We start from the raw sequence: 40,705 nt of genomic DNA, 5'->3' as shown, positions 1-40,705 counted from the left end.
CAGCCGACGAATCCACGGAAGGACAGCCGAAGCGCCAGTCAGTCCTGGGGTCAGACCGCCGAGCGGAGCCACAGCAATCATCACTGTCAGTCCTCCCCGATCGCCGTCTCGATCATGGTGCCCCAGGCCAGGACCCGTTCGTCTGCGCCCGCGGCTCCCACGCACTGGAGTCCCAGCGGTAGTCCGTTCCCCGCGTGACCGGCCGGGATCGTCAGGGAGGGGAGACCGGCGTTGCTCCACGGGAGGCACATGACCGAGCTGCCGGTCGTGGTGAGGCCCAGGGGGGCCGGGCCGGTCGCGGACGGGGTGATCCACAGGTCGGTGCCGGTCATCGCCGACGCCATCCGGTCGCGGAACGCGACCCGCTCCCGCTGCGCCCGTGCGTAGTCGACCTCCGTGATGGCCAGGCCCTCCTGGATCGCCCGCACCGTCTCGGGGCGGTAGAGCGCGCCGTACTCGGCGAACCACTCCGTGTGCGTACGCGCCACCTCGTAGCGGTTCATCGTGAAGAGCTGCGCCCTGACCTGCGCGAAGTCGGCCATCACAGGGATCCGCCGCACGGTGAACCCCGCCGCGCGCAGCCGCTCCACCCGGGTCGCGAAGACATCGAGCGCCTCCGGTTCCGCGCACTCCAGGTAAGGGCCTTCGGGGACGGCCAGCACCGGCAGGGCGGCCCTCGGGCCGGCCGCGGCGGTGTGTGCCGTCGGCTCGTACGGGCTGCGCGCCGCCGGCTCGTACGGGCGCCAGTTGTCGCAGACCGCCGCTGCCGCGGGCAGCAGTCCCGCCACGTCCGCCGCGAAGAGGCCGAGAGTGTCGAAGCTGGGAGCGTTCGCGAGGACACCGTCGACCGGGATGCGTCCGTACGTCGGTTTGAAGGCGGCCACTCCGCAGTACGCGGCCGGGCGGATCATCGAGCCGACCGTCTGGCTCCCCACGGCCAGCGGCACCATTCCGGCCGCGACCGCCGCCGCCGAGCCGCTGCTCGAACCGCCCGGGGTGTGCGCGAGGTTGCGCGGATTACGGGTCGGGCCCGGGGCCAGGACCGCGAACTCGGCCGTCACGGTCTTGCCCGCGATCACCGCTCCCGCCGCGCGCAGCCGGTCGACGACCGTGGCCTGCCGCCCGGCCAGGGCCTCCGGCGGGAGGGCCGAACCCGCCCTGGTGGGCAGGGCGTCGACATGGATGATGTCCTTGACGCCGACCGGGACGCCGAAGAGGGGCGGCCGGTCCGCGGGGTCGGGCCAGCGGGCGGTGACGGCCGCGGTCTCGGCGGCGATCCGTTCGGCGCGGGCCGGTTCGGGGACGAAAGCCTGTATCTCACGGTCCAGGTCCATGGGCCATGACGCTACAACTCCGCGAGCGCTCCGGCAGGGGTCTCGGAAGGGTCCGCGGGGTCCTTCACGGCGGCGCGGGCCGGGGCCGTGCGTGCGGTCAGCGCCGCGTGGACCAGGCCGCCCACGGCGCCGGAGAAGAGGAAGCTGCAGTCCACCCCGCCGGTGAGGTGCAGCAGGGGGCCCTCGTAGAACGGGGTGGAGACCGCGCACAGCCCGACGGCCGCGCCGGCCGCCCAGGCCACCGACGCCCGTACGTTCCAGCCCGAGCGGTACCAGTAGATCCCGCCCACGGAGCGGCGGTTGAAGACCTGGAGGGCGTCGGAGTCGTACTGGCCGCCGCACCGCACGTACCCGATGACGGTGATCACGGCCCATGGCGTGCCGATGGCCGTGAGCAGCAGGACGAATGAGGTCATCGCCGACTGCGCGTCCCAGGCGAAGTGGCCCACGAAGACGAAGAGCGTGGCGACGGCGGCCACCACCAGGGTCGCCCGCGCCCGGGTGGCGCGCGGCAGGATCGCGTCCAGGTCCAGGCCCATCGAGTAGAGCATCAGCCCCGCGTTGCCGACCGAGCCCGCCGACGCGGCGAGCAGCAGCGGGATCAGGTACCAGCCGGGCGACGCGGTGACGAGCGGACCCGCGAAGTCGGCCGCCGAGCGGGCGGCGAGCGCGGTGTACGTGCCGAAGAGCTGGGGGACCAGCAGCCCGAGTACCAGGCCGCAACAGGTGGCGGTCAGCACGGCCTGTGAGGTGTGGCGGCGGGGCGAGACATAGCGGGTGTAGTCGCCGAGCAGGGTGATGAAGGCGATGGGGCCGCTGAGCCCGGCGGCCACCGCAGAGAGGAACCAGGTGGGCCAGAAGGAGCCGAGCAGATATCCGGTGTGCGGCGCGGCGGCGGTGGTGAAGTCGGGGGCGTACGCGAAGAGTCCGAGCACCAGCAGGAGCGTCATACCGAGCGCGAGCGCCTTGCTGAGGCGCAGCAGGATCCGGTACCCGTACACCGCGCCGGTGACGGTGAGGGCGGCGAGCAGCGCGTAGACGAGGGCGTGCATCAGGCCGCTGTCGGGCAGCCCGGTCAGCCGGGACAGGGTCCCGGTCATCACGTCGCCGCCGGTCCAGAGCGTCAGCGCGGTGTATCCGAGCGAGAGCAGCAGACCGACGACGGAGCCGATGAGCCGGCCGCGTACGCCGAACTGGGCGCCGCTCGACGTGGAGAGGTTGGTGCCGGTCCGCAGGGAGACCAGGGCGAGCGGCGCGGTGAGCAGGGTACCGACGACCGTGCCGGAGACGACGGAGGTGACGGACGGCCACAGACCGAGGCCGAAGGAGACCGGCAGCCAGCCGAAGATGATCACTCCCAGGCAGAGGTTGGACCCCAGCAGGATGCTGATGAGATCACGCGGACCACTGGTGCGCTCCGCGTCGGGGATGGTGTCGACTCCGCGCTGTTCGATCGGCACGAGGTAACTCTCCGCTCGTCTGTTTCAGTGCTGGTCTGATTGCGTGCTCGCCTGTTTGAGTGCCGCTCAATCTGATGTCTTCCGGTTTTGTATGTCAATGGTTCTGGTTCTTTCTATAACCGTTGTTTGAAGTTAGAGTGGCGTTCTAAGTGATGGATCATGAGCGACGAGCAGTGATCACTGGGCGATCGATGGAAGCGAGTGGGCGTGAGACTGACCCCGACCGAGCGCGACCGGCTGCTGCTGTTCGGCGCCGCGGAGCTGGCGCGGGCGCGCCGGGCGCGCGGACTGCTGCTCAATGTCCCCGAGGCGACGGCGCTGATCGCCGACACGGTCTGTGAGGCGGCCCGTGACGGGCGGCGCCTCGCGGAGGCGATCGACGCGGCGCGCGCGGTGCTCGGCACCGGCGATGTGCTGCCCGGGGTCGCCGATGTGGTCACCGAGGTGCATGTCGAGGCCGTCTTCGACGACGGGTCGCGGCTCGCCGTGGTCAGCGACCCCATCGGCGGCGGTTCACTGGGCGACGAAGCGCCCGGCGCCGTGCTGTCCGGGCCCGGCTACCCCGACCCGGTCCCCGACCGGACGCTGACCGTGCGCAACACCGCGTCCGTGCCGGTCAGCGTCACCTCGCACTTCCACTTCTTCGAGGCCAACCCCCGGCTGGACTTCGACCGCGCCGCCGCCTACGGCATGCGGCTCTGCGTACCGGCCGGCTCGTCGGTGCGGTTCGGGCCGGGCGAGAGCGCGGAGGTGGGGCTGATCGCGATCGGCGGCGACCGGATCGCGATCGGCTTCGCCGGTCTGGTCGACGGGCCGCTGGACGCGCCCGGCGCGAAGGAAGAGGCCCTGCGGCGCGCGGCGGCCTGCGGATATCTGGGAGCCGGACGACGGGAGCCGAACGATGAGTGAGTACACGGCCGTGCACGGGCCCCGCACGGGAGACCGGGTCCGCCTCGGCGACTCGGGGCTGACCGTACGGGTCGAGTCCGACGCACAGCGGCCCGGCGACGAGTTCCTGGCCGGATTCGGCAAGACCGCCCGCGACGGACTGCACCTCAAGGCCGCCGCCGTGCGCGAGACCTGCGATGTCGTGATCAGCAATGTGCTGGTGATCGACGCGGTGCAGGGCATCCGCAAGGTCTCCATCGGGATCCGGGAGGGCCGGATCGCCTCGGTCGGCCGGGCGGGCAACCCCGACACCCTCGACGGGGTCGATGTCGTCGTGGGCACCGGCACCTCGATCGTCTCGGGCGAGGGGCTGATCGCCACCGCGGGCGCCGTCGACGCCCATGTCCATCTGCTCTCCCCGCGCATCATGGAGGCCTCGCTCGCCTCCGGGGTGACGACGATCATCGGCCAGGAGTTCGGCCCGGTCTGGGGCGTCGGGGTCAACTCGCCCTGGGCGCTGCGCCACGCGTTCAACGCCTTCGACGCCTGGCCCGTCAACATCGGCTTCCTGGGGCGCGGTTCGTCGTCCGACCCGGCCCCGCTGGTCGAAGCACTCGCCGAGGGCGGCGCGTCCGGCTTCAAGGTCCATGAGGACATGGGCGCGCACACCCGCGCCCTGGACACCGCGCTGCGCGTCGCGGAGGAGTACGACGTCCAGGTCGCCCTGCACAGCGACGGCCTGAACGAGTGCCTGTCGGTCGAGGACACCCTGAGCGTCCTGGAGGGCCGTACGATCCACGCCTTCCACATCGAGGGGTGCGGCGGCGGCCATGTGCCGAACGTGTTGAAGATGGCCGGGGTGCCCAACGTCATCGGCTCGTCCACCAACCCGACGCTGCCGTTCGGCCGGGACGCGGTCGCCGAGCACTACGGGATGATCGTCTCCGTACACGACCTCAAGACCGATCTGCCGGGCGACGCGGCCATGGCCCGCGACCGGATCCGCGCCGGGACGATGGGCGCCGAGGACGTTCTGCACGACCTCGGTGCCATCGGGATCACCTCGTCGGACGCCCAGGGCATGGGGCGCGCGGGCGAGACCGTACGCCGCACCTTCGCCATGGCCGGGAAGATGAAGGCCGAGCGCGGTGCGGAGGGCGACGACGACAACGAGCGTGTCCTGCGGTACATGGCGAAGCTGACCATCAACCCGGCGATCGCCCACGGCCTCGCCCACGAGATCGGCTCCATCGAGACCGGCAAGCTCGCGGACATCGTGCTGTGGCGCCCCGACTCCTTCGGCGCGAAGCCGCAGCTCGTCCTCAAATCGGGCTTCCCGGCGTACGGGGTGACCGGCGACCCCAACGCCGCGACCGACACCTGTGAGCCGCTGATCCTCGGACCGCTCTTCGGCTCCTACGGGGCGGCCCCCGCGGACCTCGGAGTGGCCTTCGTGGCCCAGGCCGCCATCGACCTGGGCAGCGACCACATGCCGACCCGCCGCCGGCGCGTCGCCGTACGCGGCACCCGGGGCATCGGCCCGGCCGACCTGCGGCTCAACTCCCGTACCGGACAGGTGGATGTGGACCAGCGCACGGGTCTGGTCACACTCGACGGCGACCCGCTGGAGTCCCGGCCCGCCGATTCGGTCTCGCTCAACCGGCTGTACTTCCTGTGATCCGCCCTACCGCGGCCCGCACCGGTCTCCCCGCCGGTTCATCCCTGCCGTCCGATCTCCCGGAGGACCCCGCCATGTTCCGAATGCCGCCCGAGTGGGCCCCGCACGAGCGCACCTGGATGGCCTGGCCCGGCCCGAACCCGACCTTCGACGACGCGGCGGGTCTGGCGCGGGCGCGTGAGGCGTGGGCGGCTGTGGCGCGGGCGGTGCGCCGCTTCGAGCCGGTGACGATGGTGACCGGCCCCGGCCAGTCGGCGGACGCCCGCGCGCTGCTCGGACCGGACGTCGAGCTGGTCGAGCGGGACCTGGACGACGCCTGGATGCGGGACATCGGCCCGACCTTCGTCACCGACGGCGAACGGCTGGCCGCGGTGGACTGGACGTTCAACGGCTGGGGCGCCCAGTCCTGGGCCCGCTGGGGCCACGACGCCAAGATCGGTGCGTACGTCTCCGACCTGGCCGGGGCGCGGACCCTCTCATCGGATCTCGTCAACGAGGGCGGTGCGATCCATGTCGACGGCGAAGGCACGGTCCTGCTGACCGAGACCGTCCAGCTGGGCGCCGAGCGCAACCCCGGCTGGACCCGGGAACAGGTAGAGGCCGAGATCCACACCCGGCTCGGCACCACGAAGGCGATCTGGCTGCCGCGCGGACTCAGCGGCGACTACGGCGAGTTCGGGACCCGGGGACATGTCGACATCGTGGCCGCGTTCGCGCGCCCCGGCGTGGTCGTCGCCCACACCCAGCCCGACCCCGCACACCCCGACCACGATCTGTGCAAGGGGATCGTGGCCCAGCTGCGCGCCGAGACCGACGCGAAGGGCCGCCCGCTGGAGGTGGTGGAGGTCCAGGCCCCCACCGTCCTGGAGGCGGACGGGGGCTGGGCCGACTACTCGTACATCAACCACTACCTCTGCAACGGCGGTGTGGTGCTCTGCTCGTTCGGCGATCCCCGGGACGAGGAGGCGGCCGCGGTCTTCCGGCGGCTCTTCCCGGAGCGGACCGTCGTCCAGGTCGACGCCCGGACGATCTTCGCGGGCGGCGGCGGCATCCACTGCATCACCCAGCAGCAGCCGCTGGTGGACGGCGCCTAGGACACGGCCCACGGAGCGGGACGGAGGCCACGGAGCCCGGGACCAGGACGAGCCCGCGGCGGCCGCCGGCGGGTCCCATATTCTGGGCTCCATGAACGAACCGGCGGCCCGCGCGCGCAAGAACGCCCCGCCCCGCGAGAGCCTGCTGGCCGCCGCCATGGCCAGCATCGCCGACGGCGGCCTGGAGAAGCTCACCATGGCGGGGCTCGGCCGTGAGGTCGGGATGAGCAGCGGGCACCTCCTGTACTACTTCCGCACCAAGGACGAACTGCTGCTCCAGACCCTCGAATGGAGCGAGGAACTGCTCGGCATGGACCGCCGCTCGGCGCTCGCCCGGCAGGTACCGGTCCGCGAACGGCTCGACGCGTATGTCGATCTGTACATCCCCGCGGGCCCCCGTGACCCGCACTGGTCGCTCTGGCTCGAACTGTGGAACCGGGCGCACGGCGTGGACGACGACACCCGCGCCCGGCTGCTCGACATCGAACTGTCCTGGCACCGTGATCTGGTCGCCCTGCTGGTCGAGGGGGCGTCACGCGGTGAGCTGCGCGCGGTCGACACCGAGCGGTTCGCGACGCGGATAAGGGCCCTGCTGGACGGTTTCAGTACCCATGTGGCGATGGGGCTCCCGGGCTCCGGGCGGCCCCAGGTCCTCGCCCACATCGGTGAGTTCATCGACGAGGCGCTCGCTCCGCCCGGCTGATCCGGTGCTGCGCGGAGCGCGGCCGGACGGGAACGCAACGCACACAAGTACGCGTGATCGTTGCGTGCGGCCCTCTTGTGGGCCGTCAGGCGGCTGCGCCACCGTGAACCCCCATGGGACGAGAGCAGTGGAAGAAGGTCTGGGTCGGTTCGGCCGGCAACATGGTCGAGTGGTTCGACTGGTTCGTGTACGCCACCTTCGCGGTGTACTTCGCCGACGCGTTCTTCCCGGAGGGGAACGAGACCGCGAACCTCATGAACACCATGGGCATCTTCGCCGTCGGCTTCTTCATGCGGCCCGTCGGCGGCTGGCTGCTCGGCCGGATCGGCGACCGCAGGGGCCGCAAGGCGGCACTGACCCTCACCGTCACCCTGATGTCCGCGTCGGCGATCCTCATCGCGGTCGCCCCCACCTACGCGGTCGCCGGGTACGGCGGCGTCGCCGTCCTGCTGGTCGCCCGGCTGCTCCAGGGGCTCTCCGTCGGCGGTGAGTACGCGGCCAGCGCCACCTATCTCACCGAGGCGTCCGCCCCCGGCCGGCGTGGATTCGCCTCCAGCTTCCAGTACGTGTCGATGACCGCGGGCCAACTCGTGGGCCTGGGGATGCAGATCCTCCTCCAGCGCACCCTGTCCGAGGACGCCCTGCACAGCTGGGGCTGGCGCATCCCGTTCATCGTGGGCGCCGTCGGCGCGGCCGTCGTCTTCTATCTGCGGCGCTCGCTCCTGGAGACCGAGGTGTACGCGGAGTCCGGTGCGGCGGCCGACGAGAGCCGCGGCACGCTCCGGGCGCTCTGGGCACACCGCCGGGAGGCCGTCCTTGTGATGGCCCTGACGATGGGCGGCACCGTCGCCTATTACACGTACACGACGTACCTCACCAAGTTCCTCTCCTCCAGCGCCGGAATGCCGAAGTCCACCGCCTCGCTGGTGAGCTTCTGCGCGCTCTTCATCTTCATGTGTATCCAGCCGTTGGCGGGCATCCTCTCGGACCGGATCGGACGCCGTCCGCTGCTCATCGTGTTCGCGGTCGGCTCCACCTTCCTGACCGTGCCGATCATGATGATGCTCAAGCACGCGGGCACGTTCTGGCCGGCCTTCGGCCTGGCGCTGCTCGCGCTGCTCATCGTCACCGGTTACACCTCGATCAACGCCTGTGTGAAGGCCGAGCTCTTCCCGACCGGGATCCGCGCGCTGGGGGTCGCCCTGCCGTACGCGGTGGCCAACGCGCTCTTCGGAGGCACCGCGGAGTATGTGGCGCTCTGGTTCAAGAAGGCCGGCGCCGAGTCGGGTTTCTACTGGTACGTGGCCGGGTGCGCGGCGGTCTCGCTGGTGGTCTATCTCACGATGCGGGAAACCCGCGACATCGATCTGAACCGGGGCACAGCCGAAGGCGCCACCGCCCGGACGCCCGGAACCCTGGGGGAGGCGAGCCCTTCCGCGCTGTGAGCCGGACCGCGCGGCCCGGTCCCGCGGACGTGGTGCGCGCCGCGCCCGCGGGGAGACTTGACCGCATCGTGAGATTCCCTCTATGGGGAGTGGACGGTGTGGCAGACTGCGGGCGTGTCCTCGTTCGCCATGATTATCGGCAGCAGGCGCGCCGGTCCGCAGTGACCGCACCCGTACCAACCCGTACGGCGCGGCCACCGTGCCCCAGACCCGCGCGCTAACCCTTCGCACCCGCGAGGGGTTTTTTCGTTTACGGGCCCCACCTCGGCCCGGAACGAGGCGCACGCGAAGATGGGGGCAAGTGGAGCCAGACATTCCGGATCCACCCATCCGACAGGAGTCAGATCAGCATGACCACAGAGGCCAAGGCCACGGACGACAGCTTCCATGTCTTCGACACGACGCTCCGCGACGGCGCACAGCGCGAAGGCATCAACCTCACCGTCTCGGACAAGCTGACGATCGCCCGGCACCTCGACGACTTCGGCGTGGGATTCATCGAGGGCGGCTGGCCCGGCGCCAACCCCCGCGACACGGAGTTCTTCGCCCGCGCGCGGCAGGAGATCGACTTCAGGCACGCGCAGCTGGTGGCCTTCGGCGCCACCCGCAGGCCGCACACCCCCGCCGAGGAGGACCCGCAGCTCAACGCGCTCCTGGAGTCCGGCGCCCCGGTCATCACGCTGGTCGCCAAGTCCCACGACCGCCATGTGGAACTGGCGCTGCGCACCACGCTCGACGAGAACCTGGCGATGGTGCGCGACTCCGTCTCCTACCTCCGGGCCCAGGGCCGCCGCGTCTTCCTCGACTGCGAGCACTTCTTCGACGGGTACAAGGTCAACCCGGAGTACGCCAAGTCCGTCGTACGCGCGGCGGCCGAGGCCGGCGCCGATGTCGTCATCCTCTGCGACACCAACGGCGGGATGCTGCCCGCCCAGATCCAGGCCGTCGTGGCCACGGTCCTCGCCGACACCGGCGCACGCCTGGGCATCCACACCCAGGACGACACCGGCTGCGCCGTCGCCAACACCCTCGCCGCCGTCGACGCGGGCGCCACCCATGTGCAGTGCACGGCCAACGGCTACGGGGAGCGCGTCGGCAACGCCAACCTTTTCCCCGTCGTGGCCGCTCTGGAGCTGAAGTACGGCAAGTCCGTACTCCCCGAGGGCTCGCTGCCCGAGATGACCCGTATCTCGCACGCCATCGCCGAGGTCGTCAACCTCACTCCCTCCACCCACCAGCCGTACGTGGGCGTCTCCGCCTTCGCGCACAAGGCGGGGCTGCATGCCTCCGCGATCAAGGTCGACCCGGACCTCTACCAGCACATCGCCCCCGAGCAGGTCGGCAACACCATGCGGATGCTGGTCTCCGACATGGCGGGCCGTGCCTCGATCGAGCTCAAGGGCAAGGAGCTCGGCATCGACCTGGGCGGCGACCGCGAACTGGTCGCCCGGGTCGTCGAGCGCGTCAAGGAGCGCGAGCTCCAGGGCTACACCTACGAGGCCGCTGACGCCTCCTTCGAACTGCTGCTCCGCGAGGAGGCCGAGGGCCGGGCCCGCCGGTACTTCCGGGTCGAGTCCTGGCGCGCCATCGTGGAGAACCGTCCGGACGGCACCCACGCCAACGAGGCGACGGTGAAGCTGTGGGCCAAGAGCGAGCGTATCGTCGCGACGGCGGAGGGCAACGGCCCGGTCAACGCACTCGACCGGGCGCTGCGGGTCGGCCTGGAGCGGATCTACCCGCAGCTCGCCAAGCTGGAGCTGACGGACTACAAGGTCCGCATCCTGGAGGGCAGGCACGGCACCGACTCGACCACCCGCGTGCTGATCACCACCAGCGACGGCGAGGCGGAGTGGTCGACGGTCGGCGTCGCGGAGAACGTCATCGCCGCGTCCTGGCAGGCCCTGGAGGACGCGTACACCTACGGTCTGCTGCGGGCCGGGGTGGAACCGGCCGAGTAGCAGCCCGCCACCGGCCGGGCCCGGCCCGGGAGACGACGGGGCGCGGCGCCGCAGCTGTCGTCCTGCGCCCTCCGGGGTACGGGACAGCCCTCAGGCGGACATCCCGTGGGCCCGCCCACGGGAGTCGCTCCGCTCCGGCGCCCGCACCGGCGATGTGGTCTCCAGGGAGCGCCGGAAACCGGTCAGGCCCTCGACCAGGGCCCGCTGGGCGGCGGGCGGCATGGCCGCGATGGACGCCAGCAGGGCTTCCTCGCGCCGGGCCCGCAGATCCCGCAGATAGGTGCGGCCCTGCGGGGTGAGCCGGAGCTCCAGCTCGCGCCGGCTCACCGGGCTGGGCGAGCGCTCCACGAAGCCGAGCGCCTGGAGCCGGTCGCAGAGCCGGCTGACGGACGACGGCGCGGCACCCAGCACCTCGCCCAGCGAGCGCTGGTTGATGCCTTCCTCCCGGTCCAGCGTGTACAGGACTCTCAGCTGGGACGCGGAGGCGGGCGCGGGGGATACCGCGTCCCGGCCGTGTTCCCAGAGCACTTCCAGCAGCTCGATGACCTCGGACGCCACGTCGGCGGCCTGGGGGGACCGCGGGGCCGAGGCTTTACCGGACAGAGCCATTCAGCCAGTGTTTCATGCGCGCGGGCGGTCAGCGCAGAAGCTTCAGGAGACGCTCACGCCGCGTGCGTGCGGGCGCCCCGGGGGCGTTCCCGCTGCCGGCGGCGTGCCGGGCGGGGGCGGGCGGAGCCGCGGGAGGCGGGGGAGCGGCCGGGTACGAGGACGGCTCGGCGTACCCCCCGGGGTAGGACGGCGGCGTGGGATACGCCACCGGCCGCCGCTCCCCGGTGAAGTACTCGGAGTCCTTGGGACGCTGCGCGGGCGAGGTGCGCTGCCGGGGCGCGGGCTCCAGATGGGGGATGTGCTTGGAGCAGTGGACGTACGCCTCGTCGACCGACAGATGGATCCACATCTGCGGCTGCCTGCCGGGCGCGGTGTCGCGGGGCAGGTGCGGATAGAGGGCGTAGTGGTCGTGGGCCGAAAGGACCTGGGCCCGCCCGTTCACGTGCAGCCCTATGTGGTGCTCGGTGAAGTCGATGAAGAGCATCCCGAGGTGCGGGTTCTCGGTGATGTTGCCCGCGCTGGCCACCACCCCGTTGCCGCGGTACTCGGGGTAGGTGAGCGTGTGGTCGTCGAGCGCGACGACGAACCCGGGCGGCCCCGAGCGGAAACTCGCGTCGCACTCGCCGTGCGCGTCCGCCGTGGAGAGGAACACCATGTACTGCCGTGCGATGAAGTCCATCATGGCCGGGGTGAGGCAGGGGCGCATCTGCCGCTCGTAGAAGCCGGACGCACGCTCCCCGGTTCCCAGCGCCTCCTGGAGCAGCCGCTCCCCTGCGGAGCCGAACGAGTCCTCATAGGTGGTCACAGCTGATCGTCTTCCTCCTGGGCACGGGCACCGGCGCGGGCACGGCGCAGTGACGAGGCGAGCGCGGGCGCACCCCATGGGTCGTAGTGCAGCTTCTCCGGAGCGAGACCCCGCTGGAGCAGGACATCGGCTGCGGCGGAGATCATCTGCTGGGGGCCGCTGAGGTACGCCTCGTGCCGGTGCCAGGGGCCGAACTCGGCCAGCACCTGGGGCAGGGAGCCGGTGCGGCCCACGATGTTCTGCTGGGAGACCGCCGCACGCACGGTGAGCCAGGGATGGCGCTGGCTCATCCGGAGCATGTCGTCGAGTCCGTACAGCTCTTCGGCCGTTCTGGCGCCGACGAACAGGTCCACACTGCGCCGGTGCGAGATGCCCTGCCGGGCCACCTCCTCGACGAGGGCCCGGATGGGGGCGAGCCCGGTGCCGCCCGCCACACAGAGCAGGTCGTCGCGGGAGCCGGGGTCGATGGCCATGTCCCCCTGGGGCGGGCCGAGCCGCAGCTGGTCGCCGACGGCCGTGTGGTCGACGAGCGCCTGGCTGACCCGGCCGCCCGTGACCGCCCGGACGTGGAAGGTCAGGGACGAGTCCTCGCGCGGTGCGTGGGCCGGGGAGTAGTGCCGCCACTCCCGGGGCCACCACGGCGACTCCAGGCTCAGATACTGACCCGCGGTGTAGGCGTAGGGCTGGTCGGGCCGCACGGTGATCTCCGCGATACCGCTGGGGTGGCGCACATGCCCGGTCACCACCGCGTTCCAGACCGCCGGGTTGTACTGGGCGTCCTGCTCGGCGGAGCGCACCATGATGTCCGCGACCGCCCCGTACGCACGCTCCCAGGCACCGGAGATCTCCGCGGTCCAGGCCGGGCCCGCGAACCGGGCCAGCGACTCTATGAGGCACTCGCCGACCGCCGGGTAATGGGCGCGCTGAGTGCCGAACTTGCGGTGGTCCCGGCCCAGATGGGCGCAGAAGCGCGTCAGGCTGTCGGGATCGTCGACCAGTTCGACGATCCGCAGCAGTGCCCGGAGCAGCCGGTCGCGCTGCACATCCATATTGGCGGGGAAGAGTTCACGAACCGCCGGGTACCGGGCGAAGAGGATGGCGTAGAAGTAGACCGCTATCTCCTCGACCTGCGGTTCGACCACCGCGAGGCTGGCCCGGATCAGCTCGGTGTCCCGCCCGCTGTCGTGCGCGTCCTGCGGGGCCCACTGCTGAGCCCCGCTGTCGTGCGCGTCCTGCGGGGCCCACTGCTGAGGGGCTGCGGGCTGCGCGCCGAGCGGCGGAGGGGGCCCGGGGGCGGGCACGCCGGGCGTCATGGGCTCGGGGGTGCTCCCGTACGCGGTGGACCCCCGACGGAACCACCTGCCGCCGCCGCTGTGCGGCGTTTGACTCACCGTGCGCCGGTCGAGCGGTGCGACGCGGACGGGCCGTCGGCCTCGTCGCGTATTCCGGCCGGACCAGGTCTGTCCTTCATGTGCTTCCGAACTCCTCGGTTCCGTGGTCCTGTGGGGCTTGCCGACCGCGGTGCGGATCCAAGCAGCGACCGTTCCACTTCCTTTGCGGCAGCCATTACAGCGAGGGCGTGATCGCGGCGCAAGCCGTGTGCGGTGACGGGCCGTCCGCATAGTGGACGGAGGCTGTCCGCAGACCGTTCGCCACAAGGGGCGGCCGGTCGTCCGGGTGTGCCATCATCGCGACTGTGGACAGTTTCACAGCGGTGGAGCGCGCGCTGCGGTCGGCTGCACCCCACTTGCTGGCCGATGTCGTCACCGACGCTCTGCGTGAGCACTGCGGTGCCGTCAGTGTGGTGCTGCGCATGGCCGACTACGCCGTCGCCACCTTGCAGGTGGTCGAGACCGTACCCCTCGCCACGGATCCCGTACCGATCCACGACAGCCCGCAGGGCCGTGCGTTCGGAGCGCAGGAGCCGTATCTGGAGCGGGTCCGGGGCAGCGGGGTGGTGATCGTCCATCTGCCCGTCACCATTCGCGGCGACCGGATGGGCACGCTGTCGGTGAGCATCCCCGACGAGCGGTACGAAGAGGCCGTACTGCCGGAGCTGGTACACATCTGCGAAGCCCTCGGGCACGAGATCCTGGTCGCCGAACGCGACACCGATCTGTATGTCGTGGCCCGCCGGGCCACCCGGCTCACCCTCGCCGCCGAGGTGCAGTGGCAGCTGCTGCCGGGGCACTCGGTCGACCGTCCGGAGTTCTCGCTCGGCGCCCATCTGGAGCCCGCCTACGCCATTTTCGGCGACACCTACGACTGGACGGTCTCCGCCGACACCCTCCAGCTCATCGTGACCAACGGCTGGGGAACCGGGATCGAGGCGTCGCTGCTCACCAGCCTCGCGACCAACGCCCTGCGCAACGCGCGCCGCGCGGGCGTGGGCCTCGCGGACCAGGCGTACCTGGCCGACCAGGCCGTCTACGGGCAGTACCGGGGCGATGCGCATGTCTCCGTACTTCTGATGAGTTTCGATCTGGCGACGGGCGAGGCCGAGGTGGTGGACGCCGGTTCGCCCCGGGTCTGGCGGATGCGCGACGGAGCGGTCGAACCGATCCCTTTCGAGGCCCAGTTGCCGCTCGGCATGTTCGAGGACACCTCGTACACCAGCCAGCGCTTCCAGGTGCGCGGCGGCGACCGGCTGCTCTTCGGGAGCGACGGCGTGTACGACACCAGGTCGGCCGGCGGTGAGGTGTACGGGGAGCGGGCCCTGGCCCGCTCCCTGGGCTCGACCCGCTTTCTGCCGCCTTCGCAGGTGCCGCGGGCGGTGCTGCGCGAACTGGCCGCCTACCGCGACAACGCGCCGCTCGCCGATGATGCTTTGGTGGTCTGTGTCGACTGGGTCGGACGCGGCTGACCCGGGCGACCCTAGATCTTCTCCTCCGCGTCCGCCACGACGGCCAGCGCTTCGGGGAGGGTGGGCGCGGTGGTGAAGATCTCCTCCACCCCGGTGACGTCGAAGAGGCGCTGCACCTGCTGGTGCACCGGGCCCGCCAGGCAGAACGTCCCGGTGGAGTTGGCCCAGAGCAGCAGGTTCAGCGCGCTGGAGTCCGCGAAGGTGACCCGGGACAGGTCGAGCACCACCGGTCTCCCGGTGTGGAACGCGCCCGCGATGGCCTCGCGGACCGGTGGGGCCGCGTCGATGTCGATCTCTCCGGACGGTGCGACCACGGTTACGGCGCCCTGCTCGAAGCAGGACACGCCGTCCGGCTCGCCGCTCTGGTCCGAAGGCACGCTAACAGTTGTCATCCAGCAATGATCACACGTTGTCGCCGTCTTGGCGAGCGACCGCAGGTACCGTACCCGGCCGCCCGCTCAGAGGAAGTGCCTGATGGGGATCACGGCCGCTTCCCGCAGCCGCTCGGACAGCGCGCGACGGTCCCAGCGGGCGGGGTCGATGGCCTCGCTGCGCTTCAGATCGGCGTCGAAGTCGGAGTCGAGCGCCGTGGTGAACGTCTCGTCCAGGACCGCGAGCATGACCTCCTCGTCGTGTTCGAGGGAGCGGCGGTTGAAGTTGGTCGAGCCGATCAGGGACGCCACCCGGTCGACCGTGATGATCTTGGTGTGCAGCATGGTGGGCCGGTACTCGCGGATCTCGACACCGGCGGCCAGCAGAGCCGCGTAGTGGTGCCGCCCCGCCAGCCGGCAGGCGCGCTGGTCGGTGTGCGGGCCCGGCAGCAGGATCTCGACCCGGACACCCCGGCGGGCCGTCGCGCACAGCAACTCGATGAAGTAGGTGTCCGGTGCGAAGTAGGCGGTGGCCAGCCGGAAGCGCTCCTCGGCCGATGTGAGCATCACGCGGATGAGAGTCTGGAGGTCCTGCCAGCCGAAGCTGGCCGAGCCGCGCACCACCTGGACGGTGGCGTCGCCGGGCTGGGCGTGCTCGGTGAAGCGGTCGCGGTCGTCGTACAGCTCGTCGTGGCACTCCGCCCAGTTCTGCGCGAAGGCGGCGGCGACCCCGTCGACGGCGGGCCCGCGCAGCCGTACATGGGTGTCGCGCCACTCGGTGGAGTCCCGTGCGTCCCCGCACCACTCCTCGGCGATGCCGACGCCCCCGGTGAAGGCGGTGTGCTCGTCCACGACGAGCGCCTTGCGGTGGCAGCGGTGGTTCTGCTTGAACGGTGAGAGCCGGGTGGGCTTACGGAACCACGCGACCTGCACCCCGGCGCTGTCCATGGCGTCGAGCAGCTCCTGCTCGATCTCCTTGGCGCCGAAGCCGTCGAGCAGGAGCCGCACCCGGACACCGGCCCGCGCGCGGTCCGCCAGGGCCGTCGCGAAGTCGTGGGCGATCTGCCCGCGCCAGTAGACGAAGGTCATCAGGTCGATGGTGTGCTCGGCGGCACGGACGGCGTCCAGCATGGCGGGGAAGATCTCGTCCCCGTTGCGCAGCGGGACCAGCTCATTGCCCTCGGTGGCGGCGATGCCGATCAGCCGCTCCAGGCGTCTTCGCAACCGCTGCTTGCGCGCCGAAGCGTCCGGCCGGGGGTCCTGCGGGGCGTCGTCCTGCCGTGTGTCCGGCCGGGTGTCCTGCGGGACCTTCTGGCGTGTGTCCTGCGGTATGTCCGCCCGGGGCGCCGCTGTCTCCTGCTGCATGGGTGGTGCCTCCTCCTCCGCGCCGCCGTACCGGTGCGCACGACGACGAGGAGGAGCGTATGCGTCCGGTGGCGGGGCTCGGCGGGGAAGGCTGCCCAGGCGTCCGGGGCGGCGGTCGGTACGGGCCCGGTGGCCCGGGTGGCGGGGCGGGCGCCACGACGTCCGCCCCGCCGTCGGGTCTCAGCTCCTGCCGAGCATCTCGGCCGTGAGGATGGTGCCGCCCACGCTCCAGCCCCCGTCGGGGACCTCGTCGATCACCACGAGGGTGGTGGCGCGGGCGCGCTCACCGTAGACATCGGCGTACGCGTCCGTGACGGCGTCGACGAGCTTCTTCTTCGACTCCTGCGTCAGGGTTTCGGCGGGCACCTTGAGGTTGGCGAAAGGCATGGTGATTCCTGTTCTCTGATGGGGTGTTGAGTGAGTCGGAGAGGTGGGGCGGCAGCGGGGCGGGGGTGTGGCCGCCGGGTGTCAGACGATCCCGCCGTTGGCACGCAGGACCTGCCCGTTGACCCAGTGCCCCGCGGGGCCGGCCAGGAAGGCGACGACCTCGGCGATGTCCTCGGGGGTGCCGAGCCGCTCCAGCGGGGGCTGCTTGGCGAGGCGCTCGATCGTGGCCTCGTCCTTGCCCTCGAAGAACAGCTCGGTGGCCGTGGGGCCCGGGGCGACCGCGTTGACCGTGATGTCGCGGCCCCTCAGCTCCCGCGCGAGGATGAGCGTCATCGCCTCCACCGCCCCCTTGCTGGCGGCGTAGGCGCCGTACTGGGGGAACTGCAGCCCCAGCACCGACGTGGACAGACTGACGACGGCGCCTCCGTCACGTACGCGGCGAGCCGCCTCCCTGGCCACGACGAAGGTGCCGCGGATGTTGGTGCGGTACAGGTCGTCCAGGACGGTGAGATCGAGGTCCGCGATGGGTGACAGGCCCATCCGGCCCGCGGAGTTCACCACGACGTCGACGCCGCCGAACTCCTTCTCCGCCGAGTCGAAAGCGGCCGCGACCGCGTGCTCGTCGGCCACGTCGGCCTGTACCGGTACGGCCCGGCCGCCGGCGGCCGAAATGGTCCCGACCACCTCCTGTGCGGCGCCGGCCGACCCCGCGAATCCCACCGCGACGGCGTAGCCGCGGGTGCCGAGGGTGATCGCTGTCGCCCGTCCGATCCCCCGGGAGCCGCCCGTGACCAGGGCGACACGCTGCTCGTTCATAGCTCTCCTTCCGTATCGGCGATACCGATGTGCGAAATCGACGATATGGCGACGCTAGCACGGGTTCTTTATCGACGCTAGTCACATGGCGTATCGTTGATTTCATGGATACGGACGGAACGATCCGAGCGGCAATGACCGAAGCCGCGCTGCGGCAACTGGCGGGCTCTTCGGACCACGACGTGGCCACCCGTGCGGTCTGCGAAGCCGTCGGCGTGACCCAGCCGGTCCTCTACCGGTTGTTCGGCGACAAGCGCGGACTCCTCGACGCGGTGGCCGACCACGGATATGAGCGGTATGCCGCGCTCAAGGCGGCCCAGGAGCAGACCGGGGACCCGGTGGCCGACCTGCTGGCCGGATGGGACGGCCACCTGGCCTTCGCGAAGGACAATCCGGCGCTCTACCAGCTGATGTTCACACCCCGGCCCTGGTCCCACTCCACCGCCCGGCAGCGCGTGTTCGACCTGCTCGTGGCGGCGCTCGTCCGGTGCGCGGCGGTGGGCGCCCTCAGAACCGAACCGGGCACCGCCGCCGAGCTGATCCTCTCCGCGAACGTCGGCATCACGCTCCACCACATCGCCGTGCCGGCGCTGTTCGAGGACTCCACGGTGTCGCACCTGATGCGTGACGCCGTGTTCTCCCGGGTGCTCACCCGGCCCGCCGCACACGACGAGGGCGACCCCCTGCACTCGGCCGCCCTGCGCCTGCACGCCCAGCTGGAGCTGAACGGCACCGACGCCCTCGAACCGGTGGAAACCGCTCTGCTGCTCCGCTGGCTCGCCCGCATCACCGGGCCCGGCCCCCACCCGGCGTCCTGACACGGGCGGCCGCCGCGGTGCGGTCGCCGCGAGCGCGCCGGGCGCCCCGCGATGAGCAAAGCGCGGCGAGCAGCTGAACCCCGGCCGCTGTCAGCAGGGCGCCCGGCAGCGACCGGGCGGCGAGCGGTCCGGCGGCTGCCGAGCCGAGGGCGAAACCGGTGAGTTTGAGGCTGGCGCCCGTGGTGAAGATCTGGCCGCGCAATCGCTCGGGCGCCTCCCGGTGGCGGATCGCGAACAGGGCGGTGAGCTGGGGGCCTTCACCGATTCCGGCGAGAACGGCGGATACGGCGACCGGTACCGGACGGCCGGTCGCCGCGAGCAGCGGGGCTGCCGCCAGAACCAGCGTGCTGAGCCGGACGACCGTCTCCGGGCGCGGCGGCCGATGACGGCGGGAGAGCAGGGCGTTCGCCGCGAGGGCGGCGCAGGCGGTGGTGGTGAGCAGGGCCGCACCCCGGTCCGCCCCGCCGAACACCCGCTCCCCGAGCAGCGGGGTGCAGGCGAGCAGTACACCGCCGCCCGCACAGGAGATGACGGACGCGGTGGTCGCGCGGGCCAGGGCGGGGGAGCGGGCGATGGCGCGGAATCCGGCGGTGAGGTCGCTGCGGACCCGCCGCCGTGCGGCAGTCCTTTCCGTACCGCTCCGTCCGGGCAGCATCCACGCGGCCGGAACAGCCAGGCAGATCAGCCCGGCCGACACCGCCACACCGCTGGACGCCCCCGCCGACGCCGCGACGGCTCCGGCCAGGGCAGGGCCGGCCAGGCTCGCCAGGCCGAACGTCATCGCGTCGAGGGTGTTCGCGCGGGGCAGCGCGCAGGCGGTGACGACGCGCGGCAGTTGGGCGGTCCAGCCGCCCGAGAGCGCGGGCCCGAGCAGCCCGCCCGCCGCCGCGACCAGTACGACACAGCCGACGGGTATCCGGCCCAGACCCAGCAGCAGAGCGCCCAGCGTCCCGGCGTAGAGCGCGAGCGCGCAGGCCAGCAGGCGGCCGGGGCGCGCCGCGCGGTCCAGGAACACGCCGAGGACGGGGCCGCCGACCGCGGCCGAGACCGTGAGACCGGCGAGGAGCGCGGAGGCGGCCGAGGCCGAACCGGTGACCGCGAGCCCGGCCAGCAGCAGGGCGGGCCCCGACATCTCGTCACCGGTACGCGCCGCCACCGCCCCGGCGGTGTAGCGGACCAGTGCGTAACGCTTCTGCATGGCGGCCACGTTACGTACGTAACTCAATTACGCGCCAGATGCGTTACCGTGGCCGGGTGCTCACGCCGAACGAGACTCTGGAGCGGACCGCCGCTCTGATCAACGTCCTGAGCCTGGAGGCGGCGACGCCGGGGCAGGTGGCCGAGGTGCTGCGCGCTCACGGCGAGACCGGTGAACTCGCCCTCTCCGCACGCGACATGGACGGCCTGCGCGCGTCGGCCCGTGCGCTGCGCGAGGTCTTCACGGCTGAGGGGACCGCCGCCGCCGCATCAGCCGTGAACAGGCTGCTGCGGCGCAGTACGGGACGTCTGCGCCTCACCTCGCACGACGGCACCACGCCCTGGCATCCGCATCTGGACCGCCGGGACGACGCGCCGTGGGGCGAGTGGTTCCTCGCGTCGTCCTGTCTGGCGCTGGCCGTCCGCCTCTGGGACCGCCAGCGCCCGCCCGGCGCGGTCTGCGCCGGGCGGGGCTGTGCGAACGTCTTCGTCGTGGAGGGGAGCGGTCCGGCCCGCCGGTACTGCTCGCGCCGGTGTGCCACCCGGGAGCGGGTCGCGGCGCACCGGCGCGAGCGGGGAGCGGCAACCGGGCCGTGACCGGGGCGACTCGGGTGTCCGGGCCGGGCGGGCCGGTCTGACCGGCCGAGGGCGGGACGGCGTAACCGGTCGAGTCCGGGTCGCCGCGAGGACCGCCGCGCCGGGTCAGGCCGTCTTGATCGCCGAGATGTCGAAGGTCAGCTTGACCTTGTCGCTGACCATGACGCCACCGGTCTCCAGTGCGGCGTTCCAGGTCAGGCCCCAGTCGGAGCGGAGGATCTCGGTGCTGCCCTCGAAGCCGACGCGCTGGTTGCCGTAGACGTCGGTGGCCGCGCCGTGGAACTCCAGGTCGATGGAGAGCGGCTTGGTGACGTCCTTGATGGTCAGGTCGCCGACGATGCGGTACGCGTCGCCGCCGAGCTGCTCGGCGCGCGTGGAGCGGAACGTCATGTGCGGGAACTGCTCGGCGTCGAAGAAGTCGCCGCTGCGCAGATGGCCGTCGCGGTCCGCCATCCCGGTGTCGATGCTCTCGATGCGGATGTCGATGGCCGCGGTGGACTTCGCCGGGTCGGAGCCGTCCAGGTGCAGGGTGCCCTCGTGCTCGGTGAAGGAGCCGCGCACGTTGGTCACCATGGCGTGGCGCACGGTGAAGCCGATGGAGCTGTGTGCCGGGTCGATGCTGTAGTCACCGGACAGGGCGGCCAGGGCGGGGTCCACCGGGAGGGTGGTGGTGGCGGCCGGGGCGGCGGGGGACTTGCGGTTGAACAGAGCCATGGCTCCTCCTCGGGTGGTGGCTGCGGTCGCGATCAAGGTTGTTTAACCTTCAACCAGATGCACTGTAGGCATATCTGGTTCAAAATTCAACATCTCTGTCCGACAGGGATCCGCCGGGAGCGGGATGCGGGGAGGACGCCCTCTGGCGGACGCGCGTAGAGCTGCGGCACCATCTGTCCCGCTCCACCTGCACAGCCGGCCCATGAACAACCCGTTCCATCACGGTCATCACGGTCATCAGCAGGAGGGAAACCCATGAAGATCCGCCCGCTCCGCCCGGCAGGCCGAGGCGGCGAGGTCCGTACGGCGCGCCCGCTCCGTCCGGTGCTCGCCGCGCTCGCGCTCGTCATCGGCGTGCTGTTCGCTCCGGGTACCGGCGTCATCGGGGGCGCCACCGACGCCTTCGCCGCCACCAAGATCAGCCATGCGACGGCCACTTCGATGTTCCGCTCGTCCGGCATCACCTGGTCGTCGTCCGGCGGTTGCTCCGACCGGTCCGTGGCGACCTGCACCTCTTTCGACCAGCTCAACCTGGCCACCGCGCAGGGCGCCCAGACCCTCAAGGGCGCACTCGGCTGTGCCATGAACATCACGGGCGGCACCGAGACCGGCCATGCGTCCGGCACGTACTCCCACTGGAACGGCTACAAGCTCGACATCGGCAAGACGACCTGTCTGACGAACTACGTCAAGAACACGTTCACGTACATCGGTCTGCGCGGTGACGGCTACCCGCAGTGGAAGTCCGGCGCGGGCAATGTGTACGCGGACGAGGGCAGCCACTGGGATGTCACGTTCTACAACTGCGGTGGCTGCTGACGCCGGAGCCCGTTGCGGAAAGCGCTTGCTCCCGGTTCACGGTGATCCGGGAGCAAGCGGGGGCAAGCGCTTTCTGTTCATGTTGTCCAGACCATTGCCCGGCCGTTGAGGCCCTGCTACACCAGCGGTTAGCAGACCCACGCCCCCTTCTTCCGGGAGTCCCCTGTGCCCTCGCTGCCCCCCTGGTCCCGCCGCGCCTTCCTCTCGTCCGCGGGCGCCGGCGCGCTCACCCTCACGGCCGTCCCGTACGCGAACGCCGCCCCGGCCGCGCCGGTCGCGCCGGCCGCGCCGTCCACGGGGCGGACGGCCACCGCCGCGGGCACCGGCTCCGACGACGAGTTCGCGACACTGCGCGGCCGCTGGCTGGACCTCGCGCTCGGCTCCGGCTACGACGCGACCGCCGAGCCGTACGCCTCCCGGCTGAAGGCCACCGGTCAACTCGCCGCGCAGGTAAGGGCGTCGATGGCGCCGACGGACAAGTCCCTCTGGCCGGACTCCCCGTTCGACCCGCCGGCCGGTATCACCCAGAGCTACACCCGGCTGTGGACGATGACCCAGGCGTACCTCCAGGACGGCACCGGACTCACCGGCGACGCCGGACTGCTCACCGATGTGATCACCGGCATCGACCATCTCTCGGCGAAGATCTACCACCCCGCCACCAAGGTCTACGGCAACTGGTGGGAGTGGCAGATCGGCAGCCCCCGGCTTCTGATGGACCTGGTGGCCGCCCTCTACGACCACCTCACCGACACGCAGATCCAGGCAGCCTGCGCCGCCGTCGACCACTTCATCCCCGACTCGGTGCTCGCCGACTACTCCGGTACGTCGACCGGCGCCAACCGGGTCGACCTCTGCCGCTCGGTCGCCATGCGCGGCGTGAACGGCCGCTCCGCGGAGAAGATCGCGCTGGCCCGCGACGCGCTCTCGCCCGTCTTCCCGTACGTCACCACGGGCGACGGGCTCTACCCCGACGGCTCGTTCATCCAGCACACGACGATCGCCTACTCGGGCACCTACGGTCAGGTCATGCTGGACGGCCTCGGCCGGCTCTTCACCCTGCTCGCCGGATCCACCTGGGACGTCACCGACCCGAACCGGCAGGTCATCCTGGACAGTGTCGAGAACGCCTATGCGCCCATCATCTACAACGGCCTGGCCATGGACAGCGTCAACGGGCGTGCGGTCAGCCGCGGTTACCTGGCCGCCGACGACCAGCACGTGATGCGCAGCGACCACTTCCACGGCAAGGGGCTGATAGCCGCCATGGCGGTGATAGCCGGCGGCGCGCCGGACGCGGAGCGGCTGCGCTGGCAGTCGATGATCAAGGGCTGGATCGAGCGGGACACCACCACACCGATCCTCACCTCGCCGCAGTTCGGTGTCGCCGACCTCTCCCGGCTCTCGGCGGTCGCCCACGCACCGGTGGCCGCGGCCCCCGAGCCGGTCGCCCACCGCCTCTTCGCCTCCATGGACCGCGCGGTGCACCGCCGCCACGGCTGGGCGGCGAACATCTCGATGTCCTCCGAGCGGATCTCGTACTACGAGTGCGGCAACGGCGAGAACCTGCACGGCTGGCACACCGGCGCCGGAATGCTGTACTGGTGGCCCGGGCAGCAGGCGAACGACCACTACACGGACTGGTTCTGGCCCACCGTCGACCCGTACCGGATGCCGGGGACGACCGTGTCGACCAAGCGGCTTGCCGACGAGGCGGGCGGGGAGTGGGGCGCCGCCAAGCCCGCCGTCCAGTGGGTGGGCGGGGCCAGTGACGGGGAGTTCGCGGCCGTCGGCCAGCATGTGAAGGGGCTGCTCTCCACGCTCCAGGCCCGTAAGTCCTGGTTCTGCGTCGCGGACACGGTGATCTGCCTCGGCGCGGGGATCACCGCCACCGACGGGGTTCCGGTCGAGACCGTGGTCGACAACCGCAACCTCGGAGCCGGCGGCAGAGGCGCGTTCACCCTGGACGACCGCCGCCGCCCGCACTGGGCCCATCTCGCCGGGCACGGCGGCTGGGTCTTCCCCGGCGGCACCGACGCACTGCACACCCGGCGCGAGGCCCGCACCGGGGCCTGGCACGACATCAACACCACCAGCTCGACCGAGAAGCAGACCCGCACCTTCCAGACCCTCTGGCTCGATCACGGTACGGACCCGGTGGACGCCTCCTACGCCTATCTGCTGATGCCGGGGGCCTCCCGGCGTACGCTCGCGGCCCGCGCCGCCGACCGCCGCTGGCTGGAGGTACTGGCCAACACGGCGTCCCGGCAGGCGGTCGCCGTCCGCTCACTGGGGCTGACAGCGGCGAACTTCTGGCAGGCGGGTACGGTGGGCCCGCTCACCGCATCCGCTCCGTCGAGCGTGCTGGTGCGGAGCAAGCGGCACACCGCCACCCTGCACATCAGCGAGCCGCCGCGCACCGGAAAGCCGGTGGAGATCGTCTGGAAACAGCCGGTACGCCGGGTGACCAGTGCCGATCCCTCCGTACAGGTCATCTCGACCGGCCACGCGCTGCGGCTGCGGATCACCCCGGGAACGGCGGGCGCGACACACGCCTGCGAGGTCGTCCTTGGCTGAGCCGTCCGGCCCCGGCCGCGCTCCCGTCCGCCAGGCACCGCTCCTGGAACTCTTGTGGGGGTTCCACAATCCAGGGTGGTCCTGGGCTGGCACTTGGGCTGCGCGGCCGGGCTCTTCTGTCCAGGGCGGCCAGGAAACTGGCCCGGAGACTGTGCGAAGTCCACTGCGTATTTTCTTGGCGCAGTTCGTAGGGTCGGAACATGACCGTTTTGGACGAGACCGCGAGCGAGCCCACCGACGCACGCGGACGGGTGGCCGAACTGCTGGCGCTGCGCGAGCAGGCCAGGCGAGGGCCCAGCGAGCGAGCGACCGAGACCCAGCACGCGAAGGGCAAGCTCACCGCGCGCGAGCGCATCGAGCTCCTGGTGGACCCGGGTTCGTTCAAGGAGGTCGAACAGCTGCGCCGGCACCGGGCGACCGGATTCGGCCTGGAGGCGAAGAAGCCGTACACCGACGGTGTGATCACCGGATGGGGCACGGTCGAGGGCCGGACGGTCTTCGTCTACGCACACGACTTCCGGATCTTCGGCGGCGCGCTGGGCGAGGCTCACGCCACCAAGATCCACAAGATCATGGACATGGCGATCTCGGCGGGTGCGCCGCTGGTGTCGCTGAACGACGGCGCGGGCGCCCGTATCCAGGAGGGCGTCTCGGCGCTCGCCGGATACGGCGGGATCTTCCAGCGCAACACCCGGGCATCGGGCGTGATCCCGCAGATCAGCGTGATGCTCGGCCCGTGCGCCGGCGGCGCGGCCTACAGCCCCGCCCTGACGGACTTCGTGTTCATGGTCCGCGAGACCTCGCAGATGTTCATCACGGGCCCCGACGTGGTGCGTGCGGTGACCGGCGAGGAGATCACCCAGAACGGTCTCGGCGGCGCCGATGTGCACGCCGAGACCTCCGGGGTGTGCCACTTCGCGTACGACGACGAGGAGACCTGCATCGCCGAGGTCCGCTACCTCATCTCGATGCTGCCCTCGAACAACCGCGAGAACCCGCCCTCGCACCCCAGCGACGACCCGGCCGAGCGCCGCTCGGAGCGGCTGCTCGACCTGGTGCCGGCCGACGGCAACCGCCCCTACGACATGCACCAGGTCATCGAGGAGCTCGTCGACGACGGCGACTACCTGGAGGTCCACGAGCGCTGGGCGCGCAACATCATCTGCGCCCTGGCCCGGCTCGACGGCCAGGTCGTCGGCATCGTGGCGAACCAGCCGCAGTCCCTGGCGGGCGTCCTGGACATCGAGGCGTCCGAGAAGGCCGCCCGCTTCGTCCAGATGTGCGACGCGTTCAACATCCCGATCGTCACCCTCCTGGACGTGCCCGGATTCCTGCCGGGTGTGGACCAGGAGCACGGCGGGATCATCCGCCACGGCGCCAAGCTGCTGTACGCGTACTGCAACGCGACGGTGCCCCGGATCTCGCTGATCCTGCGCAAGGCGTACGGGGGCGCGTACATCGTCATGGACTCCCAGTCCATCGGCGCCGACCTCACCTACGCCTGGCCGACCAACGAGATCGCGGTGATGGGCGCCGAGGGCGCGGCCAACGTCATCTTCCGCAAGCAGATCGCGGAGGCCGAGGACCCGGACGCGATGCGCCAGAAGATGGTCAAGGAGTACAAGGCCGAGCTGATGCACCCGTACTACGCGGCCGAGCGCGGGCTCGTGGACGATGTCATCGACCCGGCCGAGACCCGCGAGGTCCTCATCGCCTCACTCGCGATGCTGCGGACCAAGCACGCCGACCTTCCCTCCCGCAAGCACGGCAACCCGCCGCAGTAGGCGCCCGCCGTACCTCTCCCAGCTCACTTCCGGCACGTCCCGGCCCGTCTCAGTAAGGGGAAACACCTTGAGTACTCCCACCGCCGCCGCATCGCTGCTCCGCGTCGAGAAGGGCCACGCGGAGCCGGAGGAGCTGGCCGCGATCACCGCGATCCTGCTGGCCCGCGCAGGCAGCCGCCCCGAGGCCCCGGCGCACCCGCGCTCCACCACGGCGGGCTGGCGCCGCCTGGAGCGCTCCCGGGGCTTCCGGGCCCCGCACTCCTGGCAGGGCTGAGCCCGCACTCCTGGCAGGGCTGAACCGGCCCGCCGGTACCCGCCCACAGCGAAGGCCCGCACCCTCTCTCCGGAGGGTGCGGGCCTTTCCGCTGTGCGAGCTGTACTACCGGGGACGGCCCGGGACCAGGACCTAACGCAGACGTGCCATCAGTGCGTGCTCGACGAGCGTGATCAGCGCGCTCTTCGCGTCCGCGCGGTGTCGTGCGTCGGTGGTGAGGATGGGGGTGTCGGGGCCGATCTGGAGGGCTTCGCGTACTTCGTCGGGGGTGTAGGGCTGGTGTCCGTCGAAGCCGTTGAGGGCGATGACGAAGGGGAGTCCTGAGTTTTCGAAGTAGTCGACGGCGGGGAAGCAGTCGGCGAGACGGCGGGTGTCGACGAGGACGACGGCGCCGATGGCGCCGCGTACGAGGTCGTCCCACATGAACCAGAAGCGGTCCTGTCCTGGGGTGCCGAACAGGTAGAGGATGAGGTCCTGGTCGAGGGTGATGCGTCCGAAGTCCATGGCCACCGTGGTGGTGGTCTTGTCCCCGGTGTGTGTGAGGTCGTCGATGCCCGCCGAAGCGGACGTCATGACGGCCTCGGTACGCAGCGGGTTGATCTCCGAGACGGCGCCGACGAACGTGGTTTTGCCCACGCCGAAGCCCCCTGCCACCACGATCTTCGCGGAGGTAGTGGAGCGGGCTGCACCGCCGCTAGAGCTTGCGAAGTCCACTGAGCACCCTTTCGAGCAGTGTCACGTCTGGCTGGCCGCCGGCGGCATCGTCGCCGCCGGGCTGATGGATGGCGACGAGCCCGGCCTCCGCCAGATCGGCGACGAGGATCCGGGCGACGCCGAGAGGAATCGTAAGAAGAGCCGAGATCTCGGCAACAGACTTGATCTCGACACAGAGCCGGCAGATCCGCTGGTGCTCGGGCAACTGCCCTTGCAGCTGTGACGGTTCCGCCGTGGTACTGACCAGTGCCTCGATGGCGAGCTGGTACCGCGGCCTGGTCCGGCCGCCGGTCATGGCGTACGGCCGCACCAGGGGATTGTGGGCGGCCGGGGCCGGGTCGGGCTGCTGCTGCGGCGTCCAGTGCGGCTGCACCGGCTGGATGCGCGGCGGCTCGTCGTACGGCGACGGGGGCTGCGGCTGCTGGTGGGGCTGTGTGCCGTGTCTGCCCGGCGTGGAGGGAAAGCCGAAACGGGTCCGGTCGAACTCGTCCGGAACCTGCTGTTCACCGTAGTAAGGGTGACCGCCTGGGGGTGTTGCCACGTTTCCTCCTCCGACTGCCCGTCGCTGTTCCTGTGGAGCCGCGCCACCGCACCCTATGGCGCGGTGGCGAGAAACGCACTGTCTGTTTGCTAGTTGAGAAGACTGCCCTGCAGTTCGGCACGGAGATCCGGGGTCAGCACACTGCCCGCGCGGTCCACCAGAAGGGCCATCTCGTAACCCACCAGACCGATGTCGGCCTCGGGGTGGGCGAGGACGGCGAGCGAGGAGCCGTCGGAGACGGACATGATGAAGAGGAAGCCGCGCTCCATCTCCACGACGGTCTGGTTGACATGACCGCCCTCAAAGATCCGGGACGCCCCCGCGGTGAGCGAGGTCAGCCCGGAGGCTACGGCCGCCAGCTGGTCGGCACGGTCACGCGGGAACCCCTCGGACATCGCCAGAAGGAGTCCGTCGGCGGAGACCACCACTGTGTGGGACACCCCGGGGGTGTTGTCCACGAAGTTGGTGATCAACCAGTTCAGGTTCTGCGCCGCCTGGCTCATCGGGCTCACACTAACGCTCCTGGTTGTAGGTGCTGTCAGGACCGCCGTGGTGATTCCCGGTGGCCTGACCGTTCGTGTCACTACCTTCGTTGCGCCCCCGCAGGACACCGCGGCGCAGATTGCTCAACCTGCCCCGGACGTCCTCGGGTGCGCGGGAGACCTGGGGGCCGCCCTGCGGGGTCTGCTCAGCCTTGCCCTCGACCAGGTTGGCCTTGGGCACCCGCCGGGGGAGACCGGAGGGGGTGACCCCGCCCGCTTTCGGCTCGCGCAGCTGGTCCGCCCGCTGCCAGCGCTCGTCGTTCGACGAACGCCAGTCGTCCGGCCGGCTGCTCTCCCCGTTCTCCTCCCCGTCGTTCCGCTCCGCTGGATCCTGCTCTCCGGCCTGGGACGGACCGGAAGTTCCCTGACCGGACTGCTGCTGCCCGGACCACGGCCGGCCCTGCTGCTGACCGGAGTGCTGCTGGCCGGACTGCTGTGCTCCGGGGGCCGCCTTCGGGACCTGCTGACCGCCGCGGCGGGGAAGGCCGGCGTCGGTCAGTTCGTGTGAGGTGCTCGGAGACGGTCCCGGACGGTCGAAGCCTACGCGCTCGGAAGCGGCTGCGGGAGCGCCCTGTACAGAATCCGCCTCCGGCTGGTAGACCGACCCGAAACCGCTCTGGTACGTGGCCTGACCAGCCCAGTCGCCCTGCGGGGACGACTGCTCGAACGCGCTGTCGTACCGCGGCTCCTGGCCGTACTGTGCAGAGCCGTTGCCGTACTGCGCCGGGTGCTCCTGCTGCGGATACCGGCCCTGCCCGTACTGCTGCTGGTCCGGGAACTGCCCCTGCCCGTACTGCTGGCCCTGCCCCGGCACCTCGTCGCGGAAGAGCGGCCTGCCGTCGGCCTCGTGCCCGCCCTCCAGCGCCGCGCGGCGCTCCTCGCGCAGCAGCGAGCGGTTGACCGGGTCGAGGCGGCGCGGCCCGCCGTCACCGTAACGGGCGTCGTCGAAGCCGAGTTCGGCCGCCGTGCGCTGCGGAGCCGGTGGGAACGACTGCTGGTCCCTTTGCTGCTCCGGAATGATCGAGGAGACGCTGAAGTCGTCCGACGGCAGCGGATCGCCGCCCCCGCCGTGGGTGATGGCGTCGGGGAGCATGACCAGCGATGTGGTGCCCGCCTGCTCGCCCGAGGGGCGCAGCTGGACGCGTACGCCGTGCCGGTCGGCGAGACGCCCGACCACGAACAGCCCCATACGCTGCGAGATCGCCGCGTCCACGGTCGGCGGGTTGGCCAGCTTGTGGTTGATGTCCGCGAAGTCCTCGGCGGTGAGGCCGATGCCCTTGTCATGGATCTCGATCATCACCCGGCCGTCCGGCAGCCGGGTCGCCGCGACGCGCACCTTGGTCTGCGGAGAGGAGAACGTGGTGGCGTTCTCAAGCAGCTCGGCGAGCAGATGCACCAGGTCGGTGACGGACTGCCCGTGGATGTCGGTCTCGGGGACCCCGGTCAGCTCGATGCGCTCGTACGACTCCACCTCGGACGAGGCGGCCCTGAGCACATCGACCAGCGGGACCGGCTGGTTCCAGCGCCGCCCCGGCTCCTCGCCCGCCAGGACGAGAAGGTTCTCGCCGTTGCGCCGCATCCGGGTCGCGAGGTGGTCGAGCCTGAAGAGGCTCTCCAGCTGCTCGGGCTCGGCCTCGTTGTTCTCCAGATCGGTGATCAGGGTCAGCTGGCCCTCGATGAGCGACTGGTTGCGCCGCGAGAGGTTGGTGAAGATCGCGTTGACGTTGCCCCGGAGCATGGCCTGCTCGGACGCGAGCCTGACGGCCTCGCGGTGCACCTGGTCGAAGGCCCGTGCCACCTCGCCGATCTCGTCCCGGGTGTGGATCGGGATGGGCTCGACCCGGGTGTCCACCCGGCCCGGCTCCGTACGCGAGAGCTGGTCGACGAGCATCGGCAGGCGTTGCTCGGCCACTCCGAAGGCGGCGGTGCGCAGCCGGCGCATGGCCCGGCTCATCTGGCGGGCCATCATCCCGGCCAGGACGAAGGCGACCAGCAGGGCGACCAGGACGACGGCGCCGTTGGTGATGGCGTCGTTCTTCGCGTCGTGCGAGATGGACGCCGCATCGCCGACCGCCTTGTCGACCAGGTTCTTCTCGACCGTGCTGTAGCCGTTGAACCGGGTGCCCGCCGCGATGGCCCAGGACTCCGCGTCGATGCCCTTGGCCTTCAGCGCCGCAGGCGTCCGGCCCCTGCCGATCTCGGCCGCGATGCCGTCGAACATCGACCCGCCCTTGGACGGCGGGGTCACATAGTGCTTCTTCGACCCGGCCGCCGCCTTCTTGTCGCGGGCGGCATAGCCCTTGGCGGCGGCGGCCTGGTCGGCCATCGACCGCTTCAGACCGGCCGCGTCCTCCTCGGTGCCGCCGGAGAGGTACTCCTGGAGGGCGATCTGTTCCAGGTAGTTGTACGAGTTGAACGCGACGACCTGCGCCTGGAAGGTCGCGGGGTCCTGGCTCGGGCGTACCAGCAGATGCGTACCGATGGAGCGCTGAAGCGATTCTGCTGCCTGGGCCAGCTGGATCGCGTAGACCGTGCGGCCGTAGCTGGTGATGTTGCCCGTGCCGAGACCGAGTTCATTGGAGAACTCCATCAGCGAGTGCTGGACCCTGACGTAGCCCTCTTCGGTCTTCACCGGGTCCATCGCCTCGGTGTACGCGGTCTTGCGCAGCGTGCCGAGGGTGGGCTCCTCCTTGCGGAAGAGCTGGAGCCGGCGCTCCAGACCCCTGGTCCTCGGCAGCTTCTTCACCGCGGTGTCGAAGGACCTGGCGGCCTCGTCGGTGCGGCGGTAGGCGTCCTTGACGGTGATGTTGCCGGTGCGCTTGTTGGAGAGCAGCGGCTCCGCAGTGGTGTCGCGCTCCTCAAGCAGCCTCTCGCTGTACGCCGAAGCTGCCCGTACGACGAGTGCAACCCGTTCGGCGTCCCGTGCGTCATTCCAGGTAGTGATCGAGCTCTTCACCTGGAACGAGCCCATGACCAGGCCGACGACGACCGGGATCAGCAGAATGGCGTTGAGCTTCGTGGGCACGCGCCAGTTCGGCGGCGACAGCCGGCCGCCGCGCTTCCCGGCGCCGCGGACAGCGGCCGCGGAACGGTCGGCAGGAGACGCCGCCGACTGCGACGGCGGCGTGAAGTTCCCCCGCTTCTGCTCCGCCGCGGAGCTCTTCCTGCTTCGCCTCACTCGACCAACAACCTCTCGGCGTCGGCACCTGCGGTGTGCCGTCCATCGTTCAGAGCCGTACTCGGACCGGCCGTCGAACGGAGACGGTCCTACTCGGGAGTTCGCCGAATTCCAGCACGTCGGGCGGCGTGGCTCCAAACAGCTGGAACCCGCCGCACCGAGTGGCGTATGCCTCAGATAAAACGGTCAAAAAGAGCGAGCGGCGCCAAAAGCAGAGACCGCTGTGTGCAGAGCGGCACCGTGCGGATGCAACGGGTGTCCGCAGTCGGTGAATTCTCTGTCGAAACGTTATGAACATGGGGGCGGATCGTGTCAAAGCCCACAGTCCGCCCCAGATCGGCTACGGCAACTGCCGTAGCCGGATGACTACTTGAGACGTGCCATCAGTGCGTGCTCGACGAGCGTGATGAGTCCGCTCTTTGCATCTGCGCGGTGTCGTGCGTCGGTGGTGAGGATGGGGGTGTCGGGGCCGATCTGGAGGGCTTCGCGTACTTCGTCGGGGGTGTAGGGCTGGTGTCCGTCGAAGCCGTTGAGGGCGATGACGAAGGGGAGTCCTGAGTTTTCGAAGTAGTCGACGGCGGGGAAGCAGTCGGAAAGGCGGCGGGTGTCGACGAGGACGACGGCGCCGATGGCGCCGCGTACGAGGTCGTCCCACATGAACCAGAAGCGGTCCTGTCCTGGGGTGCCGAACAGGTAGAGGATGAGGTCCTGGTCGAGGGTGATGCGTCCGAAGTCCATGGCCACCGTGGTGGTGGTCTTGTCCCCGGTGTGTGTGAGGTCGTCGATGCCCGCCGAAGCGGACGTCATGACGGCCTCGGTACGCAGCGGGTTGATCTCCGAGACGGCGCCGACGAACGTGGTTTTGCCCACGCCGAAGCCCCCTGCCACCACGATCTTCGCCGAAGTGGTCGATCTGGCCGGCGCGCTGCTAGAGCTTGCGAAGTCCACTGAGCACCCTTTCGAGCAGTGTCACGTCCGGCGTGCCGCCGGCCTCTCCGTTGCCCGGCTGGTGGATCGCCACCATGCCGGCCTCCGCCAGGTCGGCCACGAGGATCCGCGCCACCCCCAGCGGCATCGAGAGCAGCGCCGACACCTCGGCCACCGACTTGACCTCACGGCACAGATGGCAGATCCGCTGGTGCTCGGGGAGCAGGCCCGCGAGGTGCACCGGGTCGGCCGTGGTGCTGACCAGCGCCTCTATGGCGAGCTGGTAGCGGGGCCTGGTCCGGCCGCCGGTCATGGCGTACGGACGTACCAGTGGCTGGTCGCCCTCACTGTCGTACGACGCGTCGTGCAGCACGCCGTACGGATCGTGCGAGGCGGGGGGCGGGGTCATGGATCCTCCGGGCGTGACAGCGATGAGTCCGAGTGCCGTCTGACTGGGCCGGTGGGGGGCGGGATGCGGCCGGGACGGTGGTTGATGAACGTACGGGCTGAACCTGTGGGGGACGTGTCTAGTGGAGCAGGCTCCCCTGGAGTTCGGCCCGCAGGTCCGGGGTGAGCACGCTGCCCGCCCGGTCGACGAGCAGGGCCATCTCGTACCCGACCAGACCGATGTCGCAGTCCGGGTGGGAGAGCACGGCGAGCGAGGAGCCGTCCGAGACCGACATGAGGAAGAGGAAGCCGCGCTCCATCTCCACCACGGTCTGGGCGACTTCGCCGCCTTCGAAGATCCGGGAGGCCCCCGCGGTGAGCGAGGTCAGCCCGGAGGCTACGGCCGCCAGCTGGTCGGCACGGTCACGCGGAAAGCCTTCGGACATGGCCAGCAGAAGCCCGTCGGCCGAGACCACCACGGTGTGGGAAACCCCTGGGGTGTTGTCCACGAAGTTCGTGATCAACCAGTTCAGATTCTGCGCCGCCTGGCTCATCGGACTCAACTAGTGCTCCTGCTGGTGAGAGGGGCCGGTTCCGGCCTGGCGACCCTGTTGGATGCCACGCCGGAGGTTGGTCAGCCGGCCGCGTACGTCGTCGGGCGCACGCGAAACCTGCGGACCGGCCTGGTGGGCCTGCTGCTGTGCGGTGCCGGGCACCAGATTGGCGCGCGGCACGCGCCGGGGCAGACCGGATGTGGTGACACCACCGGCGGCGGGCTTCTTAGCCCGCTCGGCCTGCCGTACGAGTTCGTCGTTGGGCGACGCCCGCCAGTTGCTGCCGGGGGCGGTCTGCGCCATCGGGTCACTGGGCTGCGCGGCCGGCTCGGGCTGCTGCGGAGCGGCCGGTTCCTGCGGCTGGGCGTTCCTCGCGGACTGCGCGCCGTGGAACCAGTTGGTCTCCAGGGTGTCGTAGAGCGGGGTGCGCCCGTCGCCGGGGTCGGCCGCCGGCGGCAGCGCGTCGTACTGCGGCTGCGCGGGGAGGCTCTGCGGCGCGGGCGGGCGCGGGGCGCCGAAGTCCGCGTCGCCGCGCTGGTTCGGGGCGCCGCCGGAAGGCTCCGAAGGGGCCTGCGGACGGGGCGGGTCGAAAGCCCCGAAGTCCGAGAGCTCGGCTCGCGGGAACTGCGCCGTGGACGCCGGGTCCTGCGGCTGCTGCTGCCGGTCCTGGTAGGGGGCGCCCTGCTGCGGGGAGTCCTGGTACCGGTCGCCCTGGAACGGGTCGCCCTGGAACGGGTCCTGGGGGGACCGCTCGTCCTGGAACGGGCCGCCCCGGAACGGGCCGCCGTCCTGCTGCGGTGTCTGCGGCGACTGGGGTATCTGGGGCGTCTGCGGCGTCTGGGGTATCTGCGGACGCCGCGGGCCGCGGACATCCGGACGCTCGAAGACATCGGCACGCTCGAACCGGCCGGTGTTCCCGGGCGGCGGGCCGTTGAAGTCCGGACGCTGGAACTCGGCGGTGGAGCCCGGCCCCTGGCGCTCGGCGGAGAGCCGGTCGTCGGTCTGCCGGCCGGTACCGAAGGGGTCGTTGCCGAACGCGTTGCCGCCGAACGGGTCGTTGCCGGCCGGGCTGTTGCCCGGACCGTTGCCGCTCGGGCCGTTGCCGGCCGGGCGCCCCGCGAAGAGGTCGTCCGCCGGTGAGCGTTCGCCGGACTGGCGCAGCGGGCGCATCGGCTGGCGGTACTGGGCGCCCGAGGCGCTGATGCCGGAGCCGTTCGTGCTGTTCGCACCGGAGCCCGCGCCGGCACCGAAGGCGCCGGAGTCCGGCTCCTCGTGTCCGCGCGGCTGGTCCTGCGCCCCCCGCTGCGGCAGCTCATTGCCCCAGCTGGTGCTCTGCGAACGCTGCGGAGTCTGCGGCTGCCGGGGGTTCTGCGGCTGCTGCGGGTCCTGCGGCGACTGCGGGCCGCGGGCCTGCGGTACGGGGTTGCCACCCGGCAGCTCCGCGCGCGGGCCGCCGGTGGGCGGCAGCTGCTGCTGACGTCCGGCCGGGGGCTGGAACATACCGTCCCCGGGCTGCTGCGGGCGCTGCGGACCATTGCCGTGCCCCGGAGCATCGCCGGGGCCGCCGCGGCCGCCCTGGGCGCCCCGGCGCGGCATGGGTGCCCCCGCGCCGAAGGCGTTCACCGACGGTGCGGGCGCGGAACCGCCCTGCGGCTGACCCTGCTGGCGGGGGCCTCCGGGCTGGATCGAACGGTCGCCGTCGCGGGAGGGCAGCGCGGCGCGCGGCCCCGGGCCGGAGACCTGACCGCGAGGAGCACCAGCGCCCGCGCCCGCGGCGGCACCCGCACCGGTGCGGCCCGGGACGCCCGCGTTCTGCGGAGACGGGGACTGCCCCTGGCGCTGCTGCGACTGCCCCAGCTGCCCCTGCGGCTGCTGGCCACCGGGCACACCCGGCTTGGCCGGAGCCTTCTTGCCGCCCTGGGCGACATCGACGGGCAGCATGACCAGCGCGGTCGTACCACCGGAGTCGGAGGGACGGAGCTGGATACGGATGCCGTGGCGCAGCGAGAGCCGGCCGACCACGAACAGACCCATGCGCCGGGAGACGGAGACGTCCACGGTGGGCGGCGAAGCGAGCCGCTCGTTGATCGCGGCGAGGTCCTCGGGGGAGAGGCCGATACCGGTGTCGTGGATCTCGACGAGCACCCGTCCGTCGGGCAGCGCGTGACCGGTCACGCGGACCTTGGTCTGCGGCGACGAGAACGACGTGGCGTTTTCGAGCAGCTCGGCGAGCAGGTGCACGAGGTCGTTGACGACGCGTCCGGCGACCTCGGTCGCGGGCACCGCGGCCAGCTCGATGCGTTCGTACTGCTCCACCTCGGACGCGGCGGCGCGGAGCACGTCGACCAGCGGCACCGGGCGGGTCCACCGGCGGCCGGGCTCCTCACCGGCGAGGACCAGGAGGTTCTCACCGTTGCGTCGCATACGGGTCGCGAGGTGGTCGAGCTTGAAGAGCGAGGACAGCTGGTCCGGGTCCGCCTCGCGGGACTCCAGCTCGGAGATGAGCGAGAGCTGGCGCTGGATGAGGCCCTGGCTGCGGCGCGAGAGGTTGGTGAACATCGCGTTGACGTTGCCCCGCAGCATGGCCTGCTCGGAGGCGAGCCGGACGGCCTCGCGGTGCACGTCGTCGAAGGCCGTGGCGACCTTTCCGATCTCGTCCCGGCTGTGCACACCGACGGACTCCACGGAGGTGTCGACGTCCTGCGGGTCGGTCTCGGAGAGCTGCTTGACCAGCTCGGGAAGGCGCTCGCTCGCGACCTTGGTCGCGGTGTCCTGCAGCCGCCGCAGCGAACGGATCATGGACCGGGCCACGACGTAGGCGCCGACCAGTGAGACACCGAGCACCAGCACGATGAGCGCGGCGTTGATGATCGCCTCGCGCTCGGCGTCGTTGCGCAGCTCGCGGGCCTTCTGCTCCATCTCGCCGAGCAGCGTGGCCTCGATGGTCTTCATGGCCGTGATGCGGTTGCTGTCCGCGTCGTACCAGTCCTTGTACGAACGCGGGGCCTGGCTGTCCAGACCGCTCTTGTTCTCCAGGACGTGCTTCGCGTACAGGTTGGCGGCGGTGATCTCCGGGTTGCCGGTGTCCAGCGGCGCGGTCAGGTCCGCCGCGTTGCCCGCGTAGACCAGCTTGAAGGACTTGAGCTCGTCCTCCTCGCTCTGCATGGCGGACTTGGCGAAGAGCCGGTCGCTCTCCTCCAGGTGGCCGTGGCCCTTGTTGCTCGTCGGCAGTGCGGCGGCGATGACCGCCCGCTGGATCGACGCGTACTCCTTCGCGGAGGAGAAGGCAGCCAGGGCACGGGTCCGCTTGATCATCTCGGGGTTGGCGGTCGCCTGGGCCATGTCCTGGGAGAGGCCGAGCAGCGAGTCGATCAGCTCGCTGTACTCGTTGACCGTCTGCGAGGTGGTGGCCTTGCCCTGGTACGCGTCGGCCCGGATGGCCTTGAGACGGGTCAGCTTGGTGGCGATGCCCCGGAGGCTGCCGCGGATCGACTCGATCGAGTCGTCGCGCTTCGCACTGTCGAAGTCCGCGGTGCCCGCCAGGAACGCCTGGTCGGCGAGGTCGGTCTTCTTGCGGGGCTCCTCGACGTTGAAGTCGTTGGCCTTGGCACCGTGCGACAGCGGACCGGCGGACTTGTCGCGCTCCTCCTGGAGCGCGGCGGCCAGCTCGGTCGCCTGCTTGGTCATCTGGGTGAGCAGCTGCATGTGGTCCAGCTGCTGCATCTTGTCCAGCGAGTCGTTGATCCGCAGACCACCGAGGGTGGTCGCGGCGACGACGGGCAGCGCCAGCAGGGAGACCAGCCTGGTACTGATGCGCCAGTTGCGCAGGGCCATCCGCGAGCCCGTGCCGGACGGGCCCTTGGACTTCGGTTTGGCCTGGGGCGTCGCCCTGGACTCACCGCCGGCCGGTTCCGGTCCCTGCTTCTGGGGGGTCGGGGGAGTCTGGGCGTGCTGGGCCGAGGAACCGCGGTCGGCTCCGCCGCGAGGCTCCTGTTCAGCCGCGGCTTCCCCTCGACCCTGGCGGGCCTGGGGTGACCCCGTGCCATCCCTCTTGAAACGTCCCTGCACTAGCGTCGCAACCTCTGGACCAGGCGTTCCCCCGCACAGGCGGCGGAACGGTGTCGAGTTGTGGGGCGCGGCGCGCCCCATGGTGGTCGTCAGTGACCGGCGTGTTCTCCCCCTTTACCGCCGCCACTCGGCGCTGCGTCGCGCCCTTCGTGCGCCGGCCTGCCTGTGTTTTCACAAAGACTGCGCGGCAGTGCGTGGAATTCCAGCACAGGGACGGATCTCCAACAAGGCCCGAGTACAGGGCTGTGACGTGATTGACACGGTGTGAGCACCGAATCACCTGGTGTAGAAATTCAGCCCGGATGAATCGGACTTTTGTTTACGTACCACTTACGCGTCAGGGGTGTCCCAGTCGCGATGATCAGGGGCGGAATGAACGGTTCACACCGGTAATGTCCGCTTACTGAAGGGGCGTTGACGGCCCGTAATGTCCCAAATGCCAGTCAATTCGTGAGCAAACTCACACCTAGATCGTTGTCGGCCCCGCGCTTCCCCGGGGAATCAGATGTTTAGCCTGATGCTTTACAGGGATGGCGAATCCGACAACCGGCGCCCCGGCGGCGCCCGACCGACAGGGCCTCACGAACAGATGAAGACGACGACGTTGTCCCGCAACATTGCCAACCCCCGCCGCACCACGCTCGCCCACCTCACGGACGCCGGCCAGCTGCACCGCCCCGAGCAGCCGGAGCACGCCGCGACCCTGCCGGCCGTGACCGCCAACCCGCGCCGCACCGTCCTGATGGAAGCGCCCGTCCAACCGCAGGTCACCGCCGCCGAGTGAGGCGAGGTCGTCGCGGTGCGGCCCCCGCCACCCGCGTTAGCCTGGAGCGTCAGAACTCCAGCCAGTAAGTGAGGGGCGACAGCACTCGTGCGCATCGCCAGATTCTCCATCGACGGCAATGTCGCCTTCGGCGTGGTCGAGGGCGAGGGCTCCGATCCCTCGGGTGACCTCGTCCTCGACATCATCAAGGGCATCCCGTACTCCGACTTCGAGCTCTCCGGTGTCAAGGTGCCGCTGAGCAAGGTCCGGCTGCTGCCCCCCGTGCTCCCCAACAAGGTCGTGGCCTTCGGCCGCAACTACGCGGACCACGCGGCGGAACTCGGCAACGCGGTCCCGGACGTGCCGTTCGCCTTCCTCAAGCCCACCACATCGGTGATCGGCTCGGGCGACGCCATCGAGTACCCCTCCTTCTCCAGCGAGCTGCACCACGAGGCCGAACTGGCCGTGGTGATCGGCCGGATGTGCCGTGAGGTCCCGCACGACCGCGTCAAGGACGTCGTCTTCGGCTACACCTGCGCCAACGACGTCACCGCGCGCGACGTCCAGAAGCGTGAGAAGCAGTGGGCCAGGGCCAAGGGCTTCGACACCTCCTGCCCGCTCGGCCCCTGGGTGGAGACCGGCCTCGATCCGTCCGACCTGACCATCCAGGCCACGGTCAACGGAGCCCAGCGCCAGCTCGGCCGCACCAGCGAGATGATCCACTCCGTCGCGGATCTGATCGTCAACATCTCCGACGCCATGACACTGCTCCCCGGAGACGTCATCCTGACCGGCACCCCGGCGGGCGTCGGACCGCTCAACGTCGGCGACGAGGTCGCCGTCTCCATCGAAGGCATCGGCACTCTCACCAACAAGGTGATCAAGCGTGGCTAACGCGAACACCCCGGCCGGGGCAACCCCCCGCGTACGGTTCTGTCCCTCCCCGACCGGCAACCCCCATGTGGGCCTGGTCCGTACCGCCCTGTTCAACTGGGCCTTCGCCCGGCACACCGGCGGCACCATGGTCTTCCGCATCGAGGACACCGACGCGGCCCGCGACTCCGAGGAGTCGTACCACCAGCTGCTCGACTCGCTGAGCTGGCTCGGCCTGGACTGGGACGAAGGGCCGGACGAGAAGGGCGGCCCCCACGCGCCGTACCGCCAGTCGCAGCGCATGGACATCTACGCGGACATCGCGAAGCGGCTCCAGGACGCCGGCCACGCCTACGACTGCTACTGCACCACCGCCGAGCTCGACGAGCGCCGTGACGCCGCCCGCAAGGCCGGCCGGCCCTCCGGGTACGACGGCCACTGCCGCGACCTCAGCGCCGGGCAGATCGAGGAGTACAAGGCCGAGGGCCGCACCTCCATCGTCCGCTTCCGGATGCCCGACGAGACGATCACCTTCGACGACCTGGTCCGCGGCGAGCTGACCTTCACCCCGGAGAACGTGCCGGACTACGGCATCGTCCGGGCCAACGGCGCCCCGCTCTACACCCTCGTCAACCCGGTCGACGACGCGCTGATGGAGATCACGCACGTCCTGCGCGGCGAGGACCTGCTCTCCTCGACGCCGCGCCAGATCGCGCTCTACAAGGCGCTGATCGACATCGGCGCCGCCAAGGAGATCCCGCTCTTCGGCCACCTGCCGTACGTGATGGGGGAGGGCAACAAGAAGCTCTCCAAGCGCGACCCCGAGGCGTCCCTCAACCTCTACCGCGAGCGGGGCTTCCTCCCCGAGGGGCTGCTCAACTACCTGTCCCTCCTCGGCTGGTCGTTCTCGGCCGACCAGGACGTCTTCTCGCTCGCCGACCTGGTCGAGAAGTTCGACATCGCGGACGTGAACGGCAACCCGGCCCGCTTCGACCTCAAGAAGGCCGAGGCGATCAACGCCGACCACATCCGGCTGCTGGACGTGGCGTCCTTCACAGAGGCATGCACGCCCTGGCTGCGCGCCCCGCACGCCAACTGGCCGGAGGAGAACTTCGACCGGGCGGCGTGGGAGGCCATCGCCCCGTACGCGCAGACCCGCGTCACTGTCCTCTCGGACATCACGGCCAATGTGGACTTCCTCTTCCTGGACCGGCCGGTCGAGGACGAGGCGTCCTGGGCGAAGGCGATGAAGGGCGACCCGGTGGCCCTGCTCACCACGGCCCGCGCCCGCCTCGCCGACGCCGACTGGACCAGCCCCGACGCGCTCAAGGCGGCCGTGCTCGCGGCCGGTGAGGAGCACGGACTGAAGCTCGGCAAGGCCCAGGCGCCCGTCCGCGTCGCGGTCACCGGCCGCACGGTCGGCCTGCCGCTCTTCGAGTCCCTGCAGATCCTGGGCCGGGAGCGCTCACTGGAGCGGATCGACGCGGCACTGGCGAAGCTGGCCGCCTAGGGTCTGTCCGGCCGATCTTCGTGGGCCCGCGACGCCTGGCACTTCCCCAAGTTCTCGGCTGCGCTCGAACAGGGGAGACCCCATTCCTCGCG

At 70.7% G+C, this 40,705-nt stretch carries 35 protein-coding genes; 16 read left to right on the top strand and 19 right to left on the bottom strand.

All coding sequences use genetic code 11. The features are described 5' to 3' along the window. Positions 1–86 precede the first annotated feature (86 nt). Both ACWGKJ_RS34190 and ACWGKJ_RS34185 read right to left on the bottom strand, forming a co-directional pair. A complete protein-coding gene (locus tag ACWGKJ_RS34190; RefSeq protein WP_385032216.1) occupies positions 87–1,334 on the bottom strand; it encodes an amidase in 1,248 nt (415 codons plus the stop codon). 11 nt (positions 1,335–1,345) lie between these two features. Continuing rightward, complete coding sequence (locus ACWGKJ_RS34185) at positions 1,346–2,794, bottom strand: cytosine permease (protein ID WP_385032219.1); 1,449 nt, start codon at positions 2,792–2,794, stop codon at positions 1,346–1,348. A 207-nt stretch (positions 2,795–3,001) separates the two neighbouring features. On the opposite strand from ACWGKJ_RS34185, the gene ureA reads away from it, so the two are divergent. The 6 genes from ureA (at position 3,002) to cimA (ending at position 10,560) form a co-directional block, all read left to right on the top strand. Next, positions 3,002–3,703 (top strand): urease subunit gamma, encoded by a 702-nt coding sequence (ureA, locus tag ACWGKJ_RS34180; RefSeq protein ID WP_385032222.1) that lies wholly within the window; start codon positions 3,002–3,004, stop codon positions 3,701–3,703. Further along, the gene (locus tag ACWGKJ_RS34175; protein WP_385032225.1) at positions 3,696–5,360 is read left to right on the top strand and encodes an urease subunit alpha; all 1,665 of its coding nucleotides are present in this window, start codon (positions 3,696–3,698) and stop codon (positions 5,358–5,360) included. Before ureA ends, ACWGKJ_RS34175 begins: the two co-directional genes overlap by 8 nt. 74 nt (positions 5,361–5,434) lie before the next feature. After that, positions 5,435–6,454: an agmatine deiminase family protein gene (locus ACWGKJ_RS34170; RefSeq protein ID WP_385032229.1), complete on the top strand. Its 1,020-nt coding sequence runs from the start codon at positions 5,435–5,437 to the stop codon at positions 6,452–6,454. A 91-nt stretch (positions 6,455–6,545) separates the two neighbouring features. Continuing rightward, positions 6,546–7,157, top strand: coding sequence for a TetR/AcrR family transcriptional regulator (locus ACWGKJ_RS34165; RefSeq protein ID WP_385032232.1), 612 nt, complete (start codon positions 6,546–6,548; stop codon positions 7,155–7,157). A gap of 113 nt (positions 7,158–7,270) precedes the next feature. Then, positions 7,271–8,602, top strand: a complete 1,332-nt coding sequence (locus ACWGKJ_RS34160) for an MFS transporter (protein ID WP_385032235.1) — start codon at positions 7,271–7,273, stop codon at positions 8,600–8,602. 350 nt (positions 8,603–8,952) lie between these two features. Next, the gene (gene cimA, locus ACWGKJ_RS34155) at positions 8,953–10,560 is read left to right on the top strand and encodes a citramalate synthase (RefSeq protein ID WP_385032238.1); all 1,608 of its coding nucleotides are present in this window, start codon (positions 8,953–8,955) and stop codon (positions 10,558–10,560) included. A gap of 90 nt (positions 10,561–10,650) precedes the next feature. Here the strand turns inward: cimA and ACWGKJ_RS34150 are convergent, their stop codons facing one another. Genes ACWGKJ_RS34150 through ACWGKJ_RS34140 form a run of 3 tightly spaced genes read right to left on the bottom strand, consistent with a single transcriptional unit; the run spans position 10,651 to position 13,287 of the window. Beyond that, positions 10,651–11,169, bottom strand: coding sequence for a MarR family winged helix-turn-helix transcriptional regulator (locus tag ACWGKJ_RS34150; protein ID WP_385032242.1), 519 nt, complete (start codon positions 11,167–11,169; stop codon positions 10,651–10,653). Positions 11,170–11,197: 28 nt separating this feature from the next. Next, positions 11,198–11,974, bottom strand: a complete 777-nt coding sequence (locus tag ACWGKJ_RS34145; RefSeq protein WP_385032245.1) for a pyridoxamine 5'-phosphate oxidase family protein — start codon at positions 11,972–11,974, stop codon at positions 11,198–11,200. Further along, the gene (locus ACWGKJ_RS34140) at positions 11,971–13,287 is read right to left on the bottom strand and encodes a globin domain-containing protein (protein WP_385032248.1); all 1,317 of its coding nucleotides are present in this window, start codon (positions 13,285–13,287) and stop codon (positions 11,971–11,973) included. The genes ACWGKJ_RS34145 and ACWGKJ_RS34140 overlap by 4 nt, the downstream gene beginning before the upstream one ends. Before the next feature lie 383 nt (positions 13,288–13,670). Here ACWGKJ_RS34140 and ACWGKJ_RS34135 point away from each other — a divergent pair, with 383 nt between their 5' ends. Further along, positions 13,671–14,837, top strand: a complete 1,167-nt coding sequence (locus ACWGKJ_RS34135; RefSeq protein ID WP_385032251.1) for a PP2C family protein-serine/threonine phosphatase — start codon at positions 13,671–13,673, stop codon at positions 14,835–14,837. A gap of 11 nt (positions 14,838–14,848) precedes the next feature. Here ACWGKJ_RS34135 and ACWGKJ_RS34130 read toward each other — a convergent pair whose 3' ends face one another. The 4 genes from ACWGKJ_RS34130 to ACWGKJ_RS34115 form a co-directional block, all read right to left on the bottom strand. Further along, entirely contained in the window at positions 14,849–15,229 is a 381-nt protein-coding gene (locus ACWGKJ_RS34130; protein ID WP_385032254.1) for an STAS domain-containing protein, read from the bottom strand. A gap of 66 nt (positions 15,230–15,295) precedes the next feature. Then, a complete protein-coding gene (locus tag ACWGKJ_RS34125; RefSeq protein WP_385032257.1) occupies positions 15,296–16,573 on the bottom strand; it encodes a phospholipase D-like domain-containing protein in 1,278 nt (425 codons plus the stop codon). Positions 16,574–16,753: 180 nt separating this feature from the next. Beyond that, positions 16,754–16,960 (bottom strand): tautomerase family protein, encoded by a 207-nt coding sequence (locus ACWGKJ_RS34120; protein ID WP_385032260.1) that lies wholly within the window; start codon positions 16,958–16,960, stop codon positions 16,754–16,756. A gap of 81 nt (positions 16,961–17,041) precedes the next feature. Beyond that, on the bottom strand, positions 17,042–17,776 hold the full coding sequence (locus tag ACWGKJ_RS34115; RefSeq protein ID WP_385032263.1) for an SDR family oxidoreductase: 735 nt from the start codon (positions 17,774–17,776) through the stop codon (positions 17,042–17,044). A gap of 104 nt (positions 17,777–17,880) precedes the next feature. Here ACWGKJ_RS34115 and ACWGKJ_RS34110 point away from each other — a divergent pair, with 104 nt between their 5' ends. Next, positions 17,881–18,594 (top strand): TetR/AcrR family transcriptional regulator, encoded by a 714-nt coding sequence (locus tag ACWGKJ_RS34110; protein ID WP_385032266.1) that lies wholly within the window; start codon positions 17,881–17,883, stop codon positions 18,592–18,594. Here the strand turns inward: ACWGKJ_RS34110 and ACWGKJ_RS34105 are convergent. Further along, complete coding sequence (locus ACWGKJ_RS34105) at positions 18,563–19,792, bottom strand: MFS transporter (RefSeq protein ID WP_453315903.1); 1,230 nt, start codon at positions 19,790–19,792, stop codon at positions 18,563–18,565. The two genes, ACWGKJ_RS34110 and ACWGKJ_RS34105, sit on opposite strands and share 32 nt — an antisense overlap. A 38-nt stretch (positions 19,793–19,830) precedes the next feature. Here ACWGKJ_RS34105 and ACWGKJ_RS34100 point away from each other — a divergent pair, with 38 nt between their 5' ends. Further along, positions 19,831–20,388 carry a CGNR zinc finger domain-containing protein gene (locus tag ACWGKJ_RS34100; protein WP_453315902.1) on the top strand — a complete coding sequence of 186 codons (558 nt, stop codon included), beginning with the start codon at positions 19,831–19,833 and terminating at the stop codon, positions 20,386–20,388. Positions 20,389–20,493: 105 nt separating this feature from the next. Here the strand turns inward: ACWGKJ_RS34100 and ACWGKJ_RS34095 are convergent, their stop codons facing one another. Beyond that, positions 20,494–21,102 (bottom strand): YceI family protein, encoded by a 609-nt coding sequence (locus ACWGKJ_RS34095; protein ID WP_385021569.1) that lies wholly within the window; start codon positions 21,100–21,102, stop codon positions 20,494–20,496. A 255-nt stretch (positions 21,103–21,357) separates the two neighbouring features. Here ACWGKJ_RS34095 and ACWGKJ_RS34090 point away from each other — a divergent pair, with 255 nt between their 5' ends. From ACWGKJ_RS34090 to ACWGKJ_RS34075, 4 genes are all read left to right on the top strand, one after another. Then, positions 21,358–21,921, top strand: coding sequence for a hypothetical protein (locus tag ACWGKJ_RS34090; protein ID WP_385021572.1), 564 nt, complete (start codon positions 21,358–21,360; stop codon positions 21,919–21,921). Positions 21,922–22,086: 165 nt separating this feature from the next. After that, positions 22,087–24,498 (top strand): polysaccharide lyase 8 family protein, encoded by a 2,412-nt coding sequence (locus ACWGKJ_RS34085; RefSeq protein ID WP_385021575.1) that lies wholly within the window; start codon positions 22,087–22,089, stop codon positions 24,496–24,498. Between the two features lie 200 nt (positions 24,499–24,698). Continuing rightward, positions 24,699–26,282, top strand: coding sequence for an acyl-CoA carboxylase subunit beta (locus ACWGKJ_RS34080; protein WP_385021578.1), 1,584 nt, complete (start codon positions 24,699–24,701; stop codon positions 26,280–26,282). Positions 26,283–26,349: 67 nt separating this feature from the next. After that, positions 26,350–26,556, top strand: coding sequence for an acyl-CoA carboxylase subunit epsilon (locus ACWGKJ_RS34075; RefSeq protein WP_385021581.1), 207 nt, complete (start codon positions 26,350–26,352; stop codon positions 26,554–26,556). Between the two features lie 132 nt (positions 26,557–26,688). Here ACWGKJ_RS34075 and ACWGKJ_RS34070 read toward each other — a convergent pair whose 3' ends face one another. The 8 genes from ACWGKJ_RS34070 to ACWGKJ_RS34035 form a co-directional block, all read right to left on the bottom strand. Then, positions 26,689–27,270: a GTP-binding protein gene (locus ACWGKJ_RS34070; RefSeq protein WP_014048542.1), complete on the bottom strand. Its 582-nt coding sequence runs from the start codon at positions 27,268–27,270 to the stop codon at positions 26,689–26,691. Beyond that, a complete protein-coding gene (locus ACWGKJ_RS34065) occupies positions 27,251–27,811 on the bottom strand; it encodes a DUF742 domain-containing protein (protein ID WP_385021584.1) in 561 nt (186 codons plus the stop codon). Before ACWGKJ_RS34065 ends, ACWGKJ_RS34070 begins: the two co-directional genes overlap by 20 nt. 89 nt (positions 27,812–27,900) lie before the next feature. Further along, positions 27,901–28,314, bottom strand: a complete 414-nt coding sequence (locus ACWGKJ_RS34060) for a roadblock/LC7 domain-containing protein (protein WP_164260062.1) — start codon at positions 28,312–28,314, stop codon at positions 27,901–27,903. Positions 28,315–28,324: 10 nt separating this feature from the next. Beyond that, a complete protein-coding gene (locus ACWGKJ_RS34055; protein WP_385021587.1) occupies positions 28,325–31,531 on the bottom strand; it encodes a sensor histidine kinase in 3,207 nt (1,068 codons plus the stop codon). A gap of 366 nt (positions 31,532–31,897) precedes the next feature. After that, positions 31,898–32,479: a GTP-binding protein gene (locus ACWGKJ_RS34050; protein ID WP_385021590.1), complete on the bottom strand. Its 582-nt coding sequence runs from the start codon at positions 32,477–32,479 to the stop codon at positions 31,898–31,900. Next, the gene (locus ACWGKJ_RS34045) at positions 32,460–32,867 is read right to left on the bottom strand and encodes a DUF742 domain-containing protein (RefSeq protein WP_164259976.1); all 408 of its coding nucleotides are present in this window, start codon (positions 32,865–32,867) and stop codon (positions 32,460–32,462) included. Before ACWGKJ_RS34045 ends, ACWGKJ_RS34050 begins: the two co-directional genes overlap by 20 nt. Before the next feature lie 118 nt (positions 32,868–32,985). After that, entirely contained in the window at positions 32,986–33,399 is a 414-nt protein-coding gene (locus ACWGKJ_RS34040; RefSeq protein ID WP_164260060.1) for a roadblock/LC7 domain-containing protein, read from the bottom strand. Between the two features lie 9 nt (positions 33,400–33,408). After that, positions 33,409–37,467, bottom strand: coding sequence for a nitrate- and nitrite sensing domain-containing protein (locus tag ACWGKJ_RS34035; protein ID WP_453315901.1), 4,059 nt, complete (start codon positions 37,465–37,467; stop codon positions 33,409–33,411). A 589-nt stretch (positions 37,468–38,056) separates the two neighbouring features. On the opposite strand from ACWGKJ_RS34035, the gene ACWGKJ_RS34030 reads away from it, so the two are divergent. From ACWGKJ_RS34030 to gltX, 3 genes are all read left to right on the top strand, one after another. Further along, a complete protein-coding gene (locus ACWGKJ_RS34030) occupies positions 38,057–38,251 on the top strand; it encodes a hypothetical protein (RefSeq protein WP_385021597.1) in 195 nt (64 codons plus the stop codon). Between the two features lie 87 nt (positions 38,252–38,338). After that, a complete protein-coding gene (locus ACWGKJ_RS34025; protein WP_385021600.1) occupies positions 38,339–39,124 on the top strand; it encodes a fumarylacetoacetate hydrolase family protein in 786 nt (261 codons plus the stop codon). After that, a complete protein-coding gene (gene gltX / locus ACWGKJ_RS34020; protein ID WP_385021603.1) occupies positions 39,117–40,613 on the top strand; it encodes a glutamate--tRNA ligase in 1,497 nt (498 codons plus the stop codon). The genes ACWGKJ_RS34025 and gltX overlap by 8 nt, the downstream gene beginning before the upstream one ends. The last annotated feature ends 92 nt before the right edge of the window (positions 40,614–40,705 follow it).

It is taken from the genome of Streptomyces sp. NPDC054757 (assembly GCF_053612185.1).
The sequence above is the reverse complement of the archived record's forward strand: the minus strand, read 5'-3'. Positions and strand labels throughout refer to the sequence as shown.

Bases quoted from the DNA above. Each gene is read 5' to 3' on its own strand.
- ACWGKJ_RS34190 (WP_385032216.1), bottom strand. From the start codon at position 1,334: ATGGACCTGGACCGTGAGATACAGGCTTTCGTCCCCGAACCGGCCCGC.
- ACWGKJ_RS34175 (WP_385032225.1), top strand. From the start codon at position 3,696: ATGAGTGAGTACACGGCCGTGCACGGGCCCCGCACGGGAGACCGGGTC.
- ACWGKJ_RS34170 (WP_385032229.1), top strand. From the start codon at position 5,435: ATGTTCCGAATGCCGCCCGAGTGGGCCCCGCACGAGCGCACCTGGATG.
- ACWGKJ_RS34165 (WP_385032232.1), top strand. From the start codon at position 6,546: ATGAACGAACCGGCGGCCCGCGCGCGCAAGAACGCCCCGCCCCGCGAG.
- ACWGKJ_RS34160 (WP_385032235.1), top strand. From the start codon at position 7,271: ATGGGACGAGAGCAGTGGAAGAAGGTCTGGGTCGGTTCGGCCGGCAAC.
- cimA (WP_385032238.1), top strand. From the start codon at position 8,953: ATGACCACAGAGGCCAAGGCCACGGACGACAGCTTCCATGTCTTCGAC.
- ACWGKJ_RS34150 (WP_385032242.1), bottom strand. From the start codon at position 11,169: ATGGCTCTGTCCGGTAAAGCCTCGGCCCCGCGGTCCCCCCAGGCCGCC.
- ACWGKJ_RS34140 (WP_385032248.1), bottom strand. From the start codon at position 13,287: ATGACGCCCGGCGTGCCCGCCCCCGGGCCCCCTCCGCCGCTCGGCGCG.
- ACWGKJ_RS34130 (WP_385032254.1), bottom strand. From the start codon at position 15,229: ATGACAACTGTTAGCGTGCCTTCGGACCAGAGCGGCGAGCCGGACGGC.
- ACWGKJ_RS34125 (WP_385032257.1), bottom strand. From the start codon at position 16,573: ATGCAGCAGGAGACAGCGGCGCCCCGGGCGGACATACCGCAGGACACA.
- ACWGKJ_RS34120 (WP_385032260.1), bottom strand. From the start codon at position 16,960: ATGCCTTTCGCCAACCTCAAGGTGCCCGCCGAAACCCTGACGCAGGAG.
- ACWGKJ_RS34115 (WP_385032263.1), bottom strand. From the start codon at position 17,776: ATGAACGAGCAGCGTGTCGCCCTGGTCACGGGCGGCTCCCGGGGGATC.
- ACWGKJ_RS34110 (WP_385032266.1), top strand. From the start codon at position 17,881: ATGGATACGGACGGAACGATCCGAGCGGCAATGACCGAAGCCGCGCTG.
- ACWGKJ_RS34105 (WP_453315903.1), bottom strand. From the start codon at position 19,792: ATGCAGAAGCGTTACGCACTGGTCCGCTACACCGCCGGGGCGGTGGCG.
- ACWGKJ_RS34100 (WP_453315902.1), top strand. From the start codon at position 19,831: ATGCGTTACCGTGGCCGGGTGCTCACGCCGAACGAGACTCTGGAGCGG.
- ACWGKJ_RS34095 (WP_385021569.1), bottom strand. From the start codon at position 21,102: ATGGCTCTGTTCAACCGCAAGTCCCCCGCCGCCCCGGCCGCCACCACC.
- ACWGKJ_RS34090 (WP_385021572.1), top strand. From the start codon at position 21,358: ATGAAGATCCGCCCGCTCCGCCCGGCAGGCCGAGGCGGCGAGGTCCGT.
- ACWGKJ_RS34080 (WP_385021578.1), top strand. From the start codon at position 24,699: ATGACCGTTTTGGACGAGACCGCGAGCGAGCCCACCGACGCACGCGGA.
- ACWGKJ_RS34060 (WP_164260062.1), bottom strand. From the start codon at position 28,314: ATGAGCCAGGCGGCGCAGAACCTGAACTGGTTGATCACCAACTTCGTG.
- ACWGKJ_RS34045 (WP_164259976.1), bottom strand. From the start codon at position 32,867: ATGACCCCGCCCCCCGCCTCGCACGATCCGTACGGCGTGCTGCACGAC.
- ACWGKJ_RS34040 (WP_164260060.1), bottom strand. From the start codon at position 33,399: ATGAGCCAGGCGGCGCAGAATCTGAACTGGTTGATCACGAACTTCGTG.
- ACWGKJ_RS34030 (WP_385021597.1), top strand. From the start codon at position 38,057: ATGAAGACGACGACGTTGTCCCGCAACATTGCCAACCCCCGCCGCACC.